Origin of the sequence: Mesorhizobium sp. M1334 (genome assembly GCF_040317995.1) — a bacterium.
Classification (GTDB): domain Bacteria; phylum Pseudomonadota; class Alphaproteobacteria; order Rhizobiales; family Rhizobiaceae; genus Mesorhizobium.
The window spans coordinates 56,207-113,877 of record NZ_JAMYLM010000019.1 but is presented as its reverse complement, the minus strand read 5'-3'; the positions used below and the strand labels follow the sequence as shown (position 1 = coordinate 113,877).

The window sequence follows — 57,671 nt, the reverse complement described above, 5'->3', positions numbered from 1 at the left end:
AGGCGCGTGCGGCGCGGTCGCGCTTCGACGTCGGCGAAGGTACGCGCACCGACGTCGCGCAAGCCGACGCCCAGCGTGCCTCCGCGGTGGCGCAGTTGAGCGCCGCCCGCGCGACGGCGCTGGCAAGTGCCGCGACCTATCGCCAGATCGTCGGCGACGAGCCGGGCAGGCTCAGGCCGGCTGCGCCGGTGTCGAAGCTGTTGCCGTCGAGCCTCGATGCGGCGATCGCGATCGCGTCGGCCGAGCATCCGGCCATTCTCGCCACCGCGCATCTGGTCGACGCGGCGGCGTTTTCGGTGAAGTCGGCGGAAGGCGCGCTGCTGCCGCAGCTCTCGGCGTCGGCGGGTGTTTCGAGCGCCTATCGCCACACGCAACCCCCCGACTTCGGCGCGGGTCAAGACGGGACGACCACTTCGGCCAGCATCGGCGCGACACTGACCGTGCCGATCTATTCCGGCGGCCGCACTTCGGCACTGGTTCGCCAATCAAAGGAATCACTTAGCCAGGCCCGTATCGAGGTCGATGTCAGCCGCGACACCGTGCGCCAGGCTGTGACCTCCGCATGGTCGCAATACACCGCCGCGCAGCAAAGCGTCACGGCCAACCGGCAGGTGGTCGCCGCGGCACAGCTTGCCCTGAACGGCGTCATCGAAGAGCGCAATGTCGGCCAGCGCACCACGCTCGACGTGCTCAACGCGCAGGCGACCCTCATCACCGCCAAGATCAATCTTGTCAGCGCCGAACGCGATGTGGTGGTGGCAAGCTATGCCATCCTCTCGGCGGTTGGCCATTTGTCGGCAGACCGGCTTGCGCTCAACGTGACGAAGTACAGGCCCGAAGAGCATTACAACGCCGTCAAGGACAAGTGGATCGGCCTGCGCACGCCGGACGGCCGCTGATCGCCAGGCCGTGTCTTCAGCCCGCGCTCGAACGACGCGCGGGCTTCAACTCCCGACCCTAATCTGTTGAAAATCCGAGATGTCGCCAGATTGGGGATTCTCGCAAGGCGTTCCGTCGGTTACGCTGTTGCCATGATTCGAATCCGGCGTTTGCCGGACAGGAAATCTGAGAACGAGTCACAAGGGCGGCGGATGTGACGATGGCGACGGCGAGCAGCGTACAGCGCGAACCTTCCATGGAAGAGATACTGGCTTCCATCAGAAGGATCATCGAGGACAGCGATACCGGCCGCAAGCAGCCGGGCGAAGCGGACGAGCTGCGCCAGGATCTGCAACCGGCACCGGCAGCCGGACGCACGGCGGAGGCGGATACGTTCCGCTCCGAACTGCGCGGCGGACTGGAGATCGCCAAGCCGGCCACGCGGGCCGAGGCGCAGCCAACGGCCGCACCGGTTATTGAGCGCCTGGAAACGCCGCTGCGCCCCGGCCCGGTAAAAGCACCGGTGACGCTGGCTGAGGTGAACGCCGCTCCCGCACCGGCCGCAAAGCCGGATCGGCCTGCGATGGCCAAGGCTGCCGAGACGACCGACACCATCATTGCCGATTGGCGGCGCGAGATCGCTGCGGTCGGCGACGCGATGGCCAAGCCGGAGCGCGCCGAGCCACCCAGACCGGACGCCGAGCCGAAAGCCGAGGTTTTCGAGGAGGAGGCGAGTGCCGGACCTGCGTCGGAGCCTTCGGAAATTGGGCCGGAGCTTTCGGAGGGCGGCCCGCAACCTTCGGAACTCGGCCCGGAACCTTCGAAAATCGGATTGGCGCGTCCGGCGGCCAGCGAGCCGCCGCCCGCACGCCCGGCGATCCTTTCGGAGCATACGGGCCGGCAGGTTGCCGCCGCCTTCGGCGAGCTTTCCGACGCGTTTGCCAGCCGCAGCAAGAAGACCTTCGACGAGATGGCTGAAGAGATGCTGCGGCCCATGTTGCAGGACTGGCTGGACAACAACCTGCCGACGCTGGTCGAGCGGCTGGTGCGCGAGGAAATCGAGCGCGTCGCGCGCGGCGCACAGTAGCAGTTCGGAGGAGACGCCGCCGATAGGCGGCTCGACCGGCGAATTGTCGAAGTCGGCGCTGCCCCTCATCCGCCTGCCGGCACCTTCTCCCCGCATAGTGACGGGGAGAAGGGGCTGGCCGCAACCTCGGCATTCTTTCCGCAACGCGGGAGGTTGACGAAATCGTTCGCGAAGGTGTCTTTCGCCCCGTCACCATACGGGGAGAAATGCCCGGCAGGGCAATGAGGGGCGGTGCAAACCTGAAGCGATTGCCTTGCAACATTCAGTCCGCGAGTTGCACCGAACCATCCCGGCGCTATCTATTGGCCATGCCGCCCTTGCGGTTGACTTGGCAACAACCTTCCGATTTACACCGGACCACAAATTCCGGACAGCGCGGACCGTTTTCCCATGCTCGAAAAGACCTACGACGCCAAAGCCGTCGAGCCGAAGATTGCCAGGATCTGGGAAGAGGCCGACGCGTTTCGGGCCGGCGCCGGGGCCGAGGAGGGGGCTGAAGCCTTCACCATCGTCATCCCGCCGCCGAACGTCACCGGCTCGCTGCATATGGGCCACGCGCTTAACAACACGCTGCAGGACATTCTGGTGCGCTTCGAGCGCATGCGCGGCAAAAACGTGCTGTGGCAGCCGGGGATGGATCATGCCGGCATCGCCACGCAGATGGTGGTCGAGCGCCAGCTGATGGAAAAGCAGATCCACCGCCGCGACCTAACGCGCGATGAGTTCATCGACAAGGTGTGGGAGTGGAAGGCAGAATCCGGCGGCGCCATCCTCAACCAGCTGAAGCGGCTCGGGGCCTCGGCCGACTGGAGCCGGGAGCGCTTCACCATGGACGAGGGCCTGTCCAAGGCCGTGCTCGAAGTGTTCGTGACGCTCTACAAGGAAGGGCTGATCTACAAGGACAAGCGCCTTGTGAACTGGGACCCGAAGCTGTTGACCGCCATCTCGGATCTCGAGGTCGAGCAGCAGGAAGTCAACGGCAACCTCTGGCACTTCCGCTATCCGGTCGAAGGCATGACCTTCGATCCGGAAAATCCGAAGACCTTCATCACCGTTGCGACGACCCGCCCGGAGACGATGCTGGGCGATACGGCTGTCGCAGTCCACCCCGACGACGAGCGTTTCCGGCATCTTGTCGGCAAGAAACTCATCCTGCCGATCGTCGGCCGCAGGATCCCGGTGGTCGCGGACGAGTATTCCGATCCCGAAAAAGGCAGCGGTGCGGTCAAGATCACGCCGGCGCATGACTTCAACGATTTCGAGGTCGGCAAGCGCCACCGGCTGCCGGCGGTCAACATCCTCGCCGTCAATGCGGCGGTGAGCCTCAAGGACAATGAGGACTTTCTCGCCGGACTGGAAGGGACGCCGGAGCACCAGGCCGTATGGGACAGCCTCGACGGCCTGGACCGTTTCGACGCGCGCAAGAAGATCGTCGAGTTGATGGAGGCGGGCGGCTTTCTCGAGAAGGTCGAGCCGCATCGCCACACGGTGCCGCACGGCGACCGCGGCGGCGTGCCGATCGAGCCGTTTCTGACCGACCAATGGTATGTCAATGCGGCGGAACTGGCCAAGCCGGCGATCGCCTCGGTGCGCGAGAGCCGCACCAATTTCGTGCCCAAAAACTGGGAAAAGACCTATTTCGACTGGATGGAGAACATCCAGCCCTGGTGCATTTCCCGCCAGCTCTGGTGGGGCCACCAGATCCCTGCCTGGTATGGGCCGGACGGGCATGTCTTTGTCGAAAAGACCGAGGAAGAGGCCCTCGGTGCCGCCGTCGAATATTATCTGGCGCTGGAAGGGCCGTGGAAGGCCTGGGTCGAGGACAAGCTCGAGAATTTCCAGCCTGGCGAGATCCTGACCCGCGACGAGGACGTGCTCGATACATGGTTCTCGTCGGCGCTGTGGCCGTTCTCGACGCTTGGCTGGCCGGACCAGACGCCGGAACTGAAGACCTATTACCCGACCGACGTGCTGGTGACCGGTTTCGACATCATCTTCTTCTGGGTCGCCCGCATGATGATGATGGGCCTGCATTTCATGGATCAGGAGCCGTTTCATACCGTCTATGTCCATGCGCTGGTTCGCGACAAGAACGGGCAGAAGATGTCGAAGTCGAAAGGCAACGTCATCGATCCGCTCGAGCTCATCGACGAATACGGCGCCGATGCGCTGCGCTTCACCTTGACGGTGATGGCAGCGCAAGGGCGCGACGTTAAGCTCGATCCGGCCCGCATTGCAGGTTATCGCAATTTCGGCACCAAGCTGTGGAACGCGACGCGCTTCGCCGAGATGAACGAAGTGGCGCGCGACGACGATTTCTGGCTGCAGGACGCCAAGCTGGCGGTCAACCGCTGGATCCTGACGGAGCTGACGCGAGCCGCGCGGGACATAACCGACGGCATCACCTCATACCGCTTCAACGATGCGGCGGGTGCCGCCTACCGGTTCGTCTGGAACCAGTTCTGCGACTGGTACCTGGAACTGCTGAAGCCGGTGTTCATGGGCACCGACGAGACCGCTAAGGCCGAGAGCAGGGCATGCGTCGCCTTCGTGCTGGACGAGATCTATAAGCTGCTGCATCCGATGATGCCGTTCATGACCGAGGAACTGTGGGCCGAAACCGCCGGCGAGGGCAGGCAACGGCCATCGCTGCTTTGTCATGCGGCATGGCCGTCGCCCGATTTCGAGGATGAGGCGGCCGCCGCCGATATCAACTGGCTGGTCGATCTCGTCTCCGGTATCCGCTCGGTGCGTTCGGAGATGAACGTGCCGCCGGCGGCGATCGCACCGCTCGTGGTGATCGGCGCCAACGAAACGACACGCGAAAGGCTCGAGCGTCAGGGCTCGGCCATCAAGCGCCTGGCGCGGGTCGGCGACATCTCGCTCGCGGAGGCGCCACCCAGGGGATCCGCCCAGATCGTCGTCAACGAGGCGACCATCTGCCTGCCGCTCGGCAGCCTGATCGACCTTGCCGCCGAGGCAGCGCGCCTGCACAAGGAGCTTGCCAAGGTGACCGAGGAAATAGCGCGGCTCTACAAGAAGCTGTCCAACGAGAAATTCGTCGCCAATGCGCCGGAAGAGGTAGTGGAGGCCGAGCGTGAAAAACTCGCCGAATATCGCGAGGCGCAAGAGAAGCTTTCGGTCGCATTGGCGCGGGTGCGCGATGCGGGCTGATCAAACAAACTGGGCCGGCTGGCTGCAATAGATTCGCCGTTCACGAATCTGCTTTCCAGCTACGCTGCCTGCCACGAAAACAGGCATTCCGCAGCGTAAATCTTGAGGCAAACTGAATGTTTTTGCCCCATTGTTGCCATAATGTAACAATGGCCGGCTGGGCAGGCAAAATTCCCTGTTCCCTAGTGATTTAGGCGGTTTTCCCGAGTTTTCTCGTCGATTTGTATTGAGGCGGCCATTTTCCCGCCTCGGCAAGAAGGCCGACACCTTGTCGGAAATGCGTTCCGCCAACGTATACATGTACGCACGGCGAATTCGTTGTTGCGCCGTTAACCTGAATTGGTTCTAGCTTGATGCAAGGACATTTCGGGGAGGAGATTCATGTGTTGTTCGCGTCTAAAAGTGCTGCTGGGCGCGGGGGCTTTTTCGCTGGCTTTTGCCGGGACGGTGCAAGCCGGGGGCTTTGACCGGGGCGGCGTCAACATCGACCAGCTGTTCGACGCGGCGCCATATTCGTTCGATGCGGGCGTCACCTATGTTTCGCCACAGCGCAAACTGAAGAACGTGCAGCGTCTCGATGGCTCGGGTTTGTCGACATCGGCGGTGGACGTTGGTGGCGATTATGCGGTGCCGCATGTCGGTATCAAAGCCAACATCTTTGAGCCCGTAGACTGTCTTGCCACCTATACGAGACCGTATGGTGCGGACGCGAATTTCGGCCTGAACAACGCCTATTCGCCGACAGCGGTCAAATACGCCGTCGATACAGACGATTTCGGTCTCACCTGCTCCTATAGGGTGAACGTCGGCAAGGGCGCCATACGTTTCATCGGCGGTGTCTCCTACCAGCAGGTCGACGCGTTTCTTTCCCGTCAGACACTGCTCGCCTTCGGCAATACCGGTCTCGGCGTCTTCAAGCTATCCGACGAGGCATGGGGTTGGCGTGCGGGCGCAGCCTATGAGATCCCCGAGATCGCTCTGCGCGCCAGCCTGATGTACTCTTCGAGCTACAAATATGACGGGCTGTCGGGAACCGTCGACACGACCGGCTTCAGGGGTGCCTTTCCAGCGGATCTGATTCCCGGCTCTACCGGCGTGTACCCAGTCTCGGCGTCGGCTGAGATACCTCAAGCTCTGGAATTCAAGCTGCAGAGCGGCATAGCTCCTGGCTGGCTGGCCTTTGGTTCCGTCCGCTGGCAGGAGTGGAGCAAGCTTGGCGTCATTGCCATCAATGGCGTGCGCAGTCCGGTAACCGGTGCTCCCTCGCCCGTTTCATTCGATCTGCTTTATCGCGACGGCTGGACGGTCACCGGCGGTATCGGTCACAAGTTCACCGATCAATTGTCGGGCGTGGTTTCGCTGACCTGGGATCGCGGCACCTCGACGACCTCCGGCTATCAGTCGGATACCTGGGCCGTGGCCAGCGGCGTCTCCTATTCGCCGAACGATCAGGTCGAGGTCAGGCTCGGCGGCTCGATCGGTGTGCTGACGAGCGGGTCATCGACTTTCAGCGGTGTCGGCGACGAGGCAAATGCGGTCACCTACTCTTACGACAACGACCTGCTTCTCGCCGGTTCGGCTTCCGTCAAGATCAAGTTCTAACTACGGATTTTTAAACGACAAAACGGCCGGGCACTGCCCGGTCGGTTCGTTCGGCGCTCGTCCGGCATTCGGCGGCGCAACAATTGCCCCCAAGATGTTCGCTCCTGTAATTGTGACGTTTTGGCAACAGTTTCTGAACAACCCTCGCGCCACCCGGCCGCCCGGGAACATTGCCCATTTCCCGCCATAAACGCGGCGCACCTCGAATTTGTCTCGGGACACGCGCCAAAAGGCTAGGCGAAGAGGCAGGCCGCACCGCCCGCGGCAAGGACGAGTATGGACACCAGAGCGATCTCCAAGGCCAAGCTGCCGAGCCGCCACGTGACCGTTGGTCCCGAGCGGGCGCCGCATCGCTCCTACCTCTATGCTATGGGGCTGTCGGCGGCCGAGATCGCGCAGCCGCTGGTCGGTGTCGCCAGCTGCTGGAACGAAGCCGCACCCTGCAACATCTCGCTGATGCGCCAGGCGCAAGTGGTCAAGAAGGGCGTGGCGGCGGCCAACGGCACGCCACGCGAATTCTGCACCATCACCGTCACCGACGGCATCGCCATGGGCCATCAGGGCATGAAGTCGTCGCTGGTGTCGCGCGAGGTCATCGCCGACTCGGTCGAGCTCACCATGCGCGGCCATTGTTACGATGCGCTGGTCGGATTGGCCGGTTGCGACAAGTCGCTGCCCGGCATGATGATGGCTATGGTGCGCCTCAACGTACCGTCGATCTTCATCTATGGCGGCTCGATACTGCCCGGCAGCTACCGTGGCCGGCAGATCACCGTGCAGGACGTGTTCGAGGCGGTGGGCCAGCACTCGGTCGGCACCATCGGCGACGCCGAGCTGCTCGAGATCGAGCAAGCCGCATGTCCTTCGGCCGGCTCCTGCGGCGCCCAGTTCACCGCCAACACCATGGCCACCGTCGCTGAGGCCATCGGCCTGGCGCTGCCCTATTCCTGCGGCGCGCCTGCACCCTACGAGATGCGTGACCGCTTCAATTTCGCTTCCGGCGAAAAGATCATGGAGCTGATCGCAAGGAACATCCGCCCGCGCGACATCGTTACCATAGAAGCGTTGGAAAATGCCGCGACCGTGGTCTCGGCCACCGGCGGCTCGACCAACGCGGCGCTGCATCTGCCGGCGATCGCGCACGAGGCCGGGATAAAGTTCGATCTTTTCGACGTGGCCAGGATATTTGAGAAGACACCCTACATCGCCGACCTCAAGCCGGGCGGCAAATACGTCGCCAAGGACATGTTCGAGGCCGGCGGCATTCCGCTCCTGATGAAGACGCTGCTCGACCATGGGTACCTTCATGGCGATTGCCTGACGGTGACTGGCCGCACTTTGGCCGAAAATATGGAACATGTTTCCTGGAATGACAGCCAGGATGTGGTCCGTCCCGCCAACAGGCCGATTACCCAGACCGGCGGGGTCGTGGGCTTGAAGGGTAACCTTGCCCCAGAAGGCGCGATCGTGAAGGTCGCCGGCATGACGGAGCTGAAATTCTCGGGTCCGGCGCGCTGCTTCGATTCGGAAGAGGAATGTTTCGAAGCGGTTACGCATCGCAACTATAGGGAAGGCGAGATTCTCGTCATCCGCTACGAGGGTCCGCGCGGCGGCCCGGGCATGCGCGAAATGCTGTCGACGACGGCGGCTCTCTACGGCCAGGGCATGGGCGGCAAGGTGGCGCTCATCACCGACGGGCGTTTTTCGGGCGCAACGCGCGGTTTCTGCATCGGCCATGTCGGGCCGGAAGCGGCAGTGGGCGGCCCGATCGGGCTGCTTAGGGATGGCGACTTGATCTCGATCGATGCGGTGAACGGCACGATCGAGGTTGCATTGTCCAAAGCCGAACTGGCGTCGAGGGCAAAGGCATGGAAGGCGCGCACCACGGACTATCAGTCGGGCGCGATCTGGAAATACGCACAGACGGTCGGATCTGCCCGCGACGGCGCGGTCACCCATCCCGGCGGTGCCAAAGAAACACACTGCTATGCGGACATCTGAGTTGTTGAGGTCGTCTGTCGTTTCGGCACTGGTTGCGCTCGCCACGTTTGGCGCGACCTTGGGCGCCGTCGGCCAGGCCATGGCCTTCGACGACAAGGTGTTCGACGACAAGACCGGCGTGAAGCCGCAGTCGAGCCCGTGGGCGGTGTTCCAGTTCGGCTTTTCCGCCTACAAGAACGGCCATAAGGAGCAGGCCGCGGAAGCCTATAAATATGCCGCGGAGAACGGCCAGATCGGCGCCACCTGGAAGCTTGCGCGCATGTATGCCGAAGGCGATGGCGTGGCGCGAGACGACTACGCGGCGTTCAAGTTCTTCTCAGAGATCGTCGACCAGGATGTCGAGCCCGGTTCGCCCGAGGAAAGCTATGTTTCGGACGCACTGGTGGCGCTTGGCGACTATCTGAGGAAGGGCATTCCCGGCAGCCCCGTCGAGGAGAACGAGGTGGCGGCCCAGGAATATTACATGCGTGCCGCCGCCAACTACCGCAATCCGAACGCCCAGTTCGAGATGGGCCAGATGTTCCTCAAGGGTGAGGGCGGCGTCAAGGCCAGCGTCAAGCAGGCCGGACGCTGGTTCCAGCTGGCGGCCGAAAAGGGCCATGCGGGCGCGCAGGCGACGCTCGGCAATCTGCTCTTCCAAAGCGGCAAGATCGTGCGGGGGCTGGCGATGATGACCGCGGCGCTCGAACGGGCCTCACCTGCCGACCAGCCATGGATCCGCGGCATGCAGGAAGAAGCGTTTGCCGCCGCCGGCGAAGCCGACCGCCGCACCGCGATCTCGCTGGCCGACGACATCCTCACCAAGGGTGGCGGCGACCAGTAGGCCGGCAGAAATTCCGTTTTGAGATCAATTCTCGTTCGGTTCCGCCGGCATGCCGCTGGGCGCCGGCGTTGAGATCGGCGTGCCTTGCAAATGCGGGGCCGGCGTGTCCTCCGGGCATCCATCCCGCTGCTTTGTCCAGGACGTGTTGTTGAGCACCATCTCGCAACGGGCGAGGTAGCTTTGGCCGGCAGGCGTCAGACAGGCGACCCGGCCGATCTGGAATGATTTGCCGTTGGCAAGGCACTCTGCATCGGCAAAAGCCGGCGTCGCCACCGCCATCGCAAGCGCGCAGCCAATCGGGAAGAGTGCAAATCGAGTAGTCATGGGAACCCCAGCCACCATGATGATTTCGCATCAAGCGCGCGATTTGTGGCGATAAGAGGTCAACTTATCAATGTGCCGCCGGACGGCAGGTCCGGTCAGGCTGGCCGCAGCGCCAGATCGATCGCCACCGGCACGTGGTCGGAGGGTTTTTCCCAGGCGCGCACCTGCTTCTCGATCGAAGCCGAGGAAAACCAGTTGGCGGCTTCGGGCGACAGAAGCAAATGGTCGATGCGGATGCCGTTGTTCTTCTGCCAGGCGCCGGCCTGATAGTCCCAGAACGTAAAGACGTCCGCGGAGTCGGTGACGGCACGCACGGCTTCGGTGAAGCCAAGATTCTTCAGCCGCCGGAACGCCTGCCGCGTCGCGGGCTGGAACAGTGCATCGCTTAGCCAGTTTTCCGGATATTTCGCGTCGATTGGCTCGGGGATGACATTGTAGTCGCCGGCCAGGACCAGCGGCTCTTCCAGAGCAAGCCGCTCCTCGGCCCAGCGCTCAAGTCGCGCCATCCAGGAAAGCTTGTAGGAGAACTTCTTCTCGTCGTCGATCGGGTTGCCGTTCGGCAGATAGATCGAGGCAACGCGCAAGGCGCCCTTGTCGGTCGAGAACACTCCCTCGATGAAACGCGCCTGTTCGTCGGCATCGTCGCCCGGCAAGCCGCGATTGACCTCATCGAAACGCAGCTTCGACAGGATGGCGACGCCGTTGAAGCCTTTTTGGCCGTAAGTCTCGACATTGTAACCGAGCGCCTCGATCTCGGCGCGAGGAAACTGCTCGTCGACCGTCTTGATCTCCTGCAGGCAGGCGATGTCGGGCGCGCTTTCCGTCAGCCAGTGGGTCAAATTGCCGATGCGGGCGCGAACGCCGTTGATGTTCCAGGTGACGATTTTCATGGCGGCCTCGATAGGCTGGTGGTCCGGAGACTAGCGATCCGGTGGATGACGTTCGACAAGGCCGATCGTATTGCCTGCCGGGTCCTTTAGGAAGGCCATCCATTCGCTTTCCCCGGCTTGGCCGAACAGGCCTTCGGTGTCGCGATGAACGAGCGCCGGCGGCGCGGTGAAGGGGATGCCGGCGGCCTTTGCCGAAGCGTGGAATTCTTCGAGGCCCGATATATCGAGATAGACGGTGCCGGCCGGCAGGCCGTCGGTGAAAAGCAGGCGCACGTCACCGGCCAGGATGAAGGCGATGCCCGGCGGGTCGAAACGCGCGTGCAGGCTCATGCCGAGCACTTCGCGCCAGAACGCCAGCGTCGCATCGAGGTCGCGCCCGGCGGAAAGCGCGACCTGACGGACCGCGCCGATGATCGGCATGATCTAGATGGAGAAGCTGGTGCCGCAGCCGCAGGAGGCGACCGCATTGGGGTTTCTGATCTGGAACGACTGGCCCATCAGATCGTCGACGAAATCGATTACCGAGCCGCCCATGTAGACCAGCGACAGGTCGTCGATAAGTACGGTGGCGCCGTCCTTTTCGATGGCGACGTCGTCATCATTGCGCCTGTCGACCAGATCGAACTTGTAGGAAAAGCCGGAACAGCCGCCGCCCTCGACCGAAACGCGCAGCGCCGTCTTACCGGCTTCGCTCGCCACAATCTTGACGATCCGCCTGGCGGCGGCGTCGGTCATCTCGACTTTCATGGCGGTCTTGGCATCAGCGCCCATGGGCGTCACCTTGCATTCGGTTTCGTATGATAGGTATGAAGCGCGACGGGGCAAGTCAACTGCGGCATACGCTATGACCAACGAGTTGGGCGACATCGGATTCGGCTATCGGCCGCGCGCGGCCTATGCCAGCGACCCGGCAAAGTCGCGCGGGCGGTTGTTCGACGAGGTGGAAAGCCCGACGCGCACGCCGTTCCAGCGCGACCGCGACCGCATCATCCATTCGACGGCGTTCCGCCGGCTGAAGCACAAGACGCAAGTGTTCGTCGCGCACGAAGGCGACCATTACCGCACGAGGCTGACGCATTCGATCGAGGTCGCGCAAATTGCCCGCGCTCTGGCGCGGGCACTGCGCGGCGACGAGGACCTGGCCGAGGCGGTGGCCCTGGTGCACGACTTCGGCCACACGCCCTTCGGCCATACCGGCGAGGACGCGCTGAATGAGAAGATGGCCGCCTGGGGCGGATTCGACCACAATGCGCAGTCGCTACGTGTGGTGACGCGGCTGGAGCGGCGCTATGCCGAGTTCGATGGGCTGAACCTCACCTGGGAAACGCTGGAGGGGCTGGTCAAGCACAATGGCCCACTGACCGATGCCAAGGGCAAAGGGCTGAAGGGGCCGGTGCCGCAGGCAATCCGCGACTATTCCGAACTGCACGACCTCGAGCTCGACCGCTTCGCCGGTATCGAGGCGCAGTGCGCGGCGATTGCCGACGACATCGCCTACAACACCCACGACATCGACGACGGGCTGAGGGCAGGGCTGTTGACGCTCGATATGCTGGAGGGCGTTTCGCTGCCGGGGTCGATCCTCAAGGGCGTGCGTCAGCGCTATCCGGCGCTCGATGACGTACGCACCGGCCACGAGCTGATGCGCCGGCAGATCACCATCATGGTCGAGGACGTGATCGTCTCGACGACGGCCAATCTGGCGCGCATCAAGCCTGACAGCGCCGAAGCGGTAAGGGCGGCCGGCGAGACGATGGTGAGCTTCTCCGCCGAGACGGCCGTATGGGAAAAGGAGCTGAAGGCCTTTCTTTACAAGCATCTCTACCGGCACGCGGACGTCATGCGGGTGCGCGCCGAGGCCGACCAGATCGTCAGGGACCTGTTCGACGTCTATTTCGCCGATCCGCGCGCCATGCCGGATGGCTGGCGCGAAGGGCTCGACCGGGCAGAGGACCGCGTCAAGGCGCGCAGTGTTGCCGATTTCCTGGCCGGCATGACGGACACTTATGCGCTCAAGGAACACAGGCGTTTGTTTGACCATACGCCGGATTTGAGCTAGGGCGGGCTCGATTTTGCCGGCCAGCGAGCCGGCCCCCTGCAAAACCGTCAGAGCCACAGCAATGAACATCTTCGCCGATTTCAACGCGCGAATCATAAAGGCCGTCGAAGCGCTTGATTTGAAAGACAAGGATGGCGCGTCGCCGGACCTGTCGCGCATCGCTGTCGAGCCGCCGCGCGATGCCAGCCATGGCGACCTCGCGACCAACGCTGCCATGGTGTTGGCCAAGCCGACCGGCCAGAATCCGCGCGCGCTGGCAGAAAGGCTGGCTGAGGCGCTGCGCGCCGACGAGGATATCGCGGCCGCCGAGATCGCCGGCCCGGGCTTCGTCAATCTCAGGCTCAAGGACGGTTTCTGGCAGGCGCATCTGACGACGCTGCTCGGCGAAGGCCGCAATTACGGCCGCTCGACTGTCGGCGGCGGCAAGAAAACCAATGTCGAATATGTCTCGGCCAACCCGACCGGGCCGATGCATGTCGGCCATTGCCGGGGTGCCGTGGTCGGCGACGCGCTCGCCAATCTGATGGCCTTCGCCGGTTACGACGTGACCAAGGAATATGTCATCAACGATGCCGGTTCGCAGATCGACGTGCTCGGACGCTCGGTCATGCTGCGCTACCGCGAGGCGCTTGGCGATGAGATCGGCGACATTCCGGCCGGGCTTTATCCAGGCGACTATCTGATCCCCGTTGGTCAAGCGCTGGCCAGCGAATTCGGCCGCTCCCTGCTGCAGATGCCGGACGAGGAGGCGCTTGCCATCGTCAAGGACAGGACGATCGATGCGATGATGACGATGATCCGCGAGGATCTGGCGCTGCTCAACGTGCATCACGACGTCTTCTTCTCCGAGCGGACGCTGCATGCCAACAATGCGAAGAAGATCCGCTCGGCGATCAACGACCTGACGCTGAAGGGGCACATCTACAAGGGCAAGCTGCCGCCGCCCAAAGGCGAGAAGCCGGACGACTGGGAGGACCGCGAGCAGACGCTGTTCCGCTCGACCGCAGTCGGAGACGACATGGATCGGGCGCTGGTCAAGTCGGACGGCACCTTCACCTATTTCGCCGCCGATGTCGCTTACCTCAAGGACAAGGTCGATCGCGGTTTCGTCGATCTGATTTATGTGCTTGGCGCCGATCATGGCGGCTATGTGAAACGGCTGGAAGCGCTTGCCCGGGCGATTGCCGGCGACGAGGTCAAGCTTACCGTGCTGCTTTGCCAGCTGGTGAGGCTGTTTCGCGCCGGCGAGCCGGTGCGCATGTCGAAGCGGTCGGGCGAGTTCGTGACCTTGCGCGAAGTGGTCGAGGAGGTCGGCCGCGACCCGATCCGCTTCATGATGCTCTATCGCAAGAACGACGCGCCGCTCGACTTCGACTTCGCCAAGGTGACCGAGCAGTCGAAGGATAATCCGGTATTCTACGTGCAGTATGCCTCGGCGCGCTGCCATTCGGTGTTCCGGCAGGCGAGCGAGCAATTGGGCGAGGCCATGTTCGACCGCAACCAGCTGGCCGCCGAAGTGGCTTTGCTGACCGACGAGGGTGAGATCGGCCTGATCAGGAAGCTCGCCGAATATCCTCGGCTGATCGAAGCCGCGGCCCTCGCGCTCGAGCCCCACCGGCTGGCATTTTACCTCTACGAACTCGCTTCCAGCTTCCACGGACACTGGAACCGCGGCACCGACAATCCCGACTTACGTTTTGTTAAGGTTAACGACCGACAATTGACGCATGCCAGACTAGGGCTGGTGCAGGCTGTTTCGGACGTTTTGACGTCCGGCCTGACGCTGATCGGAGCCAATGCGCCCACCGAAATGCGTTAGGTTTGAGTAAAAAACCTGTCACCTTTTGCCCACATTGCGCTGGTAAGGGCCAACCCTACGCGACGTCCATGGCGTCCGAATGAGTGCGAGTTCGGGAACAATAATGGCAGACAGAACCCAGCTGAGAGCAGCCGACCACAACGACATCGCCAGCGATGATCCGTTCGCGGAACTGACCAGGATCATGGGGTTCGACCCGCGCCAGCCGGTCAAACCGCAAACGCCGGCCCAGCCGAAAACCGCTGCCGCCGAACCGTCGGTGGACGAGGGCGATTTCGAGATCGATCTCGAGAAGGAGTTGATGGGCGAATTCGGCGCCGACGCCAATGATAATGCTTCCCCTGCCAAGCTTCGCGAGCCGACACCCGAACCGACCGCCGCCGACGAAATGGAGGACGCGCTTGCTGCCTCATTCGAACAGGATTTCGCGTTCGACGACAGTGCGGTGGATGATGTTGCTCCTGTTGCGGCCGCTCCTGTTGCCGCCGACGAAATTGCCTCCGGCCCCGAAAGGGCGTTCGCTCCCGCTGTCGAGCCGGAGTTCGATGAAGAGTTCGATAACGCCGTCGCCGGCTCGCTCGAAGACGTGTCGCCGTTCGAGGACGACCTTTCGAGTGACGACGAACTTGCCGCCTCGCTCGACCAGGATTTTCGGCTCGACGACGATGTGACCGGCGAGGACGAACCCAGGGCCGCGGCCGAGGCGATCGAGCCGGTCGACGAGCCCGCCTTGGACCCTGAGTTCGACGACGCCGTGGCAAGCTCGCTCGAAGACGAGCTGATGCTCGAAGAGCATGAGCCGATGGAGCAGGCGGTCGCCGTTGAAACGGCGGCGCAAGCGGCCGCGCCTGCGTTCGATGACGCATTCGACGACGCGGTTGCAAGCTCGCTCGAAGACGAGCCGATGTTCGACGAGCAGGAGCCGGCTGATAACGCCGCCCCGGCATCGCCGGTTGAGGCGGCCGATGAGAATTTTGCCGGCCATGCCGATGATGCCATGGCCGATGTCGACATGGACTTCGACGTTCGCGCGAACGAGCCTGCCGAAATCGAAGAACCAGAGTTTATCGAAGAGCTGTCGATCGAAGAGCCAGAGGCCGCCCGGCTTTCCGGCACGGCCGCTGAAGCGGCGCTCGACGACGATTTCGATCTGAGCTTCGACGATGCGCCTGCCGAGCACCCCGAACAGCCCGTAGCGCAGGTCGTTGCAGCCGAACCCGCGGCCCAGGCCGCCGCTGTCGTCCCAACGGCCCCAGTGGCCGAGGAACGCAGCCTGGAGGACGAACTGAACGCGCTGCTGGGTGCGATGAGCACACGGCCGGCACAAGCGGTCAACGAACCTCAGACAAGCCAGCAGTCTGCCCAGCAGACTGCCCAGAAGCCCGTGATGGCTGTTCAGCAGCCCATCGCGCCGGTAATTCAGAAGCAAGCAGTGGCTGCTGAACAGCCAATGGCGGCGGTCAAAGACGTCGCCAACGACCCGGTGCATGCTGTCGACGAGCTGGATTGGGAACTCGACGAGCACGAGCCCGCTGAGCCGCAGCAGTCCAGTGCCGCCGATGACGCCGATCTTGGCAGTGTCCTCCTCGATGAGCTTGAAGGCGAGGATTTCGGTGTTGAAGCCGCTGCCGGACCCACGGGTGATTTAGACAACAATGCGCTCGACGCCGACTTCGCCAGGAACATCGGTCTGGATCATGACTCGGCCGACAAGAGTGCGGCAGCTGCTGCCGAAGAAGACCCGCTCGATGCGCTGAACTGGCTGACGACACGCGCCACGCCGCCCGAGCCGGCCCGCTCGTGGAGCCGCGTGACGCCGGTCGCACAGCCTCAACCCGCTTTTGCAAGCCAGCCGGTGGCTTCGGCGCGTCCGGCGCCACCGCAGCCGGCTGCAACGCCGTCCTATCGGGCCGCACCGGTCGAAGAGAGGCCGTCCTATGAAGGCCAGGCATCGCGTGAAGATAGGTCATCCTATGAAGATCGGCCCGCCTACATGGAAGCTGCGCCAATTTCGCATCAACAGCCTTCCGCCTATGACGAGATGCCCGATGTCGAGACGGTCGACGTGCCCGAGCGCGTCGTGGCGCTGGCGGACGATCTCGACATTCCGGAGCTCAACTTCGACGATGACGAGCCGGTGGCGCCCGCCTACGACGATCTCGATGCCGATTTTGCCAGCCTTCTCACCGAAATGAATGCCACGGATATAGCGCCGGCCCCAGTGCGCAGTGCTGGCTATGACGATGAATACGATGCCGGCTTCGCGTCTGGCTACAAGCAAGATCGCGGCGAGACGCGCGCCTATGGCACCAAGCCTGCGGAAGCCCCTGTCAGCCCGGCAGCCGCTTCCTATGCGGATGCAGCGGACGGTTTCGATCTGGGATCGTTGCCCGGCGGCCAGCCGGTTTCGCAAGCCGACGATTTCACCTTCGATGAGCTCGACTACGATCCCGAACTGGACGAGGAGATGTCGGTTCCCGGCCTCGCCGAACGCGAGGCCGAAAGGCAGCCGCGCAGGCGCGGGCTGCTGATAGGTGCGGTGGTCGGCGCCGTTGCGATCGCCGGAGGCCTTGGCGCCTTTGCGTTGACCCTCGGCGGCAAGAGCGGCGGCGATGCGCCGGTCATCGTCAAAGCCGACAACAGGCCGATCAAGATCAAGCCGGAGAATCCAGGCGGCACTGTCGTGCCGAACCAGGACAACAAGGTTTATGACGCTGTGGCCAAGGGCGCCAAGCCCGCCGAGCCGGTTCAGCAGAAGCTGGTCACCAACACCGAAGAGCCTGTGGACCTGAAGGCCAACGAACCGGAGAGCCGCGTCGTCGATCTTTCGCCCAATGACCCCGATGCCGCAGACGATATCGACGCGCCCGGCACCGAGGCGTCCGATAGCAATGCGTCTGGCACCAACGCGCGTGACACCAGCGCGCCTGACACTAATGCGCTTGGCGCCAATGCGGCTGGCGATACCGTAGCCGCCGCACCGGCGCCCAAGTCCGAGGATCGCATCGCGCAGGTTCTGCAGGAGGCCGAGAAGGGTGCCGAGACCGTCGCCGTTGCGCCGCGCAAGGTACGGACCATGGTCGTGAAACCTGACGGCTCGCTGGTGGCGCGCGAGGATCCGGCGCCTGCCGCCCCGCAGATGGCTGCTGCCGAGCCGGCCGATCCGGCGCCGCAGCACGTGGCTCCGGCCGCCCAGGCGGACGCCGCCGCGCAGACCGGCACCGTGCCCCTGATGACAAGCGACCCGAAAATTGGCGACCCGAAGATTGGCGACCAGCCGAGTGGCGATCAGGCGAGCGGCGATCAGGCCGAAACCTCCAAGCTGCAGCCGGCGCCCAAGCCCGAGACAAAGGCTGAAGCCCAGCCGTCAGCCAGCAAGCAGTCGGCCACCACCCCGGCCACGGTTCCGGTGGCGCCGCAGCGCCCGTCCGACCAGCCGGTCGACGTGGTCGGCGAGGTCAAGCCCGATCAGGTTGCTTCCATCGATCCGGCCGCTGCCGGCGCTGGTTCGTGGTCGATACAGATCGCTTCGCAGCCGACAGTCGAAAGCGCCCAGGCGACTTACCAGGATCTGCAGCGCCGCTACGGCGGCGTGCTTTCCGGCCGCACCGCCAACATCGTCAAGGCCGAGATTGCCGGCAAGGGCACCTTCTACCGCGTCCGCGTTCCGGCGCAGTCTCGCAACGAGGCGATCAAACTGTGCACCAGCTACAAGGCTGCCGGCGGCAATTGCTTCGTGTCCCACTAGCGGCACTAAAGCCCCTCGAAAAGCCGGCGCCCGCGCCGGCTTTTTTGCGTGAACGGAAACTTTGGAGGCAATTGCGGGCGATTCCCTTTGTCGTCGCGAAGCTCTAAACTGTTCCGCATGACCGAATCAAAATCCATGATCCTCGGCTGCGCCGGGAAATCACTGACCCGCGACGAGATCCGTTTCTATCGCAACGAATGCCCGTGGGGCTTCATCCTGTTTGCGCGCAATATCGGCGAGACCGAGCAGATCCGCGATCTGGTCGCCGCCATGCGCGACTGCGTCGGGCGTGCGGACGCGCCGGTATTCATCGACCAGGAGGGCGGCCGCGTGCAGCGCCTGCGGCCGCCGCTTGCGCCGAACTATCCGGCTGCCGGTGCACTCGGTGCCTTGTGGCGCGACGACCATGACGCCGGCACCCGTGCCGCATGGCTGATGGCGCGGCTGCATGCCTTCGACCTGCTGCGCTACGGCATCACGGCGGATTGCCTGCCGGTGCTCGATGTGCCGATCGAGGGCGCCAGCGACGTCATCGGCGCGCGCGCCTATGGCAAGGAGCCGCGCGCCGTCATCGAATTGGGTCGCGCCGCGGCGGAAGGCCTGATGGCGGGCGGCGTGCTGCCGGTGATGAAGCATATTCCCGGTCATGGAAGGGCCTTCGCCGATACGCATTTCGAACTGCCGACCGTCGACGCCTCGATCGGCGACCTGCAGCGGCATGATTTTGCGCCATTCAGGGAGCTCAACCATTTGCCGATGGCGATGACGGCGCATGTCATCTATAGCGCGATCGACCCGAAGAACCCGGCCACCACATCCGGCAAGGTCATCGAAAAGATCATCCGCGGCGAAATCGGCTTCGATGGTCTGTTGATGAGCGACGACACTTCGATGAAGGCACTTTCTGGGGATTTCCCGTCAAAGGCGGCCGCTATCCTTGCGGCGGGCTGCGATCTGGTCCTTCACTGCAACGGCGTGTTCGAGGAGATGGCCGGCATTGCATCGCGAACGACCGGGCTTGAGGGCAAGTCGTTTGAGCGCGCGGAGCGGGCGCTGACCTATATCAGGAACCGTGACGTTGTGGACGAGACCGAGATTCGGGCCGAATTTGCCAGTTATTTCGACGCGGTAGCCTAGCATCAAAGGAAGCGAAGTGGCGGAAGCATTGGACCTGAAGGCCGGCAAGGCCGCACCGATGGACCGCTTGTGGGCCGAGAACGACGATTCCCGGCTGACCGGCGATCCGGCGTTGGTCGTCGATGTGGCCGGTTTCGAAGGTCCGCTCGATCTTCTGCTGCATCTTGCCCGCAATCAGAAGGTCGACCTGTCGCGCATCTCGATCCTGGCGCTGGCCGAACAGTATCTGGCATTCGTCGAGAAGGTGAGGGCGCTGAGGCTGGAGCTTGCCGCCGACTATCTGGTGATGGCAGCGTGGCTGGCGTTTCTCAAGTCGAAGCTCCTGATCCCCAAGCAGCCCGGCGACGAAGGCGAAAGCGGCGAGGAACTGGCGGCGGTGCTGCAGTTCCGGCTGAAGCGGCTGGAGGCCATGCGCGACGCGGCGGCACGGCTGGTCAACCGCAACCGGCTCGGACGCGACGTGTTTGCACGTGGCATGCCGGAGATGGTGATCGTCGAGAAGCGCAATGCCTATTCGGCCTCGCTCTATGACCTGTTGACCGCCTATGCCCAGCAGCGCCAGAAGCAGGCGATCACCAATGTGACGATTGCCAGGCGCGGCGTGTGGTCGCTCAAGGATGCGCGCGACGTGCTGACCAGGCTGATCGGGTCGCTGCGCGACTGGACGGCGCTCGACAGTTTCCTGGTCGAATATCTGGCCGGCCCCGAAGAGCGGCGCACCGCGGTTGCCAGCTCGTTTGCGGCGACGCTGGAACTGGTGCGCGAAGGCAAGATGGAAATGCGGCAGGACCAAGTTTTCGCGCCGCTTTATCTGCGCGGCCGCGCCCAGGCCATCAAGATAGTCGAGGTGACATCATGAGCGAACGCGCCAACGCTTCGATCATTCCATTCAAGGTCGAGGACGACGCCGAGCAAGGCGCGGTCGCCGAGAACCCGGCACAAAATCAGGGGCAGAATTTGTCGCGGAATCCTGGCGGGCGGCTGCATATGGCGGAGGCCGTACGGATGGCCGAGGCGATCGTTTTCGCCAGCGCCGAGCCGGTCAGCGAAAAACAGCTCACTTCGCGGCTGCCCGACGGCATCAACATTGCCGCGGCAATGGCCGAACTGCAGCAGATCTATGCGCGGCGCGGCGTCAATCTGGTGCGCGTCGGCGATGCCTGGGCGTTTCGCACCGCCGGCGACCTCGCCTTCCTGATGAGCCGTGACACGGTGCAGCAGCGCAAACTGTCCCGCGCTGCCCTCGAAGTGCTGGCGATCATCGCCTACCACCAGCCGGTAACGCGCGCCGAGATCGAGGACATCCGCGGCGTCGAGACGTCAAAGGGGACGCTCGACACGCTGATGGAGACCGAATGGGTGAGGATGCGCGGCCGGCGCCGCACGCCCGGCCGTCCCGTCACCTATGGCACGACCGATATTTTCCTCGACCATTTCGCGCTGGAGGAGATACGCGATCTCCCCGGCATGGAGGAATTGAAGGGTGCGGGGCTGCTGTCCGGCCGTATGCCGTCGAATTTCTCGGTGCCGCTGCCGCCGGCCGACCCCGATGCGCTCACCGACGACGAGGATCCGCTGACCGATATCGACCTCGAGGAACTCGGTCTTTTGACGCCGCGCGTCACGGAAGATTGAGCCGAGCGCCATCTTAAAGCCACAGGCAGGATGGAACTGCGCCGATTGGTAGCGGGCCGCCGTGCCGAAAGTGCGTGACTTCGGCGACTCATTCATGAACTCTGTCGCAGTTCTGTTTGAATCCGAACCCGAAAGCGCATAGATCAGCGTCTGGGAAACCGTTCGAGAGAGATTTGCTATGGGTTCATTTTCGATTTGGCACTGGATGATCGTTCTGGTGATCGTGCTGCTGGTCTTCGGCCGCGGCAAGATCCCCGAGCTGATGGGCGACATGGCCAAGGGCATCAAGAGCTTCAAGAAGGGCATGGCGGACGACGAGACTGCCGACGACAAGCGCACCGTCGAACACCGTGCCGACGAAACCGTTTCGGTACCGAAGGAAAAGGCCAGCAAAGGCTGAGCCCAAACTTTAGTCGGAACGTATAGCCATGTTCGAAGTCGGCTGGACCGAGATGCTGGTGATCGCGATCGTCATGATCGTGGTCGTCGGGCCCAAGGATTTGCCCAACATGCTGCGCACCTTCGGTCGCACGACGGCGAAGCTGCGCGCCATGGCTTCCGATTTCCAGCGGCAGTTCAACGACGCGTTGAAGGAAGCCGAACTCGACGACGTCAAGAAGTCGGTCGATTCGCTGAGAAGTCTCAATCCGGCAGCCGAGATCAGGAAGCAGCTCAATCCATTCGAACAGGCCGCCGCCGACGTCCGTTCCGGCGTCGACGCCGTGATGAAACCCAAGCCGGCCGTCGATGCCGCCGCTTCGACGGAGCAGGCAGCCGAGCCGCTGAACAACGGCGCAACGACGATGCCGGGCGTCAGCCCGCCGGAGCCGACGCCGGCCACGCCGATCTTTCCGGCGATGACGGACGAGTCCGTCGTGGCGCCGGCCGTGCAGGCGCAAACGGCTGCGGCGGCAGTGCCGCAAAAAGCATCTGCGGCAAGGAAGAAGCCGGCGCCCGCGAAAGCCGCGGCCGCCGCGCCGGCCAAGCCGGCAAAGACCGCTGCGCCAAAGGCCGCCGCAAAAGCTGAGCCGAAACCGCAGTCGCCAGCAGCGAAGAAGCCGGCGTCAGCAGCGAAGAAGCCGGCCGCCAGGAAAACGGCGGGAGCCGCCAAGTGAGCGTTTCGGACAAGGAAAAGGACGAGATCGAAAAATCGTCGGCTCCGCTGATGGAGCACCTGATCGAGCTGCGCCGGCGCTTGATCTGGTCGATCGGCGGTTTTTTCGTCGCCTTCCTGGTCTGCTTCTTTTTCGCCAAGCGGCTGTTCAACCTTCTGGTCATTCCGTTCAAATGGGCCACGCAATGGGCCGGGCTCGACCCGCACAAGGTCGAGCTGATCTATACGGCGCCACAGGAATTCTTCTTTACCCAGGTCAAGCTCGCCATGTTCGGCGGCATGGTCATAGCCTTTCCGCTGATCGCCACGCAGATCTACAAATTCATCGCGCCCGGCCTCTACAAGAACGAACGCAATGCCTTCCTGCCGTTCCTGATCGCCTCGCCGATCCTGTTCCTGATGGGCGCGTCGCTGGTCTATTTCTTCTTCACGCCGATGGTGATGTGGTTCTTCCTCGCCATGCAGCAGACCGGCACCAATGACCAGGTGCAGATTTCGCTGCTGCCGAAAGTGTCCGAATATCTCAGTCTGATCATGACGCTGATCTTCTCCTTCGGCCTGGTGTTCCAGTTGCCGGTGGTGACAAGCCTGATGACGCGGGTCGGCATGCTGTCGTCCACGGCCCTTGCCGAGAAGCGCAAATGGGCCATCGTCATCGCCTTCGTCGTGGCGGCGGTGCTGACGCCGCCCGACCCGATGAGCCAGATCGGCCTCGCCATTCCGACGATCCTGCTCTACGAGGTCTCGATCTGGTCGGCCCGGCTGATCGAGCGCAGCAAGGAGCGCGACCGTGTGGCTCGCGAAAAACAGGACGCCACGGAAGAGGTGGCCGACAAGCCGGCGGACGCGTCATCGACGTAGGTTCGGTTGAAGCGGACAGCATCTTTCTTCCGACCGCTGCAACTTTGTTCTTGCTTTGTGCCGGCAGCTATGCTACTAATTTGGCTATGGTGCCAATTGGCTCCAAAAACCCGCCCACTCAGGGCGGGTTTTTTTGTTTCTTCCTTTTGAAGTTCCGGTGTTGCCGCCTGAGGTCGGCGGGACAGCGCCCCCCTCTGTCCTGCCGGACATCTCCCCCACTTGGGGGGAGATTGGCAACTTCGCCCATGGCTTGCTTTTTCAGCGCCGGAGATTGGCGAAAGCCGCAGTGACGGCCGATCTCCCCACCCGTGGGGGAGATGTCCGGCAGGACAGAGGGGGCGCGAAGGAACTCTGCCTTGACGCCTTGCATCGATGCGGTTTACCCCCTCTGGCCTACTCAAGGACGAACAGATCATGCTTGACATCAAATGGATTCGCGACAACCCGAAGGCCCTTGTCGAAGCGCTCCAGAAGCGCTCTTGGTCGGCTGAGGATGCGCGGTCCACGGTCGACGACCTGATCGCGGCGGATGAGGCGCGGCGCGAGCATCTGACCGAGCTGCAGGCCAGACAAGAACGCCGCAACGCCGCATCGAGGGAGATCGGCAATGCCATGCGCTCGGGCGACGCCGCTCTTGCCGAAAGGCTGAAGGCCGAGGTCGGCGAGATCAAGGCCTTCATCCAGAATGGCGAGGCGCGCGAGCGCGAGCTCGACAAGGCGCTGAACGATGTGTTGGCAGTGCTGCCAAACGTGCCGTTCGACGACGTGCCGGTCGGCAAGGACGAGCACGACAACGTCGTCAAGCGCGTCGTTGGCGAGGTGCTGACGCGGCCGAACTGGGTGAAGGAGCATTTCGAGATCGGCGAAGCGCTCGGCATGATGGATTTCGAGCGGGCAGCACGGCTTTCCGGCTCGCGCTTCACCGTGCTCAAAAGCGGCCTGGCGCGGATGGAACGCGCGCTCGGCCAGTTCATGCTGGATCTGCACACCACCGAGCACGGCTATGTAGAGATCCAGCCGCCGTTGATGGTGCGCGACGAGGTGCTTTTCGGGACCGGGCAACTGCCGAAATTCGAGGCGGATTTATTCTTCGTTCGGCACGGGGACGGCAGGCTTGGCCTGATCCCAACCGCCGAAGTGCCGCTCACCAATCTCGTTCGCGACGAGATCACGCCGCACGAAAAACTGCCGCTGCGCTATACGGCGCTGACGCCGTGCTTCCGCTCCGAGGCGGGCTCGGCCGGGCGCGACACGCGCGGCATGCTGCGCCAGCACCAGTTCTACAAGGTCGAACTGGTGTCGATCACCGACCAGGAGACTTCGGTTGCCGAGCATGAGCGCATGACCGAATGCGCCGAGGAGGTGCTGAAGCGGCTCGGCCTGCCGTTCCGCACCGTGACGCTGTGCACCGGCGACATGGGCTTTGGCGCGCGCAAGACCTACGACATCGAGGTCTGGCTGCCCGGCCAGAATGCCTATCGCGAGATATCGTCGTGCTCGGTATGCGGCGATTTCCAGGCGCGGCGCATGGACGCCCGCTACAAGGACAAGGACGGCAAGGGCAACCGCTTCGTCCACACGCTGAATGGTTCGGGCACCGCCGTCGGCCGCGCTCTCATTGCCGTCATCGAAAATTACCAGAACGAGGACGGCAGCGTAACCATTCCTGAAGCGCTTAGGCCTTACATGGGCGGTCTGGAAAAGATCGAATCGAGATAATGCGCATCCTTCTGACCAACGACGACGGCATCCATGCCGAGGGCCTTGCATCACTCGAACGCATGGCGCGCACGCTGTCGGACGACGTCTGGGTGGTGGCACCGGAACAGGATCAGTCCGGCTATGCGCATTCGCTGTCGATCTCGGAGCCGCTGCGGCTCAGGAAGATTGGCGAAAAGCACTTTGCGGTGCGGGGAACGCCGACCGACTGCGTCATCATGGGCGTGAGGAAGATCCTGCCCGAAGCGCCTGACCTGATCCTGTCCGGCGTCAATTCCGGCGCCAACATCGCCGACGACGTCACCTATTCGGGCACGGTCGCCGGCGCCATGGAAGGCGCGCTGCTCGGCGTGCGCTCGATCGCCATCAGCCAGGCCTATTCCTATGTTGGCGAGGACCGCGTCGTTCCCTACGAGACCGCCGAAGCGCTGGCACCGGCGCTGCTCGAAAAGCTCGTCGCCATGCCGTTGCCGGACGGTGTGCTGCTCAACGTCAATTTTCCGAATTGCGAGCCGCAAGAGATCGGCGGCATCGTGGTCACTTCGCAGGGCAAGCTGGTCCACAGCCTGTGGGTCGACGAGCGGCGCGACGGGCGCGGCCTGCCATACTATTGGCTACGCTTCGGCCGCGAGCCCGTCGAAGGCAAGCAAGGCACCGACCTCCATGCCTTGCGCAATCGGCTGGTGTCGGTGACGCCGCTGCAGCTCGATCTCACCGCGCATGAAATCCGCGATCAACTGGCCAAGGCGCTCGCATGAACTCAAACCACGCTGCAACGGTCGACGAGCGCGAAGGTTTCGCTGCCTTCCTGCTTCGCCTGCGCGGCAGGGGCACGGTGCCGAAGGCGCTGATCGCCGCCTTTGAGGCGACGCCGCGGCGCGGCTTTCTGTCTCCGCATTTTCACTCCATAGCCTGGTCGGACCGTATGCTGCCGATCGAATGCGGCGAGGCCATCGAAGGCGCCGACCTGCAGGCGGCGGTGATCGCGGCACTTGCGATCGAGCCGGGCAACCGCGTGCTCGAGATCGGCACCGGGTCGGGCTACACGGCGGCGGTGATGTCGCGGCTTGCCGCGCGGATCGTCACCATCGACCGTTACAAGACGCTGGCCGAACAGGCCCGGCAGCGCCTTGAGGCACTCGCCATCGGCAATGTCATCGTGCGTCAGGCGGACGGTTCCAACGGGCTGGCCAACGAAGCGCCGTTCGACCGCATCGTTGCCTGGGCGGCCTTCGACAGCCTGCCGCGCTTTCTCCTCGATCAATTGTCGAGCGGCGGCATCGTCATCGCGCCGATCGGACCCGACGAGGGCGAGCAGGTGCTGGCCAAGCTTACCAAGGTCGGCAGCCGCTTCGAACGCGAGGATATCGGCCTGGTGCGCCTGCAGCCGATCCTGCACGGTGTCGCCGCCGTCATCTAGGCTGTGTCGATATTCAGGTGAGGTCGGCCTGCAAATGGCGGCTTCCTCCGCTTCCGGTGCTCACGTACCCAAAAGTACGCACCGCTCCGGTTCTCGGAACCCACCATTTTCGGCTCGGCCTGACCTGAATCTCGGCACACCCGGCGCCCGGATCCTGGAATATTTTAAGAAAATTTGCGCCTGATTCTACAGGTTTAACCGACCGGTAACATTAACGCGCTTTAATCACACTCAGTTGTACCGGGTCTGTGCGGGTTAGTGCGATGCAATTCAGTGTTTTGAAGGCAAACGGACGCAATCTGGCGCGTGGCTGCGCCGTCCTCATGATCGCAGGCGCTGCGACAGGGTGTAGTTCCCAGGTGGCGCGGTTCAACAGCGTCGACGACGTGTTCACCGCCTCGACCAACAACCAGCGCGCCATCATCGACAAGCAGGATGCTGCCCAGCCCTATCCGGGCGATGTTGCGGCCGCGCCGATCGACGGCAGCCACACCCAGTCGGTCAGCCGCTCAAGCCTCGAACCGGTCACGGCACAGCAATTGCCGCCGCCGGCTCCCGCGCTGGCGCCTGCCGCCCGTCCGGTGCGTACCGCTGCCGCGCCGGCCCTGGCACCTGCCGCTCCTCCTGTCGACAGGACGGCAACCGGCACCGTCGCTCCGGCGGCAAGGCCGTTCAAGAACGCCGAGCCCGACGCGCCGCGCATGGCGACAGCCGCCGGCGCGCCACATGCAACCGAGATCGTCGTCAAGGACGGCGAGACCATTTCCGGGCTGTCGCGGCGCTACGGCGTGCCGGCCGATGCCATCATGAAAGTCAACGGCCTGAGCGCGACGAAGGGGCTGAAGACCGGCCAGAAGCTCGTCATCCCGGCCTATGCGTATTCGAGCAACGGCGCCGCGCCAAAAGTCGCCGATGCCAAGCCCGCGAACGGCACCAGGCACGACCAGCCGGCCGACGCGCCGGAGAAGGTGGCCGTGCTGCCGCAGCAACCGAAGCTCAGGGAAGGCAAGTCTGCCGCGCAGGTGGACGCCTCGGCTGCCGCGAGCCAGCCGAAGGATGGAAAGACTGCGGCGAAGGTGGCTTCGGCGACGGCCAAGCCGGCCGGTGCCGGCGGCACTTACACGGTTCAGCAAGGCGATACGCTGTCCGCCATTGCCAGAAAGACCGGCGTCGGCGTTGTTGCGCTGAAGCAGGCGAACGGCATGCAGGATGGACTGCTCAAGATCGGCCAGACCCTGAAAGTGCCGGCAGGCGGAACCGCTGTCGTCGCCGGTGCGAAGCCGGCTAAGGTCGATCCGGTGACGACGGCCACCACCCAGCCGCCGGCCAAGGCCACGCCGACGCAGACGCTCGCCTCCTACACGCCGCCGAAGAAGGATGCGAAAGTCATCCAGCAGGCCGAGGACGACGATGCGGTGGCGCCGGACGCGACCGGCATCGGCAAGATGCGCTGGCCGGTGCGCGGCCGCGTGATCTCAAGCTTCGGCGGCGGCAAGGACGGCGTCGACATTGCCGTGCCCGAGGGGACGCCGGTCAAGGCGGCTGAAAACGGTGTCGTCATTTATGCCGGTGACGGCCTCAAGGAATTCGGCAACACGGTGCTGGTGCGGCACGAAAACGGTCTGGTCACTGTCTACGGCCACGCCAGCTCGATCGAGGTGCAGCGCGGCCAGAAGGTCAAGCGCGGCCAGGAAATCGCCCTGTCCGGCATGAGCGGCACCACCGACTCGCCGAAACTGCATTTCGAAGTGCGCAAGAACTCGGCGCCGGTCGATCCTTCGACCTATCTCGAATAGACGACGAAAAGCGATTTGCGGGCCACCTGACCTTCAGCCCGCCGAGGAAGTCCGCTCCGCAAGGTGCGGGCTTCTTCTGCTGTTAGTCCTTGAGCGGCTAATCCTTCAGCGGCTTGCCGAGCCTGCCAGCCAGGTCCTGGGTGAACTGCCAGGCGACGCGGCCCGAACGGCTGCCGCGCGTCGTCGCCCATTCCAGCGCCTCGGCGCGCAGCGTCTCGGGATCGATGGCGAGATCGTGATGGCGGACATAGCCGTCGATCATGTCGAGATATTCGTCCTGCGAACATTTGTGGAAGCCAAGCCACAGGCCGAAGCGGTCCGACAGCGAAACCTTCTCCTCGACCGCTTCGGACGGATTGATCGCCGTCGAGCGCTCATTGTCGATCATGTCGCGCGGCAACAAATGCCGCCGGTTCGAGGTGGCGTAGAAGATGACGTTGGCCGGGCGGCCCTCGACGCCGCCTTCAAGTGCTGCCTTCAGCGATTTATAGGACGTGTCGTCATGGTCGAATGACAGGTCGTCGCAAAACAGGATGAAGCGGAAGGGCGCTGTCTTCAGCAGGCTCATCAGCTTCGGAAGCGTGTCGATGTCTTCGCGATGGATCTCGATGAGCTTGAGCGGCAGGTCGAGCTTGGTCGAAGCGTTGACCGCGGCGTGCACGGCCTTGACCAGCGACGATTTGCCCATGCCGCGCGCGCCCCACAACAGCACGTTGTTGGCGGCATAGCCGGAGGCGAAGCGCTCGGTATTGTCGACCAATATGTCGCGGACGCGGTCGACCCCGCGGATCAGGCCGATGTCGACGCGGTTGACCTTGAGCACCGGCTCCAGATAGCCGGGATCGGCCTGCCAGACGAAGCAATCGGCGTCGCCGAGGTCGGTTTGCGGCACCGGCGGTGGCGCGAGGCGGGCGATCGCCTCGATCAGACGGTCGAGCTTCTGGCTCAGGATATCGATGGTGCTGTCGGTCATCTCTTGTCTTTTTGTTCGCATTCGGGACGGTGCGGCAGGCCAACCTACCTGATTTCAGCGGTTTCGAAACTCGTCCCAAGCATTTGTTCGGGCATCATCTTTTGCGAAAACCGAGCGTCGCTTTTCGGGATCACCCTCTAACACGGCTCACCAGGCCGGAAAAGCAGCCGATTTGCCCGGCCGCGCAGTTGCATTGGCAACGTTACCGACTATATTCCGGCCAAATTTGGCGGGGCCGTCAAATTCCCAGAACGGTTTGCGGCTGTTTTTAAAATTCAGGAGTACCTCGATGTTCGTGACACCGGCATACGCCCAAGGCATCGGCGGGGACTCGTCCGCAATGTTTATCCAGATCGTGCCGTTTGCTCTGATTTTCGTGATCATGTATTTTCTGATCATCCGGCCGCAGCGTACGCAGCTGAAGAAGCGCGGCGAGATGCTGGCGGCGGTTCGCCGCGGCGACACCGTTGTCACCGGTGGCGGCTTGGTCGGCAAGGTAACCAAGGTGATCGACGATAACGAGCTCGAGATCGACCTTGGCGGCGGTACCAAGGTGACGGCGCTGCGCTCGACGATCGCCGACGTGCGCGTCAAGGGCGAGCCGGTAGCGAACCAGAACGCCAAGAAATAACCGAATTGTCGGCGGAACGATCCGCCAGTACGCCCTGACGGACGACGCCATATGCTTTATTTTTCGCGCTTCAAGATGATCCTGATCTGGCTGGCCGTGGCCGCCACAGTGGTCCTCGCTGCGCCCAACCTTTTTTCCGCCAGCACGCTGGCCAAGTTGCCCGACTGGGTGCCGAAGCGGCAGATGACGCTCGGCCTCGACCTGCAGGGCGGCTCGCATATCCTGCTCAGGATGGATCCGAACGATCTGATCAAGGATCGGCTGGAGACGACGCGCGACGAAATCAGGACGCTGCTGCGCGATGCCAAGATCGGCTATACCGGCCTTTCCGGAACGGGCCGCACGGTGCAGGTCCGCATCACCGATCCCGCACAGATCGACGCTGCCAAGACAGCCTTGAAACCATTGACCAATCCGGTGGCCGCAGGCCTGTTCAGCGGCGGCTCCATCCAGGAGATGACGCTGGATGATTCCGAGCCCGGCCTGCTCAGATTCTCCGTCACCGACGCGGGGATCAAATATCGCACCTCGACGGCGCTGACGCAGGCGATCCAGGTTGTCGAGCGTCGTGTCAACGAACTCGGCACCACCGAGCCGATCGTGCAGCGCCAAGGCGACGACCGTATCCTGGTGCAGGTGCCTGGTCTCCAAGACCCGCAGCGGCTGAAGGAAATTCTTGGCCAGACGGCAAAGCTGACCTTCCAGATGGTCGACCAATCGATGCCGGTGCAGGATGCGCTGAACGGCCGCCCGCCGCCGGGATCCTCGGTGCTGTATTCGCAGGACGATCCGCCGGTTCCGTACCTGATCGAGAACCGCGTCATCGTTTCGGGTGAAAACCTGGTCGATGCCCAGGCGACGTTCAATTCCCAGACCAACGAGCCGGTTGTTTCGTTCCGGTTCGATTCGAAAGGCGCGCAGCGGTTCGGCCAGGCGACGGCACAGAATGTCGGCAAGCTGTTTGCCATCATCCTCGACAATCAGGTGATTTCGGCGCCGCAGATCCGTGAACCGATCCCCGGCGGCACCGGCCAGATATCGGGAAATTTCACCGCCGAGAGCGCCAACGACCTCGCCGTGCTGCTGCGCGCCGGCGCGTTGCCAGCGACGCTGACGGTGATCGAAGAGCGGACGGTGGGGCCGGGACTTGGCCAGGACTCCATCCATGCCGGCAAGGTCGCCGGCATCATCGGGTCGATCCTGGTGGTGGCATTCATGTTCGTCGCCTACGGCTTCCTCGGCTTCCTCGCCAACATCGCGCTGGCGGTGCATGTGGCGATGATCGTCGGGCTGCTGTCGCTGCTTGGAGCGACACTGACCCTACCCGGTATCGCCGGTATCGTGCTGACCATCGGCATGGCGGTCGATTCGAACGTTCTCATCTATGAACGCATCCGCGAGGAGCGACGTGCCGGCCGCTCGGTCATTCAGGCGATCGATACCGGTTTCAGCAAGGCGCTGGCGACCATCGTCGATTCCAACGTGACCTCACTGATCGCGACCGTGGTGCTGTTCTGGCTCGGAACCGGGCCGGTGAAGGGCTTTGCCGTCACCTATGCCATCGGCATCCTGACTACGGTCTTCACCGCCTTCACCTTCACACGCCTGCTCGTGTCGATCTGGCTTCGCCGCGCCCGTCCGAAGGAGTTGCCGCGGGCGCCTGTGACGTTCATTCCACCAGGCACGAAAATTCCGTTCATGGGTATCCGCCGCTGGACGTTCACACTGTCCAGCGTGCTTTCGGTGCTGTCGGTCATCGGCTTCATGACCATCGACATAAATTACGGCATCGATTTCAAGGGCGGCTCACTGATCGAGGTGCAGTCCAAGGCCGGCAATGCCGATCTGGCCGACATCCGCGGCAGGCTGACGGAACTTAATATCGGCGAGGTGCAGGTTCAGCAGTTCGGCGAACCGAACGACGTGCTGATCCGCGTCGGCACGCAGGCGGGCGGCGAGAACGCTGAGCAGACCGTCATCGACAAGGTGCGCGGCGAGCTGCAGGATCAGTATGATTTCCGCCGCGTCGAAGTGGTGGGGCCGACGGTCTCGGGCGAGCTTGCCAAGCAAGGCACCATCGCCATGCTTATCGCGCTGCTCGGCATCCTGATCTATGTCTGGTTCCGCTTCGAATGGCAGTTCGCGGTCGGCGCCATCGTTGCGACCGTGCACGACGTGGTCATGACGATCGGCTTCTTCGTCATCACCGGCCTGGAATTCAACCAGTCGTCGCTGGCGGCGATCCTCACCATCATCGGTTATTCGCTCAACGATACGATCGTCGTCTACGACCGCGTTCGCGAGGATCTGCGAAAATACAAGCGAATGCCACTGCCGCAACTGCTGAACAACGCCATCAACGAGACGCTGTCGAGGACGACGCTGACCTCGGTGACGACGATCCTGGCGCTGCTGGCACTGGTGCTGTTCGGCGGCGAGGTGATCCGCTCGTTCACCATGGCGATGCTGTTCGGCGTCGTGTTCGGCACTTATTCGTCGATCTTTATCGCCGCGCCACTGCTTATCCTGTTCAAGCTGCGACCGCAGGCCACAGCGTCCGATGAGGAAAAGCCAGTGGGCGGCGGCAAAGCCATAGCCACCTGACGGCTTGCCTCAAAAGTGGCCAAGGGCATCGTCATCCGCGAGGCGCATTTCCCGGGCCGCGCACCGATCGAGGCTTACGGCAATGGCGGTTTCCGCTTTGCCGACATGTCGCATCGCGGCTCGCTGCTGTGCCTGCCTTCTGGCATCTATGGCTGGGAGCCGGCCGATCCGTTGGCGCTGACGGCAGCGGATTTCGTCAAGCTGTTCAACGAGGCCGCCAAGGTTGAGATCCTGCTGGTCGGCAGCGGCAAGGATTTGAGGCCATTGCCTGCAGCGCTGCGGGCGGCCCTGAAAGAAGCGGGCATTTCCGCCGATCCGATGTCGACGGGGGCGGCGGTGCGGACCTATAATGTGCTGCTGGCGGAAGATCGCGCCGTGGCCGCAGCGCTCATCGCCGTCGACTGACGTGGCCGAAAACACCAAACTCGTCATGGAGACGGTGCGTGCCGCCGACCATGACCGCTATCTCAGCGTGCTCTATGCGCCCGAGAACAAGCGTGACGCGCTGTTTTCGCTCTATGCCTTCAACGCCGAAATCGCCGGCATACGCGATCGCATCCACGAGGCGCTGCCGGGCGAGGTGCGGCTGCAATGGTGGCGCGACGTCATCGCCGCCGAAGAGCATCGGGCAAAGGTCGGCCATCCCGTGGCGGACGCGCTGAGGACGGCGATTTCCGCCCACCGCCTGCCTAAGGCCGCATTCGACAATATGCTCGAAGCGCGCATCTTCGATCTCTATGACGATCCGATGCCGTCGCGCACCGATCTCGAAGGCTATTGCGGCGAGACTGCCGCAGCCCTCATCCAGCTTGCGGCGATGGTGCTCGATCCGGTCCAAGCACCACGCTTTGCCGAACTTGCCGGCAGGGCAGGTTGTGCGCAGGCGATGACCGGTCTCCTGCTTCTGCTGCCGCTGCATCGCAAGCGGGGACAGTGCTTTGTCCCGGCCGATATTTTGGCTGCGGTGGGATCGTCGCCGCGAGAGTTCGTTACAGGTGACGGCGGGCCGGGCGCGGAACGCGCCGTTGCCGGGATGATCGCGCTGGCACGCGAGCATCTTTCCGCTTTCGAGCAGGGAGCGTCCACCCTGCCGGTTTCGCTACGTCCGGCGTTTCTGCCGCTGGCGCTGACGCGCGCCTATCTCGACAAGATGGACGGCTCCCGCCATTCACCGCTTGATGGCGCGGTGCGGCTTTCGGCCTTGCGCCGGCATTGGCTCTTGTTCCGGCGTGCGACGCAAGGCTGGCCGGCTGTGTGAAGGCTGATTGCTAATGAGGAAATCCGGCCTGCGGCGAGCATCGGCCCGGCTGAGTAGTTTCCATCATGATGGATCACTCGATCCGCCATCGCGCATCAGCGTTTCATAGTCGCGACCGCCATAGAAGATGTTGACGATGCGGACGACATCATCGTCGACAACATAGGCGGGTGATAGCCGAGTGCTCGAACGGCACCGTTCGCAATCCTGGCGCAATGTCGCCGCGCGGCCGGCCACCACGCGGTGCATTGCCGATGTTTTGACATCGATCTTCGATGCGCAGGACGATTTCAATGCAACGTCAGGATTTCCACCAGTCTCAACAATATGCCGGAAAATATCGGGCAAATTATTTTGGGCGTCTTCGCGATATTCGACCTCAAGCCGCCGAATCATCGGCGCGGCTCGAATACTGCGCGACGAATTCCCTAAGACGGGCACGAACTTCTTCGCCTGAAAGGTTTGGCCTTGTGTCCTCGATCGAAGCCTTCACGCGCGCCCGGATCGAGGCCATGCGCTCGGCATGTTCTTCCTCCTCGCGCTGGAAGGCGCGAAGAGCCGCGCGGACGACCTCGCTCGCCGATCCGTAGGAGCCGTCCTCGACCTTTTCGCGGATCATACGCGCCATGGCGGGTGTTACGGTGACGGACAGTTTCTCAGCGGATTCCATGGGATTTGGCTCGCGATACAAAGTTCTCCGCCGCGAAATCCGCAAGAACCGACATCTATTCCGCAGCTTGCGCTGTTGCAGGCAGCCCCAGCCATTCGCGGCAGTCGGCCAGCGCGCGCGATGTCACCGCGTGCCGCTTGGCGACCGTCTTGTCCTTGCCGCGCAGCCGCTTGCCTTCGATCTTTGGCGCCTCCACGGGCGGGAACAGGCCGAAATTGACGTTCATCGGCTGGAAGGATCGCTTTCCCGGCTCGTCGTCGGAGACAATATGGCCACCAGTGATGTGGTTGAGCAGCGCGCCGAAAGCGGTGGTCAAGGGCGGCCGGGACGGCGCATGGCCAAGCCTTTCGGCGGCGGCGAAACGCCCGGCGAGCAGGCCGATGGCGGCACTCTCGACATAGCCCTCACAGCCGGTGATCTGGCCGGCAAAACGCAGGCCGGGCCGCGACTTCAACTGCAGCGAAGCGTCGAGCAGCGTCGGCGAATTGATGTAGGTGTTGCGGTGCAGGCCGCCGAGGCGGGCGAATCCGGCGTTTTCCAGCCCGGGGATGGTGCGGAATATGCGGACCTGCTCGGCGTGCTTCAGCTTGGTCTGGAAGCCGACCATGTTGTAGAGCGTGCCCAGCGCATTGTCCTGGCGAAGCTGAACGACGGCATACGCCTTTACAGACGGATTATGCGCATTGGTCAGTCCCATCGGCTTCATCGGCCCGTAGCGCAATGTCTCGACGCCGCGCTCGGCCATCACCTCGATCGGCAGGCAGCCGTCGAAATAGGGCGTGCCTTCCCATTGCTTGAATTCGGTTTTCTGGCCGTGGACCAGCGCCTGCACGAAGGCAAGGTACTGCTCCTTATCCATCGGGCAGTTGATGTAATCCTTGCCGGTGCCGCCGGGGCCGACCTTGTCGTAGCGCGACTGGAACCAGCAGATGTCCATGTCGATTGTGTCGGAATGGACGATCGGCGCGATGGCGTCGAAGAAGGCGAGCGCGTCGGCGCCGGTTGCTTCCGCGATCGACTGGGCGAGCGACGGCGCTGTCAACGGTCCGGTGGCAACGATCGCCTGGTCCCAATCCGCCGGCGGCAGGCCCGGCACTTCCTCGCGCCGAATGGTGATGAGCGGGTGGGCTTCGAGCTTCTTGGTGACCGCTTCGGAAAATCCGTCGCGGTCGACGGCCAGCGCACCGCCGGCCGGTACCTGGTGCGCATCGCCGGCGCTCATGATCAGCGAACCGGCCAGCCGCATTTCGGCGTGCAGCAGGCCGACGGCATTGGTTTGCGCATCGTCGGAGCGGAAGGAATTGGAACAGACGAGCTCGGCCAGCCCGTCCGTCTTGTGCGCGTCGGTGCCGCGGACGGGACGCATTTCATGCAGGACAACGGGAACGCCGGCTTCGGCCGCCTGCCAGGCGGCTTCGGAGCCGGCAAGTCCGCCGCCGATAACGTGAATGGGGTTCTTGTCCATGAGCGCCGAAATAGTCGCTTGGCGCAAGGATTGCAATTGCCACGCGGGTGAATTGCTGACGGGGGAAGCCGCCCCAAAACAACAACACCCGCCGGGGGAGGAGGTCCGGCGGGTGTCGTTTTGTTGGTCGATCCTCGGGAGGAGGTGAAGATCGACCATATTCGTCATTGCCGGGGAGGAGGTCGGCTTTGACGAAATTCTTTTCGCCATTTGAAGGGCGCGAAACCCTTTTAGAAACAACCTGGAAACAGCGCCCGCCGGGGGAGGAGGTCCGGCGGGCGCCGTTTTTGTGGTCAACCCTCGGGAGGAGGTGAAGGCTGACCGTATCCGTCAGGGTCGGGGAGGAGGTCGACCCTGGCGAAATTCTTGTGGTTAGATCGCCTTGCGAGCGATCATCTTGATTTCGTCGCGGACGATGCCGAGATCGTTGAGCTGCCGGTTCGACAGGCGACCCAGCTCGGTAACCGTCTCGCGGTAGACGCGCCAGTTACGATAGTTGCGGATCAGGTTCATTGTCGTTCTCTTTTCAAAACTGGTTCGGACCATTTGCGGCCCGAAGGATTAGACCGACTTGCGGGCGACGTAGTGAATGTCGCTGCGGCTGATGCCGAGATCGGTCAGTTCACGGGTGCTCAGGCGGCTCAGCTCGGACACGGTGTCCCTATAGCGGCGCCAGTTGCGATAGTTGCGGATCAGGTTCATGGTAGTCTCGTTTCGTCTTTCTTTCGGATCATTCCGTCTTTCTGTGCACCGTGAAAATAGGTGGGGTCATATCGATTTAAAAGCGCTATTGGTGCATGGCAGCAATGCAAATTGTGCAATGCAACATTAACGCGCGTCCGGTTTTCCGCCCAGATCGGAAAAATGCCGTTAGGTCAAACGCTTGGCCGGACAAGCTAAAAGGACCAAGCAAAGGGGGAGGGGCATGGCGAGCTATTCGTCACGGGTCAGGTCGGATATCGCGCGATGGCAACAGGCCGGCCTGATCGACGCGTCGACAGCCGATGCGCTGACGCGCGACGTCGAGGCAAACGAACGCAAATCGCTGAGTTTCGGCTCGATCCTGGCGATGATGGCGGCGCTGCTGTTCGGCGCCGCTATCCTGATCTTCATCGCCGCCAACTGGGAAGTCATACCGCGGTTGGTGCGGGTCGCGGCACTTTTTGCCGTTATCCTTGCCGGCTATGTCGGCGGGGCGGTGCTGAAGATGCGCGACCATGCGGCGATCGGCGAGGCGCTGTGGATCGTCGCGGCAGCAGCGTTCGGCGGATCGATCGCGCTGATCGGCCAGATGTATCATTTGTCGGGCGACGAGGCCTCGGCCTTGATCACCTGGGGCGCCGGCACGGCGCTGGCGGCGGTGGCGCTGCGCTCAAACCCGCTGACCGTCGCTGCCGTCGGCATCGCCGATGCCTGGCTGTTCCTGAGAGGGTTCGACTACTTCCGGCGCACGGAATTTCCGCATCTCTTCGTGGTCATGGCGCTAATTCTGTTCGCCGTTTCGTTCTGGACGCGCAGCCAGGCGGCGCGCCACCTGATCATCCTGTCGGTGCTTTTCTACCTCGTGCTGTTGGCCATGGAATACGACACGCTGCAAGTCGCCATCCCGCTCGTTGCCGCGTCGGTGCTGCTTTTTACCGCTGCGATCTTTGCTGCCGGGCCGGTCGAGAGGGTTTTGCAACTCGGCGGCAGGTTACCCTTGCACGCGCTGATCGGCTTTCTCACCGGCCTGGCGATGAGACAATTCGAACTGGCGGATGAAAGCAGCTACAATAGCGGCTTCGCCATTGCCTCGGCTGTTGCGCTGGCCGGCATCGTCGCGGCGATCGTGCTCGGCGGCCGCGAGAGCCGGGGACTGCGCTGGGTTGCCTATGCGGGCTTCGCCTTCGAACTCGCCATCATCTATGTGGTGATGCTGCAATCAATGCTCGACACGGCAGGTTTCTTCCTTGCGGCGGCGGTGCTTCTCGCCGTTCTTGCTTTCATTATCATCCGCATAGAAAAGCGCATGAACGCCTCGAACATGACAGGAGCGGCGGCATGATGACAGGCAAAAGACTGATCATCTCGGCGCTGGTCCTGGCGCTCGTCCAGATCGGCTTTCTGAGCTGGATCATCGCCGGACGCGCGGCGATCCTGCGCGATGGCAAGCAGGTCCTGCTCAGGGTCGAGCCGATCGATCCGCGCGATCTCTTGCGCGGTGACTACATTCTGCTCGGGTACGATATTTCGCGCATACCGGTGAAACTGATCGGCAACATTCCGGCCGGCAAGCTTTCCAGCGAGGAAACGTCGATCGTGGTCAGGCTGAAGCAGGGCGCCGATGGCTATTGGGGGCCGACCGCGGCTTGGTTCGGGCAAGCGCCGGCGCCGGCAGCATCCGGCGAAGCCGATATCGTCGGACACGTCTCCGAGGGCTGGGATATCAGCCAGGGAGCAACGACGATCGCGCCGGAGTACGGCATCGAGCGCTTCTATCTGCCGGAAGGCGAGGGGATAGCGATCCAGAACGACATGCGGGTGCGGCCGTTCGGCATCCGCGTGGCGATCGCCGCCAACGGCACGGCGCAGATCAAGGCGCTGGTGGACGGCGACAAGACACTGTTCGAGGAACCGCTTTATTAGATCGCGCTACTGCCTTGCCAATGACCCTCCTTCGCCAGGGCTTCGGAGGAGCTTCGAGTGGCCTGCCACCCGAAGCTCGAAGAGCGAAGGGATGGTGCGGATGAAGGGACTCGAACCCCCACGCCTTTCGGCACTGGAACCTAAATCCAGGGCGTCTACCAATTCCGCCACATCCGCATTGCCCGGCCAATCCCATGTAGCCATCATTCTGTCAATGTCAGAGCTCACATCGGTATCCTTGGCCGGAATGCAAAGATGGTTGAAAATCAGCGTCGCCTGTGACAAAAGGCGTGTCGAATGTGACGGGACGCGACGATCCGCTTCTGCAGAATGTGATAAGAAGTAGGAAAAACAAAGACTTATTCACATTTTGGAGCGTATTTCTGGAGGATTTGTGCCGCCTTGAGCGGACAGATCGCCAAGTCCCGCACCAAAAGCCATTCCCGGCAAGATCATACCGGCAGGCTGTAAGCGGCAGGGGCCGTTTGACGGCCTCATTGGTGGAAACAAAGGTTTTATGATGCAGGTCACCGAAACGCTCAACTCCGGTCTCAAGCGCGAGATCAAGATCACCGTGCCGGCTGATGACATGGAAGCCAAGCTGATGGCGCGGCTCTCCGATGCCAGGAACAAGGTCCGCATCAACGGCTTCCGCCCCGGCAAGGTGCCGGTGCAGCATCTGCGCAAAGTCTACGGCAAGTCGTTCATGGCCGAAGTGGTCAACGAGATCCTCAACGATTCGACCCGTTCGATCATCACTGGGCGCGGCGAAAAGGCTGCCATGCAGCCCGAAGTGATCATGACCGAGGACGAGAAGGAAGCCGAGAAGATCCTGGCAGGCGGTGCCGACTTCGAGTTCCGCCTGAACTATGAGGTCATTCCGCCGATCGAGATCAAGGATTTCTCCGACATCAAGGTGACGCGCCAGGTGTTCGACGTGCCGGATGAAGAGATCGACGAGCAGGTCAAGCGTGTCGCTGAATCCGCCCGCACTTACGAGCCGAAGACCGGCAAGGCCGCCGAGGGCGACCGCGTGACCATCGATTACGTCGGCAAGATCGACGGCGAAGCCTTCAACGGCGGCGCCGGCACCGATCAGCCGCTGGTGCTCGGCTCGAAGGAATTCATCCCCGGCTTCGAGGACCAGCTGGTCGGCAGCAAGGCCGGCGACGAGAAGCAGGTCACGGTTACCTTCCCGGAAAACTACCAGGCGGGGCATCTGGCCGGCAAGGAAGCCACTTTCGACGTGACGGTCAAGGAAGTGTCGAAGCCCGGCGCACTCGAGATCAACGACGAGATGGCCAAAAATCTCGGCCTTGAATCGCTGGAGCGCCTGCGCGAGGTGGTGCGCGGTCAGATCGAGAACCAGTTCGGCTCGATAACGCGCCAGAAGGTCAAGCGGCAGTTGCTCGACCAGCTTGACGCCGCCTACTCGTTCGAGGCGCCGTCCAAGCTCGTCGAGGCCGAGTTCAACAACATCTGGAACCAGGTCAATCGCGATCTCGAAGCTGCCGGGCGCACCTTTGCCGACGAAGAGACGACGGAAGAAGAAGCGCGTGCTGAATATATGCGGCTTGCCGAGCGCCGCGTGCGTCTCGGCCTGGTTCTCGCCGAAATCGGCGAGAAGGCCGGCCTCACGGTGACGGACGAGGAATTGCAGCGCGGCCTGTTCGAGCAGGTGCGCCGCTATCCGGCAAACCAGCAGCAGGAAGCCTTCGAATTCTATCGCAACAATCCCGAAGCGCTGAACACGTTGCGCGCGCCGATGTTCGAAGAGAAGGTGGTCGACCATCTGCTCGGCCAGATTTCGGTCACCGATGTCAAGGTCAGCAAGGAAGAGCTGCTGGCCGACGACGAGGATACGGAGACAACCAAGGCCAAGCCGGCGAAGAAGGCGGCTGCGAAAAAAGCGGACGCAAAGAAGGCCGACGACGACGCCGAAGAGCCGAAGAAAAAGGCCGCGCCGAAGAAGAAGGCCGCCAAGGACGCTGAATAACGTTCCTGGTGAATTCCGAAAGGCCGCCTTCTCGAGGCGGCCTTTTTCGTTGTGGCGCAGACGCAACGGATTTCACGTATCTGGCGGTCGAGGTAGCGATACGAAGCTTTGATGATTATCTGCGCTGGGTTGCGAAATCGCAGCGGTTGTTGGAGGCATCGTTGAGACAGTTCTTCGGTATCGGAAGCGTGGCGGCGGCGTTCCTGCTTGCGTCGGTCTTCGGCATTGCCCAGGCTGATACGGTTCTCGACAACTGGCGGTTCGACAAGAGCAGCGATGGCCTTGTCACCGCCTCGCTTTACGCGACCAACAAGCTCATCACCGGCGGCGGCGCATTGAGCTACAGCCCGGTGTTGACGATCGCCTGCCGGACCGTCGGCGAACCGCGTTGGAGCGAATGGCTGCAGCTGAGCGACACCGTTTCCGCCAGCCGAACCATCGCCATGTCGGTGACTGTCGACCAATCCGCCAAGCTCAACGAAAGCTGGTCGGTCGGGCCGCACAGCAGGATGCTGGTCCGCGACGGTGCCGATGGCATCAGGCGACTAATTTCCGCGGACCGGTTGCTGCTGTCCTGGCGGTTCGGGCTACTGTCGGGGCGCGGCAAAGCCGAGTTTGACCTCGCCGGAGTTGAAGAGGCGGTCGGCCGGATCGCCACCACCTGCAACACCAAATTGCCTTGAGCGGATTGTCCGCATTAATCCATTGCATGATCGAACTCTACCTGCCGGCCGGGTTCCGTGGTATGTAGGTGCCGCAACTCCAGGCAGTGGATATCCGTTCTGCCATTCAAGAGCGCATGCCAGCGGACTAAAGGTGGGCCTGCGCAGGTCAGCCAGGGCAAATTGGCGATCAGGGAGGAAAATGCCATGCGTGCCATTGTGTTTTTTATCGTAATGTCCGTCGCCACCGTCATTGCCGGCCCCTCGCGGGCACAGGATGCGGCGGCGGGTGAGAAGGTCTTCGCCAAATGCAAGGTCTGCCACGTCGCAGACAAGGACCAGAACAAGGTCGGTCCGTCGTTGAACGGCGTCATCGGCCGAACGGCCGGCACGCATCCAGGGTTCAGCTATTCCAAGGCCATGACCGAGGCCGGCAAGTCGGGCGTCAAATGGGACGAAGCCACGCTGACGACCTACCTTCGCGATCCCAAGGCGATGGTCAAAGGAACGAAGATGGCGTTTCCCGGCCTCAAGAAAGACGAGGACATCGCCAATGTCATCGCCTACCTGAAGCAATTCTCCAAATAGCGCGGCTCTTCCGCCGGATCTTTGTATCGCAAACAGGTCGAGGCATAGCCTCGGCCGCAATCTGCCGGCAGTGTCGGTGGGGAGGGCGGCTCGTTGCAAAAAAGACATTGGCCGGCTAGGCTGCCGTTCCCATCGGTGGTCGTCTGAATGTCGACTGAAGAAAGCCGTCTCAAGGATACCGGCATCCGCCTCTCGGAGGCGACGGCGGGTGATTTCATTGCGCTCTTGAAACCACGGGTCATGGCACTTGCCGTGTTTACTGCCTTCGTCGGCCTGATGATGGCGCCCGGCGTGATGAATCCAGTTATCGCCGTAATCGCCATCGGCGCAATCGCGGTTGGAGCGGGAGCCGCCGGCGCGCTCAATATGTGGTACGACGCAGACATAGACGCCTTGATGTCTCGCACGTCCAAGCGACCAATTCCGTCCGGTCGCGTCACGCCTGGCGAAGCTCTCGGCTTCGGTCTGGTGCTTTCCGCACTGTCGGTCATGACGCTCGACGTGTTGGTTGGGTGGCTCGCCGCATCGTTGTTGGCGTTCACCATCTTTTTCTATGTCGTTATCTACACAATGTGGCTGAAGCGCTCGACGCCACAGAATATCGTCATAGGCGGCGCGGCAGGCGCCCTTCCTCCGGTAATCGGGTGGGCGGCCGCAACAGGCGCAATCGGCATTGAAAGTCTCATTCTGTTTCTGATTATTTTCCTCTGGACGCCGCCTCATTTCTGGGCGCTGGCCCTTTTCAAGGTCGGCGACTATGCCGCGGCGGGCGTCCCGATGATGCCGAATGTGGCCGGCCAGCACTCGACCAGAAAACAGATCTTCGCCTATTCGTTGCTCTTGGCGCCAATCGGCGTGCTCCCTTGGGGCTTCGGCTTCGCGAGCGGATATTACGGCACTGCTTCAGCCGCGTTGGGTGCAGGTTTCATTTGGCAGGCCTGGAAGGTTCTCGTCGCCGACAAGGAGATGAAGCCGGCAAAGGCGCTGTTTGCGTATTCGATTGTCTATCTTTTCGCAATATTTGCGGCGTTGCTTGCCGACACCATTGTAATGCGAGTGATCGCTTCAGCCGGCTATTGACGCCGGCTCAAAAAATCACGTTGGCAGAGCACAAAATCCCAGCAACAGCAGAATAACGACGCCAAGGCCGAGTATGAGAACTGTCCTTCCGTCCATGACCTTCACCTTCGACTAGAAGAGCATATCGAAGAACCACGTCCGTAGCTAGTCGGGCTACCCGGAACCTCCTACTCCCGGGCCTTCCTACAAAGCGCGACAAGTCCCCCGCATGAGAGTATATTGATCATGGTGCAGGTCGCGGTTTGCGTGGGCCAATCATGCAGAACGGCAGCACCGTAAAACGCGACCTTACCGGACCTGGTCTGGAGGAATGGTCATGGCAAGCTTTCACGTGATAGCAGGCGCCAGCGAGACGCTGGAACACACCAGAATTCGAAAAATCGGTGTCTCCGATCTTTTTGATGCGCTCAGGCGTGGCGTCGATGATTTCATGGTCAAGCCGTCGCACATCGTATTTCTCTGCCTGATCTATCCGATTGCCGGAGTCGTGCTTGCTGTCTGGACATCAGGCAACAACACGCTGCCGTTGCTGTTTCCGCTTGTGTCCGGCTTTGCGCTGATTGGTCCGTTCGCGGCGATCGGCCTTTATGAGATTAGCCGGCGGCGGGAAGCCGGGCTCGACGCCTCGTGGAGACACGCCTTTGAGGTCAGGAGTTCTCCAGCGCTGCCGGCTATTGCAGCGGTCGGCGTCATGCTGCTTGCGATCTTCATCGCCTGGCTTTTGACGGCCCAGATATTTTACGAGACCCTGTTCGGCCCGGCGCCGCCGCAATCGCTGTCCAGCTTCATCAGTGAAATATTCGCCACGGGACGCGGCTGGACGCTCATCATCCTGGGTCACGCCATCGGCTTCGTGTTCGCCGCGGTTGTGTTGTGCACCACGGTCGTCGCATTCCCGTTGTTGCTCGACCGCGATGTCGGCGCCTACGAAGCCATCCACACCTCGGTGCGCGTTGTCCTGGCCAACCCGATCGTGATGGCGGTGTGGGGCCTTATTGTCGCCGTCGCCCTGATCATCGGATCGCTGCCAGTGTTCGCCGGGTTGGCAGTCGTGCTGCCGATCCTTGGCCATGCCACCTGGCATGTTTACCGGAAAGTTGTGGAATCGCCGCCGGCCACCAGACCGTGAGTTGAAAAAATGCACTCTGCCCGCACCGGCGAAAGTGCCGGTGCGGGCAGGGTGAGGCAGAGCTTTCAATAGGCGGGGTGGCTGAAACGGGCCTGGCGCGCGTCCTTTGTCAGGTCGCGGAAATCTTTGCCGCTCACATGCACAAGCGTCTTGTGGTCGCCGCCCTCGAAATAGATTTCGGGAGCGTCGCCGAGGCTTTCATCGAGAACCACTGGCACACCATAGGCAGCGCCGATCGGCGGCACAGCGCCGACGTCGCAATCGCCGAACAACGAGACCACCTCGTCTCTTCGGAGGCAAGTCCAAGAGGCTTCTCCATGACATCCTGCAATGTCGCGAGTTCTATCCTGTGCGTGCTTGGAACCACGGCGAGCGCATAGCCACGGTCGTGGTGAACGACCACCGATTTGGCCATTATGCTGCCGGGCACATGTGCCGCAATGGCGGATTGTCTGCTTGTCGCGGTGCGGTGATGCTCGACGGTGTCGTAGGAAATTCCTTTCCTATCGATGAAATCCTTCAGTCTGTTTGCGATGGTCATCTTGGGCGCCCCTTGCTGGTGTTCGCGACGCATGTGGAAACGCCGGCATCGCCTGTCGTCTCCGATACCAACTGAAATGGACCAGCCGTGGATTGTTTCAAGGCTAAGCCTCAAGGACCGGACCACCTGGATCCGGATTGCATGTCAGGGCCCGGCCCCGAAAAACGCCATTCGGGTGAGCAGCGTGTAGTCCGCTTCGAAAACCATCATCGTCACGAACACCAGCACCAGCACCGGCGGCAGGATGATCGCGTATGTCAGCGCCAACCGTTCCCAGGCCATGTGCATGAAGATAGCGACGATCAGTCCGGCCTTGAGCATCATGAAGATCAGGATCAGCGACCATCTGAGATAGCCATGGAGACCGAAATAGTCGACCAGATAGGAGCAGGTGCTGAGGATGAACAGCCACGCCCACACCACCAGATAGAGCTTGATCGGGTGCTCCTGATGAACCTCCGCCGGGGTAACGCCGGTCGTCGTCGCATCATGCCTATGGGCGCTGTCCAATGCGTGTTGTCCCAGGCCGTTTGCGGTTGCTTCAGCCATGTCCTGCCTCTCACCAAAGATAGAAAAATGCGAAAATGAACACCCAGACCAGGTCGACGAAATGCCAGTAGAGCCCCATGATTTCGACGTTTTCGTAGCGGCCCCTCCGGCTGGTGAAGAAGCCGGGCCGTCCGACATCGAAATCCCCGCGCCAGACCTTTCGCGCCACGATGATCAGAAAGATCACCCCGATCGTCACATGCGTGCCGTGGAAGCCGGTAATCATGAAAAAGGATGCGCCGAACTGTGCAGCGCCCCAGGGATTGCCCCAAGGCCGCACGCCCTCGGTGATCAGCTTGGTCCATTCGAAGGCCTGCATGCCGACGAAGGTCGCGCCGAGTGCTGCGGTCAAGAGCATCAGGACTGCCGTCTTGCGGCGGTCGCGGCGGTAGCCGAAATTGACCGCCATGGCCATCGTTCCGCTGCTCGAGATCAGCACGAAGGTCATGATGGCGATAAGGATCAGTGGAATATCGGAGCCGCCGATGCGCAGGGCGAAGACCTCGCTCGGATTGGGCCACGGCACGCGTGTTGAGATACGCGCGGTCATGTAGGAGAGCAGGAAGCAGCCGAAGATGAACGTGTCGCTGAGCAGGAAGATCCACATCATGGCCTTGCCCCAGGACACGTTTTTGAACGCCCGCTGATCCGAGGACCAGTCGGCGGCGATGCCTTGCCAGCCTGCGGGCCGCGGCTCTGTTCGGCCGATGTGGGCCAGTGTCGTCTCTGCCATCCGCCCGTTCCTCCTAGGTCAGCAACCCTCGGCAAATGTCGATTAAAGTCGAAGCCCAGCCGGCCAGAAGCGCAAAGATGGCGAGCCAGACGAAAAGCAGGAAATGCCAGTACATCGCGCACAGCTCGACACTGAGGCGAAGCCGCTGCGGCTGCGCTCCGTTCCAGGCGCCGACGCTCGTTCTGCCCAGCCCGACCAGTCCTCCCAGTATATGCAGGCCGTGCATTCCCGTTAGCAGGTAGAAGAAGCTGTTGGCCGGATTGGATGCCAGAAAATAGCCGTCCGCACTCAGTTCCCGCCATGCCACAAGCTGTCCAATCAGGAAGACGAGCGCCGTGAGTCCAGCTGTGGCGAGGCCGAGCCTGACCATGTCCACTTGACCCTTGCGCGCCGCGAGCGAAGCGCACTGTATCGCAATGCTGCTCAAGACCAGTACGCCGGTGTTAAGCCAGAGCAGGGGCGGGAGGGGCAGCGGCCGCCAATCCGACAGCGCCATGCGCATGAAGTAAGCACTGGTGAACAGCGCGAACAGGCAGCCGACGACGGCAAGGAAGACGCCGAGACCGATCTTTGCGGTGGGCAGCGCCGATCGGTCCAGAGCGACAAAATCCCCGGCCATACCTTGCTCGAGCCACGGCTTCGTCATTAGCCGCTGATGGGAAAGCCACCACCCAGCAATACCGGCGATCACGAGCAGGAAGACCAGGATTACGCTCATGCCGGCTCCCTGGAGGGCGCGAAGGAGCCCGGAACGTTTTGTGGTATGAAGTCCTCCTTGGCTCCCGGTACGCTGTAGTCATAGGCCCAGCGATAGACGATCGGCAGATCCTTGCCGAAATTGCCGTGGGCGGGCGGTGTTTGCGGCGTCTGCCACTCGAGCGTCGTTGCCCGCCACGGATTGCCGCCAGCCTCACGGCCATGGCGGATGCTCCAGATGAGATTGAACAGAAACACAATCTGGGCAAAACCGACCATAAAAGCCATGATGCTGATAAACGAGTTCAGGTGGTGGGCCGATTCCGTCATGATCGTCATGTCGGTCAATTCGTTGTAGCGCCGCGGCACGCCCATCAAGCCGAGATAGTGCATGGGAAAGAAAATCAGATAGGCGCCGAGAAAGGTGATCCAGAAGTGGAACCGGCCCAGTGTCTCGTTCAGCATCCGGCCGGTGACCTTCGGGTACCAGTGGTAGATCGCCCCGAAAATCACGAGGATCGGCGCGACCCCCATGACCATATGGAAATGGGCAACGACGAACATGGTGTCCGACAGCGGAACGTCGACAACGACATTGCCGAGAAACAAGCCAGTCAGCCCGCCATTGACGAAGGTGACGATGAAGGCGAGGGCGAAAAGCATTGGAATGGTGAGGTGGATATCGCCGCGCCACAGCGTCAGCACCCAATTGTAGACCTTGATGGCGGTCGGAACGGCGATGATCAGTGTCGTGGTGGCGAAGAAGAAGCCGAAATAGGGATGCATGCCGCTGACATACATATGGTGCGCCCAGACTACGAAGCTCAACGCGCCGATGCCGACGATGGCCCAGACCATCATGCGGTAGCCGAAGATGTTCTTGCGCGCATGGGTGCTGATCAGGTCGGACACGATGCCGAAGGCCGGAAGCGCAACGATGTAGACCTCCGGGTGGCCGAAGAACCAGAACAGATGCTGGAACAGGATCGGGCTGCCGCCGCCGTGCTGCAACTGTTCGCCCATCTCAACGATCGCCGGCATGAAGAAGCTGGTGCCGAGCGCCCGGTCGAGAAGCATCATCACGCAGGCGACGAACAGCGCCGGGAAGGCGAGTAGCGCCATGACGGTGGCGGTGAAAATACCCCAGACAGTGAGCGGAAGGCGCATCAGCGTCATGCCGCGAGTGCGGCCCTGCAGCACCGTCACGACATAGTTCAGGCCGCCCATAGTAAAGCCGATGATGAACAGGATCAGCGAGACGAGCATCAGGATGATGCCCCAGTCCTGGCCGCCGGGCGTACCGGTCATGATCGCCTGCGGCGGATAGAGCGTCCAGCCGGCACCCGTCGGTCCGCCGGGCGCGAAAAAGCTCGACACCAGAACCAGCACGGCCAGCAGATAGATCCAGTAGCTCAGCATGTTGACATAGGGAAAGACCATGTCGCGAGCGCCAACCATCAGCGGGATCAGATAGTTGCCGAAGCCGCCCAGGAAGAGTGCGGTGAGCAGGTAGATCACCATGATCATGCCGTGCATGGTGATGAACTGGTAGTAGGCTTCCGGGGTGATGAAATCGAATGTGCCGGGGAAACCGAGCTGCAGCCGCATCAGCCAGGAAAGCACTAGCGCGACCATGCCGATCGCCGTCGCCGTCGCCGAATACTGGATGGCGATGACCTTGGCGTCCTGCGAGAAAACGTATTTCGTCCACCAGCTGTGCGGATGGTAGAGTTCCATTTCCGCGACTTCGGCCGGCGGTACCGCATCTGCAGGTGTGATATCGACCATAATAGGAACACCTCCGTGCCCTTTTCGGCCAGCCCGACAGTTCGGGCTTGCCGCACTATTTTCAATCCCGACGGCGCACCGTCGTTCCGGTTTCCTACTCTGCCGAGCCCATCTGTTGGGGCGCGGACAGCTGCGCAAAAGTCTGCTGCTGGCCAAGCCACGCCAGATAGTCTTCCTGCGTATCGACCATGACCACGCCATGCATCATCGGATGTCCCTGGCCGCAGAGTTCGGCACACAGGACCTGGAAGGTTCCGGTCTTGGTCGGAGTGAACCAGAAATAGGTGACCGAGCCCGGGATCATGTCCATCTTGGCGCGGAATTCCGGCACGTAGAAATCGTGCAACACATCGATCGAGCGGAGCAGCATCTTGACCGGTTTGCCAACCGGGAGGTGCAGGTCGGCCGCTTCCACTACGACATCGTCCTGGCCGTTGGCATCGGTGGCGATGACGCCGAGTGGATTTTCAGCGTTGACGTCGCGAGTGTCGGATGTGCCGAGCTTGCCGTCCTTGCCGGGCAGGCGGAAACTCCATTGCCACTGCTGGCCGACGACTTCGACCTCTGTTGCGTCGCTTGGAACGTTAACGAACCGGCTCCAGACGAACAGGCCAGGAACGAGCAAAGCCGTGACGCCAACCGCGGTGACGACCGTCAGCCAGGATTCCAGCCGCCTGTTCTCAGGTTCATATGCCGCCTGATTGCCTTCCCGATGACGGAAGCGGAAGACGCAATAGGCCATGAAAAGAACCACGGCGGCGAAGACGACGCCGGTGATCCAGAAAGTTATGATGATGGTGTTGTCGATATAGTCCCAGTTCGAGGCAATCGGCGTCCACCACCATGGGCTCAGGAAGTGGAACAACACCGAGCCCACGACTATCAGAACGAGTACAAGCGCAACGGCCATGTCCCGGTTCCTCCCGGTATTCCAAGCGGCGCAAGCCGTCCCGGGAAATACCAAGTGCATCATAACTTGATTTGCGATGAAAATTCTAGAGCCGGCTGTGGGAAGGGCAAAAATACCATTTCGCGGCGCTGGCGGTCCTTCGGTTCGGCGGTGACAGCGGCAGGCAATGGCGAGCACGCCGAATGCGCCTCGCAGAACCACCGGAACGGCGATCGCCGGGGATCCCTTCCACCTGCTCGACCGACAGCTCGACGAAGGGAGCGGCGCCACCTTATTTGCCGGCAGATGTCACCCGCCAAACTGTGTTGCCGACGTCGTCGGCTATGAGCAGGGCCCCGGTTTTGTCGACAGCCAGGCCGACAGGCCGGCCGCGCGCCTTGTTGTCCTTGTCCAGGAAGTCGGTCACCACGTCGGTAGCGACGCCGCTAGGATGGCCGCCGCTGAATGGTACGAACACCACCTTGTAGCCATTGAAGCGCGTGCGGTTCCAGCTGCCGTGTTCGCCAACGAAAGCGCCGCCGCGATATGCCTCGGGGAGGCTGTTTGCCGTATAGAAGGCCAGTCCCAGAGGGGCGACGTGGGAACTCAGCGCATAGTCCGGAACGATCGCTTTCGCGACCAGGTCCGGACGCTGGGGCATGACGCGGGGATCGAGATGCTGGCCATAATAGCTGTATGGCCATCCGTAGAAGCCGCCATCCTTTACCGAGGTCAGATAATCCGGCACGAGATTGGGGCCGAGCTCGTCGCGCTCATTGATCACGGCCCAGAGCGCCCCGGTCTGCGGCTCCCAGCTCAGGCCGTTTGGATTGCGCAAACCGCTGGCGAAAATGCGCGACCGGCCGGTGGCCCTGTTTACCTGCCAGATGGCGGCGCGGTTCTTCTCGGCCTCGATGCCGTTTTCGGCGACGTTGCTGTTCGAGCCGACGCCGACATAGAGCAGTGAGCCGTCGGGGCTTGCCACCAGGCTCTTCGTCCAATGGTGGTCGATCGGGCCGCCGGGCAGGGCGGTTAGCGGCGTTCCGGGCGCGGTGATCTTTGTGTCACCAGTGTTGTAGGGATAGCGGACGATGGAATCGGTATTGGCGACGTAGAGATCGCTTCCCACCAGCGCCACGCCGAAGGGCGAGTTGAGGTGGTCGAGGAAGACGCTGGTCAGCTCCGGCTTGCCATCGCCGTCGGTGTCGCGCAGCAGCGTAATGCGGTTGCTCGGGCCGCTGTCGCCGCCCGAGGTGACCCAGGACTCGATCCAGCCCATCACCAAATCCTTGGGCCGTTTGATCGGTTCGCCGCCCGGCGCCTTGGACTCGACCACCAGGACATCGCCATTGGGCAGCACATAAAGCGACCGCGGATGCTGCAAGCCGTTGGCAAAGGCCTGGATCTGGAGCCCCTGCGCGACGGTCGGCTTTTCGTCGTTCTTCCACCCGACCACGGAAGCGAGATGCATGGGCGGGAAGAAATATTGGATCGGCTCCGGCAGTTTTGGATTCGGCCCTATCTGACTGCTGGGATCCGGGTCGTTGCCACTGCACGCTGCAAGAGCGATCGCCGCAGTGCAAGTAAAGATGGACGCCGCGATGCGCCCGGCTTGTCTGATGGAGCTTGCTACGCGCATCAATCCGCCACTCCGACGTGATGCCGGTAAACCATGGACCAGCCCAGCCAACCGGTGAAGATGAGGATGACCACGACAACCGCCGAGAGGATCAAGCCGGTGGGAACGATGGAGGTCCATGCATCGCGGGTGTGCACGAGCATGTTGATGATGGACAACGCCAGCGCCAAGAGATTGCCGAGCACGTGCGGCCAAGCGGGGGGCTGTGCCCTTACCAGCGGATTGGCCAGGAAATCGATCAGCCCCGCGATCGCTGCAAGGCAGCCCATGATCACGCCGACGGTAACCAGCCAAGCGGAGAAGTCAGCCCACATCATCTCCGCTGTTCGCCAGTAGGCCAGATCCGTCAGCAGGGTGCCGACGAAGCAGGCGATCGGAAACGGCACCAGCATCGGATGAATAGGATGTCCCGCAATCCTGGCCGTCGAACGCGGATTGTCACCGACCATGATGCGCCATCCTTCTTGGTTCTCGTCCAGACAACCGCCTACCCGGCCTCCGGCGGCTGTTGCCGAGAGGCCGGCAGACGACCGATCGATCTGTCAGGCCCAAAAAGGGCGCTGGCTGGCTGCGCCTGCTAGGCGGCCGACTGGGTCGGCGGGTTCTGATACATCATCCAGAGTTCGATCGCCGCCAGCACGGCGACCAGAATGCCGATCACGACATGCACGGTCATTGCCGTTGTCGCTTGGAATCCAAGCACCCAGGGCGATACGAGAACCCACAGTCCGACGACCAGATTCACCCACTCTTCCCACACGGCAAATGCTGCGAGGGCGGCAACCGAAAGCACGACGATCAAGATTCCGCTGCCGAGGGCGTTCTGCGTCTGCGGGCCTGCCGCAAACGTGAAGATCCAGGGAGAGAAGAACAGAATTGCCCCAAGGATCAGGTTGGCTACGTCACAGAGCCTGGCGTTTGTCCACTGGTTCATGGCATCCTCCATGGGGAGCGTTTATGGCTCCCGAGTTCGGCAAGGTGGTGCCTGAGTTCGGCGAGATGCGCCCGAAGCCGCTCACTCCGTGTCACGGTAGTGCCCTGCCCGGCTGGAATTCCGCATCTGGCGGTACTCCAGCCAAATCCGGCTATCTAACTGAATTCCGGGCTTTATGTTCCATTCGGCACCGGCACGCCTGGATCACTTGGTGGTGATCGAGCGATCCAAAGCTTCGGCGCCTAGCTCATTCTGTCTTTTTATCGAGCCGGTGAAACATTTCTCAGGGATCGCAGTTCTTGGATCCAGAGGAGTTGAATAAGGGCAACCTGCTTGCACGGGAGGAACACGGACGGCACAACTATAAATACGCTCTGCATAGAATACTTCGCAACGAGAAGCTCTCGCTTGTCTTGGTTGCCCCCGAAGCTTGTTTGAAAGACGGCGGTCGCCGCCGAAAAGATTTTCTAAATGAAAATAGCCCAGATCGCGCCGCTAACCGAATCCGTGCCGCCCCGAACCTACGGTGGAACCGAGCGAATTGTTTCGTATCTGACCGAAGAACTTGTCCGACAGGGCCACGAGGTGACGCTGTTCGCCAGCGCCGATTCTCGTACCTCAGCCGAGCTGGTGCCGTGTTGCGACGTTGCGCTGCGCCTGAACCCCAGGGTCCAGGACGGTGGTCCGCACCACGTTATGATGCTTGAACGGGTGCGCCGGCGAGCCGATGAATTCGACGTTTTGCATTTCCACGTCGATGTTCTGCACTTCCCCATTATTCGGGATTTTGCCAGACGAACGGTTACCACGCTTCACGGCAGGCTCGACCTGCCCGATCTGGCGCAACTTTATGCTATGTTCAACGATGTTCCCCTGGTCTCGATCTCCTTCGACCAGCGCCGGCCCGTGCCGCCCGTCAATTGGATTGGAACGGTGCATCATGGCCTGCCCCGCGATCTTCTGCCATTCCACCGGAACACCTCTGGCTATCTTGCGTTTCTCGGTCGCATCTCGCCGGAAAAGGGGCCGGAAGCGGCCATTGAAATAGCAGTGCGGGCGGGGTTTCCCCTGAAGATCGCCGCCAAGATCGACAAGGTGGACCAGTCGTTCTGGAAGGAAAGGGTCGAGCCGCAAGTGCTGCGGCATTCGAACGTGGAGTTCATTGGCGAAATCGATGAGCGGCAAAAGGCGGATTTTCTGGGCAATGCGAAAGCGCTTTTGTTCCCGATCGACTGGCCGGAACCCTTCGGGCTCGTGACGATCGAAGCAATGGCCTGCGGTACGCCGGTGATTGCGTTCCGGCGTGGCGCCGTCCCGGAGATCATCGATGACGGTGTGTCCGGATGGATCGTGGATACGGTGGAGGAAGCTGTGGGCGCGCTCCGGCGCATAGACAGCCTCGATCGCGCACGAGTGCGAAAGACGTTCGAGAAGCGGTTCACGGTCGAGCGCATGTGCAGCGATTATGTGGCACTCTACCGAGCACTCACGAGCGGCATGGCAGACGCAGTTGACCCCACAAACGAGCTCTCCAGAAACATCGCGATGGTGGCCGTGGGGGGCTGAGGAACCGACTAATCCACATGCAGACCACGACGGTGACGTCAGGGGGGCACCTGCGGGGTCTTGTCGCCGGGCACGGCGACTGCGCCAGAAGCTTTTGATCAGCAGCAAGCTTTCCCGGGGCTATGGCTTTCGCGGTGGCACACTGCCGCCGCCCAGTCCGGATTGACGCGGGATACTTTCGCTGCAAAGGTACTTTAACGACTTGTTTACCATGCGTCAGTCAGGGGTGGGGGGAATTTGGAACGGTTTTTGGGTGCGAACCGCCTTAACTGGGATGATCGGGCCGAACTGCACTCGACCGACACAACGGGCAGCTACCACATCGAGAATGTGCTGGCCGGCGGATCCAATCTCTATGAGCTGGAAACGCGCGAGGTCGGCGATATTGCCGGCAAGGATATCGTCCACCTGCAGTGTCACATCGGCCTCGACACGATCAGCCTGAAGAATCTCGGCGCAGGCAGTGTGACGGGGCTCGACTTTTCACCGGCGGCGATCGCGGCGGCGCGGGATTTTGCTGCGAAGGCAGGCACCGACGTGCGCTTCGTGGAAGCGCCACTGTTCGAAGCGGTGGAAGCGCTCGGTCGGACCTTTGACATCGCTTACGTTACATGGGGCTCGGTAAACTGGCTGGACGACGTTTTCCGTTGGGCGCGGGTGGTTGCCGACCTCCTGAGACCCGGCGGCCGTCTCTACATGGCCGAGGGCCATCCATTGATGTTTCAGTGCGATCGAAAGGCCGCGGCCCTGGAATTGAAGCACGACTGGCGAACGCCGATAGCTCGACCGCTCGCCTGGAACGAGGAACTGACCTACACCGGCGATGACCGCATCTTGAAGCATCCTCGCTATTATGAATGGATCCACCCGATCAGTGACGTGGTGAATGCGCTGATTTCAGCTGGTCTGACGCTCGATTTTCTCAATGAGCATGACACTGTTTCGTGGCAGCACTTTTCATTTGCCGTGCGGGCCGGCAAGGATATGTACGGCTTGCCAGAGAACTCTCCCAAGATACCGATGGCCTATTCCATTGGCGCGACGAAGCGCAGCATCGGCAAGATACCATACCTTGTGTCTCCCAAGGCGATCGAGGGGCACTAGTCCAGGTCGACGCTCCTGAGTACTCGGGTCGGAGCGTCGAAGTTTGCAATAGCTCGCGCTCCTCGATCTTCCGACGGATCGCCGGCGCCAGCGCATCTCAACTCAATCAGTGGGACCATGTCAGTGGAAGTCGGCAGCTGGCTCCAACCGCTCGGGCCTGCAGCATCAGCAACGGTCGGAAGTGCAAAAGCTCTAAGGGGCGTGAAGGTGACATTAAACATTGAAAGCTAATGTTCCTCATCGGGTCGACCCGGGAACCTGAAATGGCACTTGAGGAATCGCCTATTGGCTTTTTTCCGCGCTAAGTTCGGCGGCATCAAGGAGGTCGTCTTTTCGTCGGCAAACATTCCGGCGGCGATCGCGCTTATCGTCATACTTATCAGCGCCGCGTTCGCGGAGCACCAGAACAAAGTCGTCTCGGACCAGGCCGTCCGTGCGGACGTGTTGACCAAGGTCAATCTCATCCGCGCCAAGCTCGAAGGCAATATCAACGGAAACCTTCAACTCGTGCGTGGATTGGTCGCCGCGGTCGTGACCGAGCCTTATATGGGACAGCAACGCTTCGCCTCGCTGGCGAGCAATCTATTTGGCGCCGACTCGCAATTGAACAATATTGCCGGCGCGCCCGATCTGGTCGTTTCCCTGATGTACCCGATGGAGGGTAACGAGCAGGCGATGGGCCTGGACTACCGCAAGAACGAGCGGCAGCGTGCGGCTGCGCTAAGGGCGCGAGACGAACGCAAGCTGGTGCTTGCCGGTCCCGTCGAGCTGAAGCAGGGAGGACAGGGCTTCATCGGCCGCTTTCCGGTTTTCGTGCCGAGCGTGGGCAACACGGAAAGGTTCTGGGGCATTATTTCCGCCGTTGTCGACGTGCAGCGCCTTTACAAAGCGAGCGGCATGCTTGACGACGATCTCGGGATCGACATCGCGCTGATCGGCAGGGACGCCCTCGGTCACCGAGGTGGTCAATTCTACGGCAATGAGGAGATCAGCAAAAGCGATCCGGTGACGGCTGACGTTTTGCTTCCTTCCGGCTCGTGGCAGCTCGCTGCCATTCCCAAGAACGGCTGGCCTTCGACGCCAAGTAACGCATGGTTGTTGCGCGCGATCATGGCGACGGCCGGGGCCTTGGTTGTGTTCCCCTTCCTGGTCACTGGTCGTCTGATAGGCGAAAGACAGCGCAATTATGCGGAGTTGCGCCGATTGTCACGACGCCTTGAACTCGCTCTGGAAGCTTCGGCTATCGGGGTTTGGGAACACGATCTCGCGACCAACGAGCTTACATGGGATGAACGCGTCAATGAAATATATGGCAAACCAGCGGGGGAGCACCGGGGCTACACAGACTGGGCGGGAGCGATCCATCCAGATGATCTGGCTGGCGCCAACGCAGATTTCGATACGGCGGTGGCCAGCGGACGACCATATTTGTCGGAGTACCGGATTGTGCGCCCGAATGGCGAGGTCCGTCATGTTCGGTCCAAGGCGATCCTTTACCGGGCCACAAACGACACCCCAAAAATGATCGGCGCGGAATGGGACGTGACTGCCGACGTCCTGCTGAACAAGGATCTGGTTCGCGCAAAACAGCTGTCGGAGTCGAAAAATGCAGAACTCGAGTCGGCCAAGGCGCGCATAGAGCACATTGCGCTTCATGACTCGCTGACCGGCTTGCCCAACCGGCGTTACCTCGACCAGGTACTGGAAGACTACGCGGCAAATGCCAGGCGCTCAGGCGGGCGTGCGGCACTGCTTCACATCGATCTGGATCGGTTCAAGCACATCAACGATACGCTGGGCCACGCCGCCGGTGACGCGATGCTGGTTCACGCGTCGACAGTCCTCAGATCGAAGGTCGGCGACGAAGGATTCGTCGCCCGCATCGGAGGAGACGAATTCATCGTTCTGTGCGTGGTACGCGACGATACCAAGCAACTGGCGCTGCTTGCCGATCGGGTCATCAGCCAGATGCGCGAGCCCGTCTACTATCAGGGCCATCGGTGCCGTTTTGGCGTCAGCGTGGGTATAGCTGTCGACAACGGAAAAAATGTCGAAGCCAAACACCTGCTGGTGAACGCAGATATCGCGCTTTACCGAGCAAAGAGCCGTGGGCGCAATCGATACGAATTCTTCACTGACGCGATGCAAAGCGAAATCGTCGATACAAAACGGATTGCCGACGAAATTCTCGGCGGCCTCGAGCGCAACGAGTTCATCCCGTTCTACCAGCCCCAATTTGACGCAAAGACGCTCGAAATCGTTGGGGTTGAGGCGCTGGCGAGGTGGCGACATCCAGTAAAGGGTATTTTGGCGCCCGACATCTTCCTGAGGATTGCAGAAGAACTGAACGTCGTCTCGATCATCGACCAAGCCATATTGAAGCAATCGCTTTCGGATTTCGAAGAGTGGTCCACTGCAAAATTTAACATTCCACGGGTGTCTGTCAATGTCTCGGCGAGGCGCCTTCAAGACGAGGAGCTCATCAAGAGCCTGCGAGAACAAGATATCAAGAAAGGAACAGTTTCGTTCGAGCTTGTTGAGTCAATTTTCCTGGACGAGAACGACGATCTTGTCACGTGGAACATCGAGCAAATAAAAGAACTGGGGATTGACATCGAAATAGACGATTTTGGTACCGGCTACGCTTCGATGGTCAGTTTGCTGAAGTTGCAGCCGCGCCGGCTGAAGATAGATCGGCAGCTGGTCACCCCAATCGTCAAATCGCCGCAGAGAAGGCAGGTTGTCTCGTCAATCATCGAAATCGGCAAATCGCTGGGTATCGAGGTCGTGGCGGAAGGCGTCGAGACGATGCAGCACGCACGGCTACTCAAGGGCCTGGGCTGCGACATATTGCAGGGTTATGCCTTCGGCCACCCGTTAGACTCCGAGGGACTTAAGACATTTGTCCGATCGCGGCGCCTGCGCACGGCCAGCTGAGCCTCGGCGCCAGAATTTATCGAGCCGACCGCCTTGAGGTTGCGGTACATAGGCGCACAGCGGACAAAGCTGAAAACAACGCCAAACCTCAGATCAGCAGCAGGCCCTTCATGCTGGAGTGGCCTTTCCTGCCGATGATGATGTGGTCGTGAACGGCAATGCCAAGCGGTTTGGCCGTCTCTATGATCAGCTTGGTCATCTCGATGTCGGCGCGCGACGGCGTCGGGTCTCCCGACGGATGGTTGTGCGCCAGAATGATCGCCGTGGCAGAGAGCTCCAGGGCGCGCCTGACCACCTCGCGCGGGTAGACCGGTGTGTGGTCGACGGTGCCGACCTGCTGCACTTCGTCGGCGATCAGCGCGTTTTTCTTGTCGAGGAACAGGATGCGGAACTGCTCGCGCTCCTCGAAAGCCATCACCGACCGGCAGTATTCGAGAACCTGCGTCCAGGTCGACAACAGCTCGCGGCCGGCGATCTCGCCGCGCGCCATGCGCTGCGCCGTTGCCGCAACCACCTTGAGGTCGAG

52 protein-coding genes, 1 tRNA gene and 1 pseudogene (2 of these 54 running past the window's edge) are annotated in these 57,671 nt (G+C 62.0%); 33 read left to right on the top strand and 21 right to left on the bottom strand.

Annotated features, from left to right (window positions below; genetic code table 11):
- From NKH17_RS25665 to NKH17_RS25640, 6 genes are all read left to right on the top strand, one after another.
- On the top strand, nt 1-899 hold the 3' portion of the coding sequence (locus tag NKH17_RS25665; protein ID WP_352899282.1) for a TolC family outer membrane protein. The gene continues 511 nt to the left of window position 1, outside the view; only the last 899 of its 1,410 coding nucleotides appear in the window; the start codon falls outside the window, past its left edge; the stop codon is at nt 897-899.
- Nucleotides 900-1,099: 200 nt separating this feature from the next.
- Nucleotides 1,100-1,966 carry a PopZ family protein gene (locus tag NKH17_RS25660; protein WP_352804906.1) on the top strand — a complete coding sequence of 289 codons (867 nt, stop codon included), beginning with the start codon at nt 1,100-1,102 and terminating at the stop codon, nt 1,964-1,966.
- 390 nt (nt 1,967-2,356) lie between these two features.
- Nucleotides 2,357-5,140, top strand: coding sequence for a valine--tRNA ligase (locus NKH17_RS25655; protein WP_352804904.1), 2,784 nt, complete (start codon nt 2,357-2,359; stop codon nt 5,138-5,140).
- A gap of 381 nt (nt 5,141-5,521) precedes the next feature.
- Nucleotides 5,522-6,742, top strand: coding sequence for an OmpP1/FadL family transporter (locus NKH17_RS25650; protein WP_352804901.1), 1,221 nt, complete (start codon nt 5,522-5,524; stop codon nt 6,740-6,742).
- Between the two features lie 276 nt (nt 6,743-7,018).
- Nucleotides 7,019-8,743: a dihydroxy-acid dehydratase gene (gene ilvD, locus NKH17_RS25645; protein WP_352804898.1), complete on the top strand. Its 1,725-nt coding sequence runs from the start codon at nt 7,019-7,021 to the stop codon at nt 8,741-8,743.
- The gene (locus NKH17_RS25640) at nt 8,730-9,566 is read left to right on the top strand and encodes a tetratricopeptide repeat protein (RefSeq protein WP_352804896.1); all 837 of its coding nucleotides are present in this window, start codon (nt 8,730-8,732) and stop codon (nt 9,564-9,566) included. The genes ilvD and NKH17_RS25640 overlap by 14 nt, the downstream gene beginning before the upstream one ends.
- Before the next feature lie 24 nt (nt 9,567-9,590).
- Here the strand turns inward: NKH17_RS25640 and NKH17_RS25635 are convergent, their stop codons facing one another.
- From NKH17_RS25635 to erpA, 4 genes are all read right to left on the bottom strand, one after another.
- The gene (locus NKH17_RS25635; protein WP_352804893.1) at nt 9,591-9,908 is read right to left on the bottom strand and encodes a hypothetical protein; all 318 of its coding nucleotides are present in this window, start codon (nt 9,906-9,908) and stop codon (nt 9,591-9,593) included.
- A 77-nt stretch (nt 9,909-9,985) separates the two neighbouring features.
- Nucleotides 9,986-10,780, bottom strand: a complete 795-nt coding sequence (gene xth / locus NKH17_RS25630; RefSeq protein WP_352505839.1) for an exodeoxyribonuclease III — start codon at nt 10,778-10,780, stop codon at nt 9,986-9,988.
- 30 nt (nt 10,781-10,810) lie between these two features.
- Entirely contained in the window at nt 10,811-11,200 is a 390-nt protein-coding gene (locus tag NKH17_RS25625; RefSeq protein WP_352804891.1) for a VOC family protein, read from the bottom strand.
- Between the two features lie 3 nt (nt 11,201-11,203).
- Entirely contained in the window at nt 11,204-11,551 is a 348-nt protein-coding gene (gene erpA / locus NKH17_RS25620) for an iron-sulfur cluster insertion protein ErpA (protein ID WP_352804888.1), read from the bottom strand.
- Nucleotides 11,552-11,624: 73 nt separating this feature from the next.
- On the opposite strand from erpA, the gene NKH17_RS25615 reads away from it, so the two are divergent.
- From NKH17_RS25615 to NKH17_RS25555, 13 genes are all read left to right on the top strand, one after another.
- Entirely contained in the window at nt 11,625-12,839 is a 1,215-nt protein-coding gene (locus NKH17_RS25615) for a deoxyguanosinetriphosphate triphosphohydrolase (protein ID WP_352804885.1), read from the top strand.
- Between the two features lie 61 nt (nt 12,840-12,900).
- The gene (gene argS / locus NKH17_RS25610) at nt 12,901-14,658 is read left to right on the top strand and encodes an arginine--tRNA ligase (protein WP_352804249.1); all 1,758 of its coding nucleotides are present in this window, start codon (nt 12,901-12,903) and stop codon (nt 14,656-14,658) included.
- A 103-nt stretch (nt 14,659-14,761) separates the two neighbouring features.
- On the top strand, nt 14,762-18,406 hold the full coding sequence (locus NKH17_RS25605; protein WP_352899274.1) for an SPOR domain-containing protein: 3,645 nt from the start codon (nt 14,762-14,764) through the stop codon (nt 18,404-18,406).
- Nucleotides 18,407-18,523: 117 nt separating this feature from the next.
- The gene (gene nagZ / locus NKH17_RS25600) at nt 18,524-19,543 is read left to right on the top strand and encodes a beta-N-acetylhexosaminidase (RefSeq protein WP_352479791.1); all 1,020 of its coding nucleotides are present in this window, start codon (nt 18,524-18,526) and stop codon (nt 19,541-19,543) included.
- Between the two features lie 58 nt (nt 19,544-19,601).
- Entirely contained in the window at nt 19,602-20,402 is an 801-nt protein-coding gene (locus tag NKH17_RS25595; RefSeq protein ID WP_292664905.1) for a segregation and condensation protein A, read from the top strand.
- A complete protein-coding gene (scpB, locus tag NKH17_RS25590) occupies nt 20,399-21,178 on the top strand; it encodes an SMC-Scp complex subunit ScpB (protein ID WP_352479790.1) in 780 nt (259 codons plus the stop codon). The genes NKH17_RS25595 and scpB overlap by 4 nt, the downstream gene beginning before the upstream one ends.
- A gap of 178 nt (nt 21,179-21,356) precedes the next feature.
- The gene (locus NKH17_RS25585; RefSeq protein WP_352479789.1) at nt 21,357-21,578 is read left to right on the top strand and encodes a twin-arginine translocase TatA/TatE family subunit; all 222 of its coding nucleotides are present in this window, start codon (nt 21,357-21,359) and stop codon (nt 21,576-21,578) included.
- Nucleotides 21,579-21,606: 28 nt separating this feature from the next.
- Nucleotides 21,607-22,293, top strand: coding sequence for a Sec-independent protein translocase protein TatB (gene tatB / locus NKH17_RS25580; protein WP_352804875.1), 687 nt, complete (start codon nt 21,607-21,609; stop codon nt 22,291-22,293).
- On the top strand, nt 22,290-23,153 hold the full coding sequence (gene tatC / locus NKH17_RS25575; protein ID WP_254818322.1) for a twin-arginine translocase subunit TatC: 864 nt from the start codon (nt 22,290-22,292) through the stop codon (nt 23,151-23,153). Before tatB ends, tatC begins: the two co-directional genes overlap by 4 nt.
- A gap of 414 nt (nt 23,154-23,567) precedes the next feature.
- On the top strand, nt 23,568-24,872 hold the full coding sequence (gene serS / locus NKH17_RS25570; RefSeq protein WP_352899270.1) for a serine--tRNA ligase: 1,305 nt from the start codon (nt 23,568-23,570) through the stop codon (nt 24,870-24,872).
- Nucleotides 24,872-25,630: a 5'/3'-nucleotidase SurE gene (surE, locus tag NKH17_RS25565; RefSeq protein WP_352899268.1), complete on the top strand. Its 759-nt coding sequence runs from the start codon at nt 24,872-24,874 to the stop codon at nt 25,628-25,630. Before serS ends, surE begins: the two co-directional genes overlap by 1 nt.
- Nucleotides 25,627-26,292, top strand: a complete 666-nt coding sequence (locus NKH17_RS25560; protein WP_352479785.1) for a protein-L-isoaspartate(D-aspartate) O-methyltransferase — start codon at nt 25,627-25,629, stop codon at nt 26,290-26,292. Before surE ends, NKH17_RS25560 begins: the two co-directional genes overlap by 4 nt.
- Nucleotides 26,293-26,555: 263 nt before the next feature.
- Nucleotides 26,556-28,088 (top strand): peptidoglycan DD-metalloendopeptidase family protein, encoded by a 1,533-nt coding sequence (locus NKH17_RS25555; RefSeq protein ID WP_352479784.1) that lies wholly within the window; start codon nt 26,556-26,558, stop codon nt 28,086-28,088.
- A 97-nt stretch (nt 28,089-28,185) separates the two neighbouring features.
- Here the strand turns inward: NKH17_RS25555 and NKH17_RS25550 are convergent, their stop codons facing one another.
- Nucleotides 28,186-29,061, bottom strand: coding sequence for an ATP-binding protein (locus NKH17_RS25550; protein WP_352479783.1), 876 nt, complete (start codon nt 29,059-29,061; stop codon nt 28,186-28,188).
- 289 nt (nt 29,062-29,350) lie between these two features.
- On the opposite strand from NKH17_RS25550, the gene yajC reads away from it, so the two are divergent.
- From yajC to NKH17_RS25530, 4 genes are read left to right on the top strand one after another with little or no spacing between them, the layout of a single operon-like run.
- The gene (yajC, locus tag NKH17_RS25545; RefSeq protein WP_352451381.1) at nt 29,351-29,692 is read left to right on the top strand and encodes a preprotein translocase subunit YajC; all 342 of its coding nucleotides are present in this window, start codon (nt 29,351-29,353) and stop codon (nt 29,690-29,692) included.
- Between the two features lie 51 nt (nt 29,693-29,743).
- Nucleotides 29,744-32,296, top strand: coding sequence for a protein translocase subunit SecDF (gene secDF, locus NKH17_RS25540; protein ID WP_352972617.1), 2,553 nt, complete (start codon nt 29,744-29,746; stop codon nt 32,294-32,296).
- 15 nt (nt 32,297-32,311) lie between these two features.
- A complete protein-coding gene (locus NKH17_RS25535) occupies nt 32,312-32,701 on the top strand; it encodes an Mth938-like domain-containing protein (RefSeq protein ID WP_352899263.1) in 390 nt (129 codons plus the stop codon).
- A gap of 25 nt (nt 32,702-32,726) precedes the next feature.
- The gene (locus NKH17_RS25530) at nt 32,727-33,554 is read left to right on the top strand and encodes a phytoene/squalene synthase family protein (protein ID WP_502910628.1); all 828 of its coding nucleotides are present in this window, start codon (nt 32,727-32,729) and stop codon (nt 33,552-33,554) included.
- A gap of 63 nt (nt 33,555-33,617) precedes the next feature.
- Here NKH17_RS25530 and NKH17_RS25525 read toward each other — a convergent pair whose 3' ends face one another.
- The 5 genes from NKH17_RS25525 to NKH17_RS25505 form a co-directional block, all read right to left on the bottom strand.
- Nucleotides 33,618-33,950 carry a type II toxin-antitoxin system RelE/ParE family toxin gene (locus NKH17_RS25525; protein WP_352972614.1) on the bottom strand — a complete coding sequence of 111 codons (333 nt, stop codon included), beginning with the start codon at nt 33,948-33,950 and terminating at the stop codon, nt 33,618-33,620.
- Nucleotides 33,934-34,224 (bottom strand): type II toxin-antitoxin system ParD family antitoxin, encoded by a 291-nt coding sequence (locus tag NKH17_RS25520; RefSeq protein ID WP_352646702.1) that lies wholly within the window; start codon nt 34,222-34,224, stop codon nt 33,934-33,936. The genes NKH17_RS25525 and NKH17_RS25520 overlap by 17 nt, the downstream gene beginning before the upstream one ends.
- Before the next feature lie 55 nt (nt 34,225-34,279).
- Nucleotides 34,280-35,689, bottom strand: a complete 1,410-nt coding sequence (trmFO, locus tag NKH17_RS25515) for a methylenetetrahydrofolate--tRNA-(uracil(54)-C(5))-methyltransferase (FADH(2)-oxidizing) TrmFO (RefSeq protein WP_352899257.1) — start codon at nt 35,687-35,689, stop codon at nt 34,280-34,282.
- A gap of 372 nt (nt 35,690-36,061) precedes the next feature.
- Nucleotides 36,062-36,202 carry a DUF1127 domain-containing protein gene (locus NKH17_RS25510; RefSeq protein WP_254818334.1) on the bottom strand — a complete coding sequence of 47 codons (141 nt, stop codon included), beginning with the start codon at nt 36,200-36,202 and terminating at the stop codon, nt 36,062-36,064.
- Between the two features lie 48 nt (nt 36,203-36,250).
- Nucleotides 36,251-36,391: a DUF1127 domain-containing protein gene (locus tag NKH17_RS25505; RefSeq protein WP_254818335.1), complete on the bottom strand. Its 141-nt coding sequence runs from the start codon at nt 36,389-36,391 to the stop codon at nt 36,251-36,253.
- Nucleotides 36,392-36,614: 223 nt separating this feature from the next.
- On the opposite strand from NKH17_RS25505, the gene NKH17_RS25500 reads away from it, so the two are divergent.
- Nucleotides 36,615-37,733, top strand: a complete 1,119-nt coding sequence (locus NKH17_RS25500; RefSeq protein WP_352899254.1) for a DUF2157 domain-containing protein — start codon at nt 36,615-36,617, stop codon at nt 37,731-37,733.
- Nucleotides 37,730-38,314 (top strand): GDYXXLXY domain-containing protein, encoded by a 585-nt coding sequence (locus tag NKH17_RS25495; protein ID WP_352646697.1) that lies wholly within the window; start codon nt 37,730-37,732, stop codon nt 38,312-38,314. Before NKH17_RS25500 ends, NKH17_RS25495 begins: the two co-directional genes overlap by 4 nt.
- A 92-nt stretch (nt 38,315-38,406) precedes the next feature.
- Here NKH17_RS25495 and NKH17_RS25490 read toward each other — a convergent pair.
- Nucleotides 38,407-38,491 (bottom strand) — tRNA-Leu (locus NKH17_RS25490).
- Between the two features lie 343 nt (nt 38,492-38,834).
- On the opposite strand from NKH17_RS25490, the gene tig reads away from it, so the two are divergent.
- The 5 genes from tig to NKH17_RS25465 all read left to right on the top strand — a co-directional run bounded on the left by tig (nt 38,835) and on the right by NKH17_RS25465 (nt 43,769).
- Entirely contained in the window at nt 38,835-40,310 is a 1,476-nt protein-coding gene (gene tig / locus NKH17_RS25485) for a trigger factor (protein ID WP_352899289.1), read from the top strand.
- A 161-nt stretch (nt 40,311-40,471) separates the two neighbouring features.
- Nucleotides 40,472-40,993, top strand: coding sequence for a hypothetical protein (locus NKH17_RS25480; protein WP_352899252.1), 522 nt, complete (start codon nt 40,472-40,474; stop codon nt 40,991-40,993).
- Nucleotides 40,994-41,206: 213 nt separating this feature from the next.
- Complete coding sequence (locus tag NKH17_RS25475; protein WP_502904012.1) at nt 41,207-41,560, top strand: c-type cytochrome; 354 nt, start codon at nt 41,207-41,209, stop codon at nt 41,558-41,560.
- Between the two features lie 147 nt (nt 41,561-41,707).
- Nucleotides 41,708-42,640, top strand: coding sequence for a heme o synthase (locus tag NKH17_RS25470; protein WP_352899249.1), 933 nt, complete (start codon nt 41,708-41,710; stop codon nt 42,638-42,640).
- A 316-nt stretch (nt 42,641-42,956) separates the two neighbouring features.
- Nucleotides 42,957-43,769 (top strand): DUF2189 domain-containing protein, encoded by an 813-nt coding sequence (locus tag NKH17_RS25465; protein ID WP_352899246.1) that lies wholly within the window; start codon nt 42,957-42,959, stop codon nt 43,767-43,769.
- A 65-nt stretch (nt 43,770-43,834) separates the two neighbouring features.
- Here NKH17_RS25465 and NKH17_RS25460 read toward each other — a convergent pair.
- The 9 genes and pseudogenes from NKH17_RS25460 to NKH17_RS25420 form a co-directional block, all read right to left on the bottom strand.
- Nucleotides 43,835-44,310 (bottom strand): annotated as a pseudogene (locus NKH17_RS25460) (aminoacyl-tRNA deacylase).
- 144 nt (nt 44,311-44,454) lie between these two features.
- Nucleotides 44,455-44,859, bottom strand: coding sequence for a cytochrome C oxidase subunit IV family protein (locus NKH17_RS25455; protein WP_352479772.1), 405 nt, complete (start codon nt 44,857-44,859; stop codon nt 44,455-44,457).
- Nucleotides 44,860-44,869: 10 nt separating this feature from the next.
- Complete coding sequence (locus NKH17_RS25450; RefSeq protein ID WP_254818344.1) at nt 44,870-45,592, bottom strand: heme-copper oxidase subunit III family protein; 723 nt, start codon at nt 45,590-45,592, stop codon at nt 44,870-44,872.
- 13 nt (nt 45,593-45,605) lie between these two features.
- Complete coding sequence (locus NKH17_RS25445) at nt 45,606-46,310, bottom strand: cytochrome c oxidase subunit 3 (protein ID WP_352899244.1); 705 nt, start codon at nt 46,308-46,310, stop codon at nt 45,606-45,608.
- A complete protein-coding gene (ctaD, locus tag NKH17_RS25440; protein WP_254818346.1) occupies nt 46,307-48,076 on the bottom strand; it encodes a cytochrome c oxidase subunit I in 1,770 nt (589 codons plus the stop codon). Before ctaD ends, NKH17_RS25445 begins: the two co-directional genes overlap by 4 nt.
- A gap of 94 nt (nt 48,077-48,170) precedes the next feature.
- Nucleotides 48,171-48,986 (bottom strand): cytochrome c oxidase subunit II, encoded by an 816-nt coding sequence (coxB, locus tag NKH17_RS25435; protein ID WP_254818347.1) that lies wholly within the window; start codon nt 48,984-48,986, stop codon nt 48,171-48,173.
- A gap of 271 nt (nt 48,987-49,257) precedes the next feature.
- The gene (locus NKH17_RS25430; protein WP_352899241.1) at nt 49,258-50,604 is read right to left on the bottom strand and encodes a PQQ-dependent sugar dehydrogenase; all 1,347 of its coding nucleotides are present in this window, start codon (nt 50,602-50,604) and stop codon (nt 49,258-49,260) included.
- On the bottom strand, nt 50,604-51,053 hold the full coding sequence (locus tag NKH17_RS25425; protein WP_352899239.1) for a DUF2231 domain-containing protein: 450 nt from the start codon (nt 51,051-51,053) through the stop codon (nt 50,604-50,606). Before NKH17_RS25425 ends, NKH17_RS25430 begins: the two co-directional genes overlap by 1 nt.
- Before the next feature lie 128 nt (nt 51,054-51,181).
- On the bottom strand, nt 51,182-51,538 hold the full coding sequence (locus tag NKH17_RS25420) for an SPW repeat protein (protein ID WP_254818350.1): 357 nt from the start codon (nt 51,536-51,538) through the stop codon (nt 51,182-51,184).
- A 471-nt stretch (nt 51,539-52,009) separates the two neighbouring features.
- Between NKH17_RS25420 and NKH17_RS25415 the strand changes: the two genes are divergently transcribed.
- The 3 genes from NKH17_RS25415 to NKH17_RS25405 all read left to right on the top strand — a co-directional run bounded on the left by NKH17_RS25415 (nt 52,010) and on the right by NKH17_RS25405 (nt 57,145).
- Nucleotides 52,010-53,104 (top strand): glycosyltransferase family 4 protein, encoded by a 1,095-nt coding sequence (locus NKH17_RS25415; protein ID WP_352899237.1) that lies wholly within the window; start codon nt 52,010-52,012, stop codon nt 53,102-53,104.
- Between the two features lie 249 nt (nt 53,105-53,353).
- Nucleotides 53,354-54,208 carry a class I SAM-dependent methyltransferase gene (locus NKH17_RS25410; RefSeq protein WP_352479767.1) on the top strand — a complete coding sequence of 285 codons (855 nt, stop codon included), beginning with the start codon at nt 53,354-53,356 and terminating at the stop codon, nt 54,206-54,208.
- 357 nt (nt 54,209-54,565) lie between these two features.
- A complete protein-coding gene (locus NKH17_RS25405; protein WP_352899287.1) occupies nt 54,566-57,145 on the top strand; it encodes a bifunctional diguanylate cyclase/phosphodiesterase in 2,580 nt (859 codons plus the stop codon).
- Between the two features lie 88 nt (nt 57,146-57,233).
- Here NKH17_RS25405 and radC read toward each other — a convergent pair whose 3' ends face one another.
- Nucleotides 57,234-57,671: the 3' portion of a RadC family protein gene (gene radC, locus NKH17_RS25400; RefSeq protein ID WP_023720155.1), read on the bottom strand. It continues 309 nt past the right edge of the window; 438 of the gene's 747 nt are visible here — the last part of the coding sequence; its start codon lies beyond the right edge, outside the window — the gene reads right to left on this strand; the stop codon is at nt 57,234-57,236.

Coding starts and splice junctions, on each gene's coding strand:
- NKH17_RS25660 (WP_352804906.1), top strand. CDS start 1,100: ATGGCGACGGCGAGCAGCGTACAGCGCGAACCTTCCATGGAAGAGATA.
- NKH17_RS25655 (WP_352804904.1), top strand. CDS start 2,357: ATGCTCGAAAAGACCTACGACGCCAAAGCCGTCGAGCCGAAGATTGCC.
- NKH17_RS25650 (WP_352804901.1), top strand. CDS start 5,522: ATGTGTTGTTCGCGTCTAAAAGTGCTGCTGGGCGCGGGGGCTTTTTCG.
- ilvD (WP_352804898.1), top strand. CDS start 7,019: ATGGACACCAGAGCGATCTCCAAGGCCAAGCTGCCGAGCCGCCACGTG.
- NKH17_RS25640 (WP_352804896.1), top strand. CDS start 8,730: ATGCGGACATCTGAGTTGTTGAGGTCGTCTGTCGTTTCGGCACTGGTT.
- NKH17_RS25635 (WP_352804893.1), bottom strand. CDS start 9,908: ATGGTGGCTGGGGTTCCCATGACTACTCGATTTGCACTCTTCCCGATT.
- xth (WP_352505839.1), bottom strand. CDS start 10,780: ATGAAAATCGTCACCTGGAACATCAACGGCGTTCGCGCCCGCATCGGC.
- NKH17_RS25625 (WP_352804891.1), bottom strand. CDS start 11,200: ATGCCGATCATCGGCGCGGTCCGTCAGGTCGCGCTTTCCGCCGGGCGC.
- erpA (WP_352804888.1), bottom strand. CDS start 11,551: ATGGGCGCTGATGCCAAGACCGCCATGAAAGTCGAGATGACCGACGCC.
- NKH17_RS25615 (WP_352804885.1), top strand. CDS start 11,625: ATGACCAACGAGTTGGGCGACATCGGATTCGGCTATCGGCCGCGCGCG.
- argS (WP_352804249.1), top strand. CDS start 12,901: ATGAACATCTTCGCCGATTTCAACGCGCGAATCATAAAGGCCGTCGAA.
- NKH17_RS25605 (WP_352899274.1), top strand. CDS start 14,762: ATGGCAGACAGAACCCAGCTGAGAGCAGCCGACCACAACGACATCGCC.
- nagZ (WP_352479791.1), top strand. CDS start 18,524: ATGACCGAATCAAAATCCATGATCCTCGGCTGCGCCGGGAAATCACTG.
- NKH17_RS25595 (WP_292664905.1), top strand. CDS start 19,602: ATGGACCGCTTGTGGGCCGAGAACGACGATTCCCGGCTGACCGGCGAT.
- scpB (WP_352479790.1), top strand. CDS start 20,399: ATGAGCGAACGCGCCAACGCTTCGATCATTCCATTCAAGGTCGAGGAC.
- NKH17_RS25585 (WP_352479789.1), top strand. CDS start 21,357: ATGGGTTCATTTTCGATTTGGCACTGGATGATCGTTCTGGTGATCGTG.
- tatB (WP_352804875.1), top strand. CDS start 21,607: ATGTTCGAAGTCGGCTGGACCGAGATGCTGGTGATCGCGATCGTCATG.
- serS (WP_352899270.1), top strand. CDS start 23,568: ATGCTTGACATCAAATGGATTCGCGACAACCCGAAGGCCCTTGTCGAA.
- surE (WP_352899268.1), top strand. CDS start 24,872: ATGCGCATCCTTCTGACCAACGACGACGGCATCCATGCCGAGGGCCTT.
- NKH17_RS25560 (WP_352479785.1), top strand. CDS start 25,627: ATGAACTCAAACCACGCTGCAACGGTCGACGAGCGCGAAGGTTTCGCT.
- NKH17_RS25555 (WP_352479784.1), top strand. CDS start 26,556: ATGCAATTCAGTGTTTTGAAGGCAAACGGACGCAATCTGGCGCGTGGC.
- NKH17_RS25550 (WP_352479783.1), bottom strand. CDS start 29,061: ATGACCGACAGCACCATCGATATCCTGAGCCAGAAGCTCGACCGTCTG.
- yajC (WP_352451381.1), top strand. CDS start 29,351: ATGTTCGTGACACCGGCATACGCCCAAGGCATCGGCGGGGACTCGTCC.
- secDF (WP_352972617.1), top strand. CDS start 29,744: ATGCTTTATTTTTCGCGCTTCAAGATGATCCTGATCTGGCTGGCCGTG.
- NKH17_RS25530 (WP_502910628.1), top strand. CDS start 32,727: ATGGAGACGGTGCGTGCCGCCGACCATGACCGCTATCTCAGCGTGCTC.
- NKH17_RS25525 (WP_352972614.1), bottom strand. CDS start 33,950: ATGATTCGGCGGCTTGAGGTCGAATATCGCGAAGACGCCCAAAATAAT.
- NKH17_RS25520 (WP_352646702.1), bottom strand. CDS start 34,224: ATGGAATCCGCTGAGAAACTGTCCGTCACCGTAACACCCGCCATGGCG.
- trmFO (WP_352899257.1), bottom strand. CDS start 35,689: ATGGACAAGAACCCCATTCACGTTATCGGCGGCGGACTTGCCGGCTCC.
- NKH17_RS25510 (WP_254818334.1), bottom strand. CDS start 36,202: ATGAACCTGATCCGCAACTATCGTAACTGGCGCGTCTACCGCGAGACG.
- NKH17_RS25505 (WP_254818335.1), bottom strand. CDS start 36,391: ATGAACCTGATCCGCAACTATCGCAACTGGCGCCGCTATAGGGACACC.
- NKH17_RS25500 (WP_352899254.1), top strand. CDS start 36,615: ATGGCGAGCTATTCGTCACGGGTCAGGTCGGATATCGCGCGATGGCAA.
- NKH17_RS25495 (WP_352646697.1), top strand. CDS start 37,730: ATGATGACAGGCAAAAGACTGATCATCTCGGCGCTGGTCCTGGCGCTC.
- tig (WP_352899289.1), top strand. CDS start 38,835: ATGCAGGTCACCGAAACGCTCAACTCCGGTCTCAAGCGCGAGATCAAG.
- NKH17_RS25475 (WP_502904012.1), top strand. CDS start 41,207: ATGTCCGTCGCCACCGTCATTGCCGGCCCCTCGCGGGCACAGGATGCG.
- NKH17_RS25470 (WP_352899249.1), top strand. CDS start 41,708: ATGTCGACTGAAGAAAGCCGTCTCAAGGATACCGGCATCCGCCTCTCG.
- NKH17_RS25465 (WP_352899246.1), top strand. CDS start 42,957: ATGGCAAGCTTTCACGTGATAGCAGGCGCCAGCGAGACGCTGGAACAC.
- NKH17_RS25455 (WP_352479772.1), bottom strand. CDS start 44,859: ATGGCTGAAGCAACCGCAAACGGCCTGGGACAACACGCATTGGACAGC.
- NKH17_RS25450 (WP_254818344.1), bottom strand. CDS start 45,592: ATGGCAGAGACGACACTGGCCCACATCGGCCGAACAGAGCCGCGGCCC.
- NKH17_RS25445 (WP_352899244.1), bottom strand. CDS start 46,310: ATGAGCGTAATCCTGGTCTTCCTGCTCGTGATCGCCGGTATTGCTGGG.
- ctaD (WP_254818346.1), bottom strand. CDS start 48,076: ATGGTCGATATCACACCTGCAGATGCGGTACCGCCGGCCGAAGTCGCG.
- coxB (WP_254818347.1), bottom strand. CDS start 48,986: ATGGCCGTTGCGCTTGTACTCGTTCTGATAGTCGTGGGCTCGGTGTTG.
- NKH17_RS25430 (WP_352899241.1), bottom strand. CDS start 50,604: ATGCGCGTAGCAAGCTCCATCAGACAAGCCGGGCGCATCGCGGCGTCC.
- NKH17_RS25425 (WP_352899239.1), bottom strand. CDS start 51,053: ATGGTCGGTGACAATCCGCGTTCGACGGCCAGGATTGCGGGACATCCT.
- NKH17_RS25420 (WP_254818350.1), bottom strand. CDS start 51,538: ATGAACCAGTGGACAAACGCCAGGCTCTGTGACGTAGCCAACCTGATC.
- NKH17_RS25415 (WP_352899237.1), top strand. CDS start 52,010: ATGAAAATAGCCCAGATCGCGCCGCTAACCGAATCCGTGCCGCCCCGA.